Genomic DNA, 57,671 nt, shown 5'->3' with positions numbered 1-57,671 from the left:
TAACGAGCTTCTACTTCAATTTGATTCATAATCCCCATTTCTGAGAATAACTCTAATGCCTGTTTTGAAATCTTAGCTTTTAATGCTTCCGGAGTAGTTTTAAAATTACTTAATCCTCTTTTAGCTGCTTCTTCTTCCCAAGCCTGACTGTATCCATCTCCCTCAAATAGAATTTTCTTTAATTTCTTGATATATTCTCTCAAAACATTAAAAATAGCATCATCCTTTTTCATGGCTTTGGCATCAATCAAAGCATCCACTTCAATTTTGAAATCTTTTAATTGTTTGGCAACAATAGTGTTTAAAGTTGTCATGGCATTTGAACAATTTGCAGACGAACCTACAGCGCGAAATTCAAATTTATTTCCTGTAAAAGCAAATGGCGACGTTCTATTTCTATCGGTATTGTCCAGAATAACTTCTGGAATCTTACCTACTACATTTAATTTTAAATCGGTTTTTTCTTCTGGAGATAATTTCCCTTTAGTCACCTCTTTTAATTCATCCAAGACCTTCGTCAGTTGCTGCCCAATGAAAACTGATATAATTGCCGGTGGCGCTTCATTTGCCCCTAACCTATGATCATTTCCTGCTGTCGCAATAGAAGAACGCAATAAAGGCTCAAAATCGTTTACCGCTTTTATTGTATTTATAAAGAAAGTCAAAAACTGCAAATTGGTCATTGGCGTTTTACTAGGACTTAATAAGTTAATCCCAGTATCTGTTGCTAGTGACCAGTTGTTGTGTTTTCCCGAACCGTTTACTCCTTTAAATGGTTTCTCATGTAGTAATACCTTAAAATGGTGTCTTTCGGCCACTTTTTGCATTACATCCATCAATAAGCAATTGTGATCGACCGCCAAATTGGTTTCTTCGAAAATAGGTGCAAATTCGAATTGATTGGGCGCTACTTCATTATGACGGGTTTTCACAGGAATCCCGAGCAACATACATTCTTGCTCCAAATCTCTCATATAGATAAGAGCACGCGTAGGAATAGCTCCAAAATAATGATCATCCAGTTGCTGTCCTTTGGCAGATGTATGACCTAATAAGGTTCTTCCTGTCATCATAATATCTGGTCGAGATTCGGCCAATGCTTTATCAATCAAGAAATATTCTTGTTCCCAACCCAAAGTAGCAGAAACTTTCTTTACATTTTTATCAAAATACTTACACACCTCTGTAGCAGCTTCATCAATAGCAGACAAAGCTCTCAAAAGTGGAATTTTATTATCTAAAGCTTCTCCTGTATAAGAGATAAAAACCGTTGGAATACATAAAGTAGTACCAAAGATAAAAGCAGGAGAAGTCGGGTCCCAAGCTGTGTAGCCTCGAGCTTCAAACGTATTACGAATACCTCCATTTGGAAAACTAGAAGCATCTGGTTCTTGCTGTACTAATTGAGTACCACCAAATTTCTCAACAGCTTCAGTACCATCAAATGATGTCTCAAAAAAAGCATCATGTTTCTCAGCAGTAGCTCCTGTCAAAGGTTGAAACCAATGCGTATAATGAGTAACACCTTTAGATAATGCCCATTCCTTCATTCCCATAGCAATGTAATCAGCTAACTTTCTATCAATTTTAGCTCCGTGCTGAATCGCACTTTGAACTGCTTTGAAAGCATCTGAAGTCAAATACTGCTTCATTGCTTGTTGATTAAAAACATTAGTACCAAAAAGGGATGATTTTCTTCCAGATTCCTCAAAATGAACTGGTTTCCTTGCTGAAGCTTCTCTTAAAGCCTGAAAACGAATTGTTGACATAAAATTTACTTATTTCAAGATGAACTATATAATTTGCACAAAGATAACAAACAATTAATGGTAATGATAATAATGAACAAGCCAGTTCCTTGTTTTTTACAAAATAATTGGTTTGACCCCCTCAAAATGATTATTTCCAAAATATCCCCTATAAAAATTGACAGAATCAAAAAAATAAGTATCAATCGAACATTTTATACCCCCTAATTTTCACCACTTAAAAAAAATCTTTATATTTGCATTGTTTAAAAATCATAAAAAATTTACAACATTATGGCTAAGATAAAATTAGAATACCTTTGGTTAGACGGATATAGACCAACTCAAAACCTAAGAAGTAAAACTAAAGTTGAAGAACATGAAAACTTTCAAGGAACATTAGAAGAGATTGGAAATTGGTCTTTTGATGGTTCATCGACTAAACAAGCTGAAGGTGGATCTTCTGATTGTCTTTTAGTACCAGTTGCTATGTACCCTGATCCAGATCGTATCAATGGATATTTAGTTATGTGTGAAGTTATGAATGCTGATGGTACGCCACATGCTTCAAATGGTAGAGCTACTATTGATGATGATAATGCTGATTTCTGGTTTGGTTTTGAACAAGAATATTTCATCATGGATACTAAAACTTTATTGCCATTAGGATTCCCTATTGGTGGTTACCCTGCTCCACAAGGTATGTACTACTGTTCAGTTGGTGGTAAAAACACTCACGGTAGAGCTATTGTTGAAAAACATGCTGACCTATGTATTGAAGCAGGTCTTAACTTTGAAGGTATTAATCAAGAAGTTGCAGCAGGACAATGGGAATACCAATTGTTTGCAAAAGGAGCTAAAAAAGCAGGTGATGAAATCTGGGTATCTAGATACTTATTAGATCGTTTGACTGAGAAATATGGTTACTATATTGAATACCACCCGAAACCACTAGGTGATACTGACTGGAATGGTTCTGGTATGCATGCTAACTTCTCTAACGAAGTTTTAAGAACATGTGGTTCTCAAGAAACTTTTGAGAAAATATGTGAAGCTTTCCGCCCTGTAACTAAAGAGCACATTGCTGTTTATGGAGCACACAACGAAGAGCGTTTAACTGGTAAACATGAAACTGCATCTATCCATGATTTCTCTTATGGAATTTCAGACAGAGGATGTTCTATCCGTATACCTTTAATGGTTGTACAAAAAGGATGGAAAGGATGGTTGGAAGACAGAAGACCAGCATCAAACGGTGATCCATACAAAATTGCTGCAAGAATTATCAAAACAGTTAACTCTGCTTTGTAATTTATGCTTAATAAATATAAAAATGCCTTCAATTATTTTGAAGGCATTTTTTTTGCTCTGAAGTTTATGTTTTATCGATTTTGAATACGAGGATTATGAATCTATAAAGTATCTTTGAGTTTTTATTAAAATCATTACTATGACCGTTTGGATTTGTTTTTTAAGCGCTATATTATTATTTCTAGCATTAGACCTTGGTATTTTCAACAAAATACCTCACGAAATTAGTTCTAAAGAAGCTGGTAAATGGACTGCAATTTGGGTTGCTTTGTCCTTTGTTTTTGCAGGAGTTATCTATTGGCTTTATGGAAACAATTATGTAGCCAACCCCGACGGATTGAAACCAGCCGTTGCATCAATGAAATATATTACCGGCTACCTCATCGAACTTTCATTGAGCGTCGATAATATTTTTGTAATCGCCATTATTTTTGCAGCCTTTAAAATTCCGAAAAAATACCAACATCGGGTGTTATTTTGGGGAATTATTGGTGCAATTATCTTTCGTGGAACCATGATTTATTTTGGAGTTCTTATTATCAATAAATTCACTTGGACAACCTATTTGTTTGGAGCATTCCTAGTCTATACAGCTATTAAAATGCTCTTTTCAAAAGAAGACGAAGCACAATTCAATCCGAAAAAATCTTTTATTTACCGTTATTTAAGAAAGATTACTCCCATTACTACTGAAATTAATGGTGAACATTTTTTTGTAAAGAGAAGACACATTAATGCGGCTACCCCATTATTTGTCGCCCTTATAGTGATTGAAGTAATGGATGTTGTCTTTGCGTTAGATAGTGTCCCTGCAATTTTAGCCATCACTTCAGATCCATTTTTAGTATTCAGTTCAAATATTTTTGCGATTCTTGGTTTACGATCCATGTATTTCTTTTTAGCCAATATGCTCGAACGTTTTAGTTATCTTGAATATAGTCTGATTGCCATTTTAAGTTTTGTAGGTATAAAAATGCTAGCTCATGATTATATCCACATACCAGAATGGGGTTCTTTAGTTTTCATAGCCTTTGCGCTTATTGCTGGCATTATAGTCTCCTTAATCAAGAATAAGGGACAAAGTAATACATAAAAAAAGAGTCTTTACAAATTCTTTTTTTATGTATTGCTTATTATAGCTTTAAAATCTGGATTTGACTATCCTTACTATTTATTTTAGAAAGTACATCATCGTAATTTTCAACATTAACAGAGGATAATAAATCTGAAGGCAAAATAACAACCCTATACGTTTGATTGTCTATAAACTCCGATCGATTGAGTAAATTATAATTCCCGTAGGCAGTAATAACAAAATCAACTTTGCTAAAATCATAATAATATTGCAATACATCTCCATTTGACCAGCTCAACGTTCTAGGAATCAATTGCCATATGGGTGTACTTGAATTTACTGTTCCGGTTAAGCGATAAATTAATACAGTTTCATTATCAAATAGGTCACCGCCAATTTCAAAATTAAACGTTCCAGATAAATTATATTCATTTGATGTGACCTTATTCAAATCAATATTTTTAATTTCAAATGCCTGCGCAGGCTTTGTATTATTAACAGTAGTACCATTATTATCTTGAACAGTACAGCTACTTAAGCTCAAAAAACCTACAATAGCAAAAAGAGTAATTATTTTTTTCATGTTTTTTATTTTTATGATTATTTGCTTAGAGTATATTCATTTATTGTGCCAAACTTATTTTTAGACGCTTTTGGACTAGTCATGAATCAATAACTATTTTGACTAAACAATTCGCTATATGTCTGTATCTTCTCGAATTAAATGGTATTTTTGACCCGTTTATAAATTAATAAATCAAACTTAAATACCTTATAATGAAAAAAGTCCTCTTAGTTTTACTTGTTATTACTTTCTCTAGCTGTGCAGAATTACAACAAATCGCCAATCAACTACCAGTAAATCAAGGAACAACTGGTCTAGACATAGCCGGAGGATTAAAAGAAGCATTGAATAATGGTGTCACCAAACAAGTAACGAAACTTACAGCAACAGATGGATTTTACAAAAATGCTGCTGTAAAAATCATTTTACCGGCAGAATTACAAAAAGTAGACACTGGATTGCGTAGAATAGGATTAAGTTCCCTTGCAGACGAAGGGTTAAAAGCGATCAATCGTGCAGCTGAAGATGCCGTAAAAGAAGCTACTCCTATATTTGTAAGCGCTATACAAAACATGTCTTTTAACGATGCTCGCGGTATTTTAATGGGTAACAACCACTCCGCAACTACTTATCTCGAGAACACGACCACTACGGAATTGTACTCAAAGTTCAACCCCGTTGTAAGAAACTCTTTCAGTAAAGTTGGTGCCGATAAAGTTTGGACCAACATCATTACAAAATACAACAGCATTCCATTGGTAACCAAAGTTAATCCAGATTTGAATGACTATGTAACTAACCAAGCAATGAACGGTGTATTTAAAATGATTGCAGTAGAAGAAAAAGATATTAGAACAAACCTTAACGCAAGAACCTCAACTTTATTAAAAAGTGTTTTTGCTATCCAAGATAAAAAATAAAGAATACTTCATAAATTTCTAAAAAATGCAAAATTTCACCCTACTTATACACTGTTCCGATCAAAAAGGAATCGTAGCGGCAGTAACCAATTTCATTGTAAAAGTTGAAGGAAACATCATCTACCTAGATCAAAATGTTGTTGTAGAACAAAATGTATTCTTCATGCGTCTTGAATGTAACCTTAGCAACTCCAAACATACGGTAGCCTCTGTAAAAGAAGAATTCAGCACTACTATTGCAACGCAATTCAATATGTCATGGGAATTTTACAATCAAGATACTAAACCCAGAATGGCGCTTTTCGTTTCGAAATACACCCACTGTCTTTATGATATTCTAGGACGATATAGCGCAGGAGAATTAAATGTCGAGATTCCATTAATCATTAGTAATCACGATGACTTGCGACCAATTGCTGAGCAATTTAATATTCCGTTTTATCATGTCCCTTTTTCGAAAGATAACAAAATAGAAGGTGAAAAGAAACAAATTGAATTATTGGATCAATATACTATTAACTTTATCGTTTTGGCTCGTTACATGCAGATCATTACCCCAAAATTGATTTCGATATATGAAAATAAAATCATCAATATTCACCATTCATTCTTACCAGCTTTCCCAGGTGCAAAACCTTATCACTCTGCCTTCAAACGTGGGGTTAAAATCATTGGAGCTACAAGCCATTATGTAACTGAGGAACTAGATGAGGGACCAATTATTGAGCAAGACATAAGTCGTGTTTCACATGTTAACTCAGTTGATGATTTTATAATGAAAGGAAAAGATCTAGAAAGAACCGTTTTAGCAAGAGCTATAAAACTCCATTCCGAACGCAAAATCTTAATTTACTGCAATAAAACAGTAGTTTTTCATTAAAACAGAATACTAAATTCGGGTTCCAAATAGTTATCGGCACGCAAAAAGTGGGTATAGCTATTTGTTACAAGTCTACAAACAAGTTCCGCAATCGCTCTACTTGTTTGTGGGCTTTTTTTACTTCTATCCTTCACGCAAAACTACATAGCAAACTCTAAAACAAAATATTCAATAAGTAAAACTAAGCCCCAATCTAACAACTAAAGTGAGGCATAAAGAAACATTAACGTATCACAAAGAAAGTAATAACTTATTTTTAACAACAATACCTTTAGATATAGCGCACCTTTGTAATATAATAAACTGGTTATTTATTATTTGGTTTTGGTTAGTTAAATGATTGCCGCTATTCTCTGAATAGCGGCAATTTTTTTTGTTTCAAGACTTTTTATTAGGAATTCAAATAGCAATAACCTCAAAATTAAAATGAAAATGTTTTATTTTTTAAACTCCCAATCTTGTCTTTCGACGAAGGAAAAACAGAATACTAAGACGAAATTCAAATTACGATACACCAACAACCATTCCTTATTACTAACCACTTTCTATCTGCGCAATTAACATTAAATTGAGTTACATCATTTATTTTAAAATAAAGGTCATACTGCGACCATTTTAAACTCAAAAATCACTCAATGATTAATTAAGGATACTAATCATTAGAATAAAAAAACACAGATATCATTATATTGAAAAATCAATAATAATTAACGTTAAAGCAACACAATACTAACTAAGTTTTAACAGCATTAACCGTTTTTCTGTAGCATCTTTGTAAAGTAATAAATTGGTTATTTATTATTTGGTTTTGGTTAGTTAAAAGACTGCCGTTATTCTTTGAGTAGCGGCAGTCTTTTTTTTAATATATTCCACTAATGAGTTCATTGGCATACAAATAATCAATGATGATATTCATAATAAAATTTCTTTATAAAGTTATTTATTACTGACAAAATTACCAGATGATTAACCAAGTGTTACCTTAATTCATTTATCACCCCAAAATAGAAATAATTTATAATTCTAGTAACCTTCCTTTAACCGAAAAAAAAGACTTACAGTATAATTTTGCGAGATAATTATTCAAAATCGTAACATGTCTACTTCGGCAAAATTATCCTCCTTAAATAGAACAATTACTGTACTATTTCTATTTTTTTTCACATCACTCCATTTATCCGCTCAAGTACGTGGTAAAGTTGTAGATAAAATTTCAAATGAACCATTAATAGGTGCAACCATAGCCACACTTGATAATAAATCATCAACATTCTCAGGATTAGATGGTTCTTTCGATCTTAAAAAAGTACCTAAAGGAAACAATATACTTTTATGTAAAGCTTTAGGTTATGATACTAAAACTATTACCATTACTATTTCGAACGATAAAGTAACTATTCTTTTCGATATGGAAGTTACAATGAACCAACTCAATCGTGTTACAATAGAAAGCCATAGTAATACAGAATCTGCAAAATATGCAATAGCTAGAGAAAAGAAAGCTGAAAATATTATAAATGTTGTATCCGCTGAAGCTATCAAACTATTACCCGATATCACTACAGCAGGCGTTTTACAAAGAGTATCGGGAGTAGCACTCGAAAAGTCAAGTACAGGTGATGCTAGATATGCCATTATTCGTGGGATGGATCAAAGATACAACTATACCCTTGTAAATGGAATAAAAATCCCTAGCCCAGATAACAAATATAGATATGTACCTATGGATATGTTTCCGGCAGATTTACTTGAAAGACTTGAGGTCATAAAAGCACTTACACCCGAAATGGAAGGTGATGCTATTGGAGGAGTAATGAATTTGGTACTAAAAAATGCTCCCAGAAAACTAGAAATATCAGCAAATGTTGCAACGGGATTTAGCCAACTGTTAGCCGATAACGGATACACCAATTTTGATAAAAATACTGTAAACCCAAAATCACCGGCTGAAATTAATGGGACAAACTACATTGCATCACCTGACGATTTTACGTATAAAAACTTTGATTACACAAAAAAACAAACACCAATTAATACCATTATGGGTTTCTCTGCAGGAAACAGATTTTTAAAAAATAAAAAATTGGGTGTAGTTGTAGCCGCTAGCTATCAAAATTTGGCAACGGGATCAAAATCCATTTGGTTTAAACCTGAAAACCAACCTCAACCAGGTAATATTCCCTCATTTAATGATTTTTATTCCAGACAATACAATACTTCACAAACTCGGTATGGGGTTCATAATAAAATAGATTATGTGATTAATAAATTACATAAAATTAGCTTATATAATGTTTACTTAAAACTAGATGAAACCCAATACCGACATACAATAGATACTAGTTTTTCAATAGGGAGATCTGGAGTGGGTACAGGAAACACATATATCCTAAATAGATCAAGAATTCAAAATCAAAGCATTTACAATTCGACATTGCAAGGAGACAATCAACTAACAAATCAATTAAAACTAAATTGGTCATTGGTTTATTCCAAAGCTAAAAGTGCGACACCAGACTGGTCAGAGTATCAAACAGTTCATGTAGTTGGACATGATAGTGATGGCAATCCTACGGCAACACCAGAAGTTTTAAACGTACCTTTTTATAGAATTTGGACCAAAAATACAGACCGGGATTATGCGGGTTACCTCAACTTTATACTAGAAAAACCTTTTTTCGGAAAACAAACAACTTATAAATTTGGTGGATTGTACCGTGATAAATTACGATCTAACAATTATTATGAATACAATTTAATTCCAAAAACGTCTTCAACGGGCCAACCAATCCCATTTGACGGGACTTTGACTCCTGATAAGTTTCAATTTAATGGTACTACAGCTGCTCAGGGTGCTGCACAAAATCCATTAACCTATACTGCAACAGAAAAAATATTTGCTCCATATGCTCAAATGAATATTATGGTGAATAGTAATTTATCAATTCTGGGAGGTGTGCGATTTGAGGCTACTCAACAAGGCTGGCAAACAGTACTGGATCCAACGGTAACATACGGTGCTAAAGGAAACATCAAATATAATGACATTTTACCTAGCATACATTTCAAATACAGTCTTAGCAAAAAAGAAAATCTACGAGCATCATACTTTAGTGCTATCAACAGACCTGGATTTTTTGAATATATACCTTTCCGTATAAATGATGATAACTTCGCTTTAAGCGGAAACCCGAAACTTAAACATGCAACTTCTAGCAACTTTGATTTCAGATATGAATTTTTTCCAAAAAAACTAGATCAATTACTTATCGGTGCTTTTTACAAAACAATTACAAATCCAATCGAAACTTCTATAGAATTCACAGGAACTTCAAGTGCAACTTTAAAACCTCTCAATTTTGGAACCGCAATAAATTATGGTATCGAAGCAGCTTACACTCATTACTGGGGCTATATTGGAGTTTCAGGAAACTACACCTATACTCATTCTGCTATAACGACCTCAAAATTATACTATAATGAATCATTTATTGCTGTACAAACTACTCAAACTAGACCATTACAAGGTCAATCTCCTCATATAGCGAATCTATCTTTGTTATATAAAAATCAAAATAATGGTCTAGACATACAAATAGCTTCAGTATATACTGGGGAGAAAATCACTTTTGTATCCCCTTACAAAGACTTAGATTATTGGCAAAAATCTAGAATACAACTGGATTTTTCATTCGAAAAAAAATTCACTAAAAACCTATCAGTTTATGGAAAAGTGAATAACCTTCTAAATGCAGTTACACTAGTCGAGATACGTCAACCTAATATATACAGATCTGGAAAATTTGCCTTACCTGAGCAAACTAAAAATGATAGAATTACAGTACAAAAAGACTTATACGGACAAAATTATTTACTAGGACTAAAATATAAATTCTAAAAAAAAACTAAAATTTAAATTATGAAAACAAATCAATTCGTTCTTGCATTGGCTACCGTTTTAGCCTTTGCATCTTGTTCTAAATCTGATGACATTTCAGTTCCACAATTCCAGGCGGGGAAATCTATTACTGGAGAAACATTGACAGGAAGTGTCAATGGAACAATGTTAACTGGTCAAACATATTATTTTAGTACACCTATTACTATCAATGCTGGTGATACGTTAGTCATGCAAAAAGGTGTCAAACTATTAGCAACAGATCCTGCAGCACAATTGATTGTAAAAGGAGTATTTATTTCTCTTGGGTCAAAAGAAAACCCAAACTGGATAACAGGAAAAGAGGCCTACGAGAACCCTAACAATTACAAATTAAATTCATTACAAGATCCCAACACAGACCCTGGACTTAAAGCCGATGGCAAATTTTGGGGAGGAATACAGTGCGCAACAACCTGCTCACTTGTCGATATTAAATGGACACATCTAGACTTCGCAGGTGGGACTGTAAACGACGCAAACATTCCAGACGGATATAAATCAGGAGCAGATTTATTTAACATTTTTTTCCAAAACCCTGACGGAGTATTAATCCTTGAAGATTCTTGGGTTTATGGATCAACTACCGATGCTTGTAGAATAAATGGAGGGAAAATTCATATTATGAGAAATACTGCTGAAAAACTTGCCTACAATGATGGTGACTGTTTTAATGTGAAGAACTCTACTGTTGGTGACATGGCCTACAACCTTATAATTGGAACTGCAAAAGGAGGTACTAAAGCATCCAATAAAGGCACTTATGGATCTACACAAACAAACATTAATATGTATAACAATACCTATGTTTCTGGAGGATGGCGTAGTGTGGATCCTGATAGAGGAGCAAATGTTAACTATGAGCAAGGCGCTCGTGGTAATGCCTATAATAATATCTTTGTAAATTGCAAAACGGGTTTACGTATTTTAGAAAACCCTGCTGCAGATTTTGCAAATTGTAAATATGGTAACAACTTAAGTTATGGAGACAATATTACGATAGTTAATGATTTTTATCCTGTAACTCATGCAGCTATACCTTCAGTAAACGACATACCACTTCCTTCTTCTTTTTTACCAGCAAATTATCTTCCAGGTGATGTTTACAATGCACCACAGTTAGTTGGGAAAAACAATCCTAATTTTACTAATTTCCCACTTCCTGTTCCTCAAATAGATAAACTTAGTTTATATAATTTTGTAGGTATATATAATTTTCATTTAGCATCAAATTCTCCAGCAATTGGTAAAGGCTACAAAGCATTTACACCATTAAATGCTACTAGTGCTATTACCAAAGCAGAATTAAAAGCAACGGTAAGCCTACCAAACATTGACTTAGGAGCCTATCCAACAGATGGATCTGGTAACCAGCATTAATCTTTTTTATAATTATAAAACCCCGATTCATTCGGGGTTTGTTCTTTTTAATTTTAATCATAATTAACTAGATGACTAAAAATTTTTATACTATTTTATTAGTTTTATATACAATATCTGTGATTGCTCAAACCAATTCATCAGACCAGGTAAATCAAGTTAAACCAACAACAGACTCATTCCGGTTTGTTGCTTTTGGAGACATGCCCTATTTTCTTCCTAAGGATGATCTTCGCTTTGAGAATTTGATTGAACAACTTAACCAAGGAGACCAAGTATTCAACGTTTTTGTTGGTGATTTCAAATCGAGTAAAACAAAATGTAATGATAGTATTTACTATAAAATGTTCCATTATTTTGAAAAATTCAAAGCTCCTTTATTCTACACTCCAGGAGACAATGAATGGACCGATTGTAGATTCACTAATAACGTTAGGAATACTCCAGAAGAGCGATTATTCTTTTTACGGAAACTTTTTTTTACTAATAGCAGTAGTTTAGGATTGCATAAAATGAAAACGATTTCTGAATCTTCGCTACCAAAGTTTAAAAAATTTGTAGAGAATCAGCAATGGAACTACGGAGGTGTATCCTTTGCGACGATTCATATTGTAGGATCTAATAACAACTTAAAGAAAGTTACTCTCGAAGAGAATACAGAGTTTCAAGAACGCGAAGAAGCATCCCTTTTCTGGCTAAAAAACATCTTTCAAACAGCATTATCCAATAACTCTCTAGGTATCGTTATAATGATTCATGCTGATATTATAAATCCAGAAGGCGATGGCTCGGGCTTTAAAAAATTTATAACAGAATTAAAAAAAAATGTAGAAGAATATAAAAAACCTATTTTACTTATTCATGGCGACAGTCATAAATTCATTATAGACAAACCTTTTACACATCAGAATATTGCAGATAAAACTATCATGAATTTTACACGTTTGCAAGTTTTTGGAGAAACAGATATGCATGCTGTAGAAATAACAGTAGAGCCTTCTACTCCAAATCTATTTCATTTCAGAGAAGTATGGATTAACAAAAATAACCCTTAAAGTAGTTAACTATGAAAAATAACAATTGGCTTAAGAGCTCCATTAAACTCATACTTTGCGCCTTAGCCTTCAGCTGTAGTAATAATGACAAAGTCAATAGCGTACCCGAAGTACAATCACCAATTGTAAACACTGTCAACCCCGCTATAAATGAATTAGCTAATAAGAACATATCTGTAATTGGTTCGCTAACACCATTAGCAAAAGAATCATCAGGAATTGTATTTACTGACGGATTTATCTGGACACACAATGATTCGGGAAACTCAAATTTAGTATACAAAGTAGATCCTACAAATGGAAAAATAATTCAAGTAATTACTATAAATGGTTTCAAAAACATTGACTGGGAAGACATTACAACAGATGCTAACTTTTTATACCTAGAAGATGCTGGAAATAATGATGGAATTAGAACTGATTTAAGAGTTTTAAAAATAGCTAAAAATCAATTTATCAATAATAATGATGCAGCAGTTACAGTAAATGCTGAAGAAATTAAATTCTCTTATTCTGAACAAACTAGTTTTGTGTCCTCCAACACTCACAACTTTGATTGTGAATCGATACTTTCTGTGGATGAAAATTTATATTTATTTACCAAAGATAGAGGTGACTTCCAAACTAGAGTTTACAAATTACCAAAAACACCTGGTAGTTATGTTATCACTGCCTATACATCATTTGATGTAAAAGGTCTCATTACTGGAGCAGATTATAACCCCGCAACCCAACAAATAGCCTTGATAGGATACCAATCCTCACACAGAACCTCTTTTATTTATTTACTTAATAATTTCACTAGTGATAATTTCTTTTCTGGTACAAACAAGAGAATCGAAATAGGAAACAATAACAATGATTGGCAAACAGAAGGAATTGCCTTTAAAAATGACACTGAACTATACCTTAGTTGCGAGTCAACAACTTATATTGCAGCCAGCTTATTTAGTACCAAAATAAACTAATTATTAACGTTAAAACAACACAATACTAACTAATTTTTAACAGCAGCACACCTCTTTTTGAAGCATCTTTGTAATGTAATAAACTGGTTATTTATTATTTGGTTTTGGTTAGTTAAAAGTATGCCGCTATTCTTTGAATGGCGGCATTTTTTTAGGCTAATTTTTTAAGATAAGATAGTACTACGGTATTAAAAACAACTGGTCGTTCTACATTAACCACATGTCCTGTCTTTGGTAAAACGACCAAGGTCGCCGTTTTTGCATGACTCTGTACCACAATACGCACAGATGGTAAAAACATATAATCCTCCTCACCCATGACATACAACGTAGGTATGTTCAATTCTATTTGCCTAAAATACTTCAACAACGGATTGATCTCCGCCGTGAGTTTGAACCATTTTATAAATTCTTTTTGGTATAATTTTTTAGCCTCGTTTATAAAAAGTAATCTTGACTTTTTATGATTTTTTTTGGGCATGATAATAAAGGCAAACAAACGATACAGCACTAAATAAGGCAAAACATACTTGAACAAATTACCAAGCTTCATTAAAATTTGCGATCGGAAATTCATTTTTAATATAGCACCTCCCATAACCATACTATGGATTCGTTCTGGATACATTTCTGCCAACTGCCGAATCAAAATAGTCCCTAAGGAAATACCTATAAAATGAGATTTCTTAATATTAAGCGAGTCCAAAACCGGTAAGATATCATTAGCCAAATCGGGGAAATTGTACTTAAATTTTGCTATTGTTTTTGCATTTGTTTTGGAGCTCCCATGCCCACGCAAGTCTATCAGCAAAACATTAAACTCCCTTTGAAAATCTCGTATTTGTTTGTACCATATAGCCGAGCTTCCTCCTGCCCCATGAATAAAAGTTACCCACAGCAGCGAATGCTTGTTTTCGTATATTGTATAATTCAACAATTTTCTTTTCTTTTGAAATTCAACTTATTAAAACTACTGTTTTTTGGCTTCATTCCAGAATACATCCATTTCGGCCAAAGTCATATCCATTAATGGTTTTCCTAACTCCCCTGCTTTACTTTCCAAATACTGAAAGCGTTTGATGAATTTTTTATTTGTCCTTTCTAAAGCGTCCTCAGGATTGATATTCAAAAAACGAGCATAGTTAATCATAGAGAACAAAACATCTCCAAATTCGGCTTCCATTTTGTCTTGATCCCCTGCTTTCACCTCGACCTGCAATTCTTCAAGCTCCTCTTTTACTTTATCCCAAACCTGGTGTGGTTCATCCCAATCAAACCCTACTGCTTTAACTTTGTCCTGAATACGTCCTGCTTTCACCAAGGCTGGTAAACTTTTTGGTACGCCTTCCAAAACTGATTTTCGACCTTCCTTTAGTTTCAACTTTTCCCAATTCTGCTTTACTTCTTCTTCATCTTTAACCACTGTATCACTATAAATATGTGGATGGCGATGAATCAATTTATCACATATCTCATTACAAACATTGGCAATATCAAAGTCATTAGTTTCACTTCCTATTTTAGCATAAAAAACAATATGCAACAATAAGTCACCCAATTCTTTTTTGACTTCAACCAAATCACTATCCAAAATAGCATCACCCAACTCATACGTTTCCTCGATGGTCAAATGACGTAAGGTTTGCATGGTTTGTTTCTTATCCCATGGGCATTGCTCACGTAATTCATCCATGATAGTCAATAATCTATCAAAAGCTTGTAATTGGTTTTCTCTCGAATTCATTGGAAATAGTTTTTTAATCATTAGTAAGTCGATGAGCTTAGGGTGTAAAAATAATAAATCCCGCAATCTCCATTAAAGATTGCAGGATGTATTTATATATAGAGAGAAATTACTCTTTAACCCCTTCTACAGTTTCTGCAACAACGGCTTCAGTTTCTTCAGCTGGAGTTTCTACTGCCATTCCTTTTGCTTGCAAAGTATTATACCAGTTGAGGATTTTTTTAACATCAGAAGCATAAACTCTATCTTCATCATAATCCGGCATAACCTCTCTTAAATATGCTAGCAAAGTTTCATTATCCTCTTTATGAGATATCGCTTGCTCGTAGTTATGTTTTACAGCAATGTTATTCATAATTTCAGTTAACGGTTTCTCTCCATCGTAAGTATAAATTGAAATCTCAGACAACAAACTCACATTACTCTTTAAATTTACTGTGATTTTCTTACCGTCTGACAATGATTCAGCTACAAATCCGGTACGAGTTTGTACTCTTAAAACATATAAACCTGGCTTACCAGAAATAGATAAAACTTTTTCTAAATTCATTTTAATATTTTTTACTTTTTATTATATTTTTTTATGTCTCTAAATCGAAAGTCTACCTCCCTTTTTTACCAAAAAATTTCATTCGGTAATCCTGTAGCGATTTTCCTTCTAAAATATTTTTTAATTTTTTCTGAATTAAGCGCTTCTTTAGAGATGATATTTTATCTGTAAAAAGAATCCCTTCTATATGATCGTATTCATGCTGAATTACTCTAGCAATCAAACCGTCAAAAACTTCCGTTTTCATTATAAAATCCTCTTCGCAATATTCGATTGTGATTCTTTCTTTTCTGTACACATCTTCACGTACATCAGGAATACTCAAACAACCTTCATTAAACACCCATTCTTCACCTTCTTCGGCAATCATTTTGGCATTGATAAACGTTTTCTTGAAACCGTTCATTTTCTTTTGTTCAGCATCTCCAAGTTCTTCGTCGTCACTAAAAGGGGTTGTATCGATAACAAACATTCGCAATGCCAAGGCTACTTGAGGCGCTGCTAAACCTACTCCAGATGCATTATACATCGTTTCGTACATATTTTCGATCGTTTCTTTCAAATTAGGATGTTCGGGCGTTATCTCCACCCCAACTTTGCGTAAAACTGGATCTCCGTATCCTATAATTGGTAAAATCATTGTTCTTTAATTTAGTATTCATCGATTTATTTAGAATTTCCATTTCTAAATTTTAGCACGAATGGCAAAAATAGTAAAAAAATAGACAAGGACTAAGCTGATCGATACAAATGATATTTTTTAACGTATTATCTAATTTCAAATAGGAATTATTTGAAGATTCTATTTTACAATTCATACTTTTGTGAGTAACCTAAACTATATGATTGCAAACATCCAGAAATTCACAGAAAGTACCGAATTTACAAATGCATTAAAAATAACTATTGCAGGTGTATTACCTGTATTACTATTTTCATATTTAGACGCTATCGGTACCGGAATCACTATTGCATTAGGTGCCTTTTTTGTATTTCCTAGTGACGTACCTAGTATCTTAAAGCACAAAATTAATGGACTCATAGCCTCTAGCCTGATCATATCTGGCATTACACTACTGATTAACTTAACTTATCCTTATCCCTGGATATTTTATCCCACCTTGGCTATCATTTTATTTATGATCTCAATGATTGCCGCATACGATCAGCGTGCTACTATGGTCGCTTTTTCATCCTTAGTAGCGATATCTATTGCTTTTGCACATATTAATACCGGTATAGAAATCTTTAAACATTCTGGCCTTTTATTAATTGGCGGCTTTTTTTACCTTTTTGTTTCCATATTATTTCATTACATCAAACCCAATCGCTATATAGAATTACAAATAGCCGATTGTATGAAACTGACCTCAAAATACTTAAAATTAAGAGGTGATCTATGGGAAATAAATTCAGACAGGAAAGAAATCACCAAGAAACAATTAAACCTACAAGTTGAACTCAATGCCATACATGAAAACATTAGAGAAATTTTAGTTCGAAATAGAACAAATTACGGTTCTTCGAACCAAAATAGGAAAATGCTATTATCCTTTATGTCATTGGTTGAAATTATGGAATTGGCTATTTCAACCTCTTTCGACCACAATAAATTACATCAAAAATTTGATGACCACCCTATTGTTTTACGAACTTATCAAAACCTTGCTTACAACCTTGCTAAAACATTAAAGCAACTTTCAAAAAGTATTTTAGACAAAAAGCCCTATTCCTCTCAACATAACTTAATAGACAGCCTACACGGGCTTGAAAATGCTATCGCATCCTACAAATCTGCACTAGGAGAGTTGAATTCCATTGAAGGTGTCTTAATGCTTAGTACTATGCTTAATTATGCCGAAAAACAGGTGGAAAAAATCAAAATACTAGAACGAGCATTTACAGCAAACGTACACATCAAGGATTTAAAAGGAAGAGATAAAGAGTTAGAAAAACTTATACAACATCACTATTATCCAATAAACACATTAGTAGAGAATTTTCGATTTTCATCAACGATATTTAGACATTCCCTACGCATAACAGTCACTATTTTAATTGGATTTTTTATTGGGAAAATATTACCCTTTCAAAATGTTTATTGGATTTTACTAACCATTGTAGTCATCATGCGACCAGGTTATGGATTAACAAAAGAACGAACCTACAATCGATTTATTGGAACCATAATTGGTGGAATAATTGCTTTCTCCATCCTTTATTTATCCCCTTCTTCCACGATTTTAGGAACACTTTGTATTGCATGCATGCTGTTAGGTTATTCATTTAACCCTACCAACTACAAAATTGGTACTACTTTCATCACTATGTATGTTATTTTCATCTTTTCCATTTTATCTCCAAATATGGAAAATTTAATACAATATCGTATCCTTGACACCATTGTTGGAGCTACACTAGCCATCTTGGCTAATTATTTTTTATGGCCAAGTTGGGAGTTCTTAAATATTCCAGAGTACCTAGAGAAATCACTTGAAGCCAATAGAAACTATCTAAAAGAATTTTCGGTTTTATACAATAGCAAAAGCGAAGTAGCTACTTCTTATCGTTTGGCCAGAAATCAGGCTTTTATTGGTGTTGGTAACCTAATGGCCTCCTTCCAAAGAATGGTTCAGGAGCCTAAATCAAAACAAAATAATCTGCAACTGTTTTATAAGTTGACTGTTTTAAGCAATGCTTTACTTTCGTCTGCAGCTTCACTGGGAACCTATACTCAGTCCAACAAAACAACTGATGCTTCTGATGTATTTAATGATGCTATTAATCAAATCACAAAGAAACTCGACTATGCCATTTTACTTTTAAATAAAAATGATACAAAAATCCCAGAGCTAACTGCTCCAGAAGAATTATCACGAAATTTTACCGAATTAAGAAATATTCGCGCCAAAGAATTAAACCAAGGATCAAATATTAGCGAAGTAGCTTATCGCCATAAAATGCAAGAAGTACAACTCGTAATCGAACAGCTCATATGGCTTACCAACCTATCTGACAACATTGTAAAAACAACCAAGCAATTATTGGCAAAAAATCAATAACAAAAGTTCCTTATTAATCCCTTTACAACATTATCATAAAACACTCTCTTTGATAATATGGAACAAAAAAAGAGGCTAACTATTAACTAGTTAACCTCTTCCTTTATTTATATCCCAAAAATTAGTTTAGTTTTAAAACAGTAGTTGTTTCTTTCCTAATTTTTTCTAACATTTCAGGATTATCATTTAATTCTTGACCGTAAGAAGGAATCATCATTTTAAATTTAGCTTGCCATTCAGCTGTATTCAATTCTTTCTTATAACATCTTCCTATTACATCCAGCATAATAGATACTGCTGTTGATGCTCCAGGAGAAGCTCCAAGTAGAACAGATAAAGTTCCGTCTTCGGAAGTAATTACTTCAGTACCGAACTCTAATTTACCACCTTCTTTTTCGTCTTTCTTAATTACTTGAACTCTTTGTCCAGCACGTTCTATAACCCAATCCTCAGATTTAGCTTCTGGAACATATTCTCTCAAAGCCTCAATTCTATCTTCAGGAGACTGTCTTACTTGTTCAATTAAATATTTTGTTAGAGGAATATTTTTCACACCAGCAATGACCATTGGAATAATGTTATCGAGCTGTATTGATTTTGGCAAATCAGAATAGTTACCATTTTTCAGGAAACGTGTAGAAAAGCCAGCAAAAGGGCCAAACAATAATTGTTTTTTCCCATTAATCATTCTAGAATCAATATGAGGAACAGACATTGGTGGTGATCCCACACTTGCTTTTCCATATACTTTTGATTCGTGTTGTTCAATTACAGCAGAATTAGTACATTTTAGCCATTGTCCACTTACTGGAAAGCCTCCAAAACCTTTTCCTTCTGGAATATCTGCTTTTTCTAATAATGGTAATGAACCTCCACCGGCACCAATAAAAACAAATTTGGTATATGCTTTTCTTTTTTGATTAGTAGCAAGATCTGTAATTTTGATACGCCATGATTTGTCACCACGTTGTTTTAAATCACGTACTTCACAATGGAAATGTAAATTCACACCCTCCATTTGTGCTAGATTAGAAAACATATCTCTAGTTAAAACACCAAAGTTAACATCTGTACCAATAGCCATTGAAGTTGCTGCAACTGGTACATTTTTATCTCTACCTTCCATAACAAGAGGCATCCACTTTTCTAACTCTGAAAAGTCAGTAGAATATATCATCTCCGCAAATAATGGATTAGCTTGTAGGGCTTCAAAACGTTTCTTTAAATACGCTACGTTTTCATCTCCCCATACAAAACTGATATGTGGAATTCTTTTTATAAAATGTTCTGGAGAAGATATTTTTTCCTGTTGTACCAAATAGCTCCAAAACTGGCGCGAAAGTTCAAAAGATTCAGCGATACTAATCGCCTTTTTGGGACTAATTGACCCATCCTCAGCTTCTGGTGTATAATTTAATTCACAAAAAGCAGAGTGCCCTGTTCCGGCATTGTTCCAAGCATCAGAGCTTTCGGCAGCAGCATTGTCTAATCTTTCGTATATATCAATGGTCAATTCTGGTTGTAATTCTTTTAGAATCAAGCCAAGTGTGGCACTCATAATTCCAGCTCCTATTAGAACTACATCACTACTCGAACGTATGGTTGTATCAGACATAATAATTTTTTATAAAACGCAAAGATACTTTATATTCTTAGAATTAAAACACCATTTAAAGTCTAAAAAGTTACATTTAACACTGACATTAACTGTTTTAACATAGAATTATTAAAACATTTTTCGTGATAGATAGTCTTGCAACATAATTGTTGCCGAAATTTCATCAATCAAGGCTTTATTTTGTCTTTGCTTCTTTTTTAAACCGCTATCTATCATAGTCTGAAATGCCATTTTTGAAGTAAATCGCTCGTCTACACGTACTACTTTCATCTCTGGAAAATGATTGGTAAAGTGTGTGACAAAACCCTTTATAATCGAGGCACTTTCAGAGGGGGTTCCGTTCATTTGTTTGGGCTCACCGATAAGGACGAGTTCTACCTTTTCTTTAGAAAAATAGTCTTTCAAAAAAGCAATGGCTGTAGCACTCGGAATAGTTGTTAATCCCGAAGCGATAATTTGCATTTCATCTGTAACAGCAATTCCTGTACGTTTTTGACCGTAGTCTATGGAGAGAATTCTTGGCATTTATAGGGAGTCTTTGTATTTTACAAAACCGAACACGGTAACTATTTTATTTTTATCAAATTCAACATCTTCCTGAACTATTTTCAATTCATCCAAAAAAACGAACCCAATAATTCTAAGATTTTGCTTATTAGATTCACGTCTAATAGTTTCCATAATTCATGTCATTATTATACAAATATATAACATTTTCAGTATTTATATCTTTTTTGCTATTGGTTAAAAATGGTATATTTGCGACAAAAATTAAAATAACATGAACGCATTACAAACAATTATAGAGCAAGCTTGGGAAAACAGAGCTTTGCTACAAGAAGAAACTACAACAAACGCTATTAGAGAAGTGATCGAATTATTGGATTCTGGAAAACTACGTGTTGCTGAACCAAAAGGTGATGGTTGGCAAGTAAATGAATGGGTAAAGAAAGCCGTTGTAATGTACTTCCCTATTCAAAAAATGGAAACTTGGGAAGCTGGAATTTTTGAATATCATGACAAAATGGAATTGAAGAAAGACTATGCTGCCAAAGGTGTTCGTGTGGTTCCAGGAGCTTCTGCTCGTTACGGTTCTTTTATATCTAGCGGTGTAATCATGATGCCTAGTTATGTAAACATTGGTGCTTATGTAGATGCTGGTACAATGGTTGATACTTGGGCAACTGTAGGTAGTTGTGCTCAAATTGGTAAAGATGTTCACTTGAGTGGTGGTGTTGGTATTGGTGGTGTTTTAGAGCCATTGCAGGCTGCTCCAGTTATTATCGAAGACGGTGCTTTTATTGGTTCTCGTTGTATTGTTGTTGAAGGTGTACACGTAGGTAAAGAAGCAGTTCTTGGAGCCAATGTTTGCTTAACAGCTTCTACAAAAATTATTGATGTTACCGGAGATACTCCAGTTGAAATGAAAGGTTTTGTTCCTGCTCGTTCAGTTGTGATTCCTGGAAGTTATACTAAAAAATTCGCTGCGGGTGAATTTCAAGTTCCATGTGCATTAATCATTGGTACTCGTAAGCCATCTACAGACTTAAAAACATCATTAAACAATGCTTTAAGAGAATACGACGTAGCGGTATAATAACCTTCGCATATAAAATCCAAAAGACCCCAATTCGAACTTGTTTCTCAATTGGGGTCTTTTATTTTTTATATAATGCTATTAATAGGTAACTATCACCTCTATTTATTAATACTTAATTTACATTTGAAATTGATTATTTTTCAACTAATTATTCATACTCATTTCATTAATCCTAATTTTCTTTTAATATATTTTTTCCGAGTTGTTCTCCCTTTGAAGGCCTTTGTTTTTTCGAGTAAAATGTTATGCAACTGTACTTCTGGTTGTCCACTTAATTTAGCATAAGCTTTTGCTATTACCTTAACCATCGTTTTGGAAAGCCACATCTTCTTGAAATTATCCATCCTTTTTTCGGTAGACATCGTTTCAAATTTCATTCGATTTAAATCTATTAGATAAAAATCATAATCACCCTCACCTTTTTTTACAACCAACGTATTCCCAGGAGAATGGTCTAAAAAATTAATTTGGGCTTCATGCATTTTAAAAGTAAATGTTGCAAACTGCTCCAGAATAATATTGCGTTCAAGAAACAATGGGTTATGAATTAATTCTCTAATGGTAAAATCATAATTAATTTGTTGACAGATGTAATAACTCTCTTGAAGTAAACCTAATTTATTATGGTATTCTACATATGCAATCGGAAAGGGAGTTAAAATATTTTTTTTTAACAAATAGTTCGCATAGTCATAAGAACGCTTGGCTTTTGTACTTCTAAAAAAAGAATAGATAATCGATTTAAAAAGTCCTGGTTTTTGAAAAAACTTGATATTTACTTTTTCACTGCCCAAATCATTTGACTTAATAGTGTTTCGAGAACCTTGAACAATCAATTCACCACTGTTGAAAAAATCATCAACCAACTGAGAGATAAGCATTTCTTTTTCTTTGTAAAGCAGATGAGTGGTAATTTGCACGATATAATATATTATTTTTGGTTTAAAAGTATAAAAAATAGTACTTTGCAGCAAGAAATAGTTTTATGAAAAAAGTTTTAATCATACAAAATAAACGAATTGGTGATGTTTTAATCAGTTCTGTAATTGCTAATAATTACAAAGCGAAGCATCCTGATTCCATCATTCATTTCATGGCTTATGACTTTACCCATGGCGTATTGTTGAATAATCCAAATATAGACAAAATCATTACCATCAATGATAAAGAACTTAAAAGTTTGGTTATTTTATTAAAACTAATTCGAAAAGTTAAAAAGGAGCAGTACGACATTATCTTTGATCCTTATTCAAAAACGCAAAGCAGGTTGATTTGCAAATTCTCTGGCGCAAAACAAACTATTGGCCACAAAAGCCGTAAAAAAATGGGGCAACTTGGATTTTATACTCATCCTGTTACAATCTCCAAAGAAAAAACAAAAATATGTGGTAAGGCGATTGAAGACCGAATTCATTTGCTAGAACAAGCCGAGAAATTCTCTGTTATTAATTATGAGCCAAAAATATTTTTGACCGATGATGAGAAAAACGAAAACTTATTAGGGCACTATAGTAATAAAAAAGTGATTGTACTCGGGATTTTAGGAAGTACACCACAAAAATCAATGCCATATGAGTATGTTGCAGAAATTGTAGATTTTATTTCTAAAAAATATGATGTTTACATACTATTCAATTATGCACCCCATCAAAAATCAGAAGCTGAAAAAATATTCAATCTTTGCCAAAATAAAGAAAGTATTATCTTAGACATATATGCACCCAGCATTAGAGATTTTGTCAAGCTGATGAATCAATGCGCTCTTTTGGTTTCAAATGAAGGCGGAACAGTACACATTGCTAAAGCATTGGGCAAACCTACCTTCACCATTTTCTCTCCTTATATAAATAAAGACCATTGGGCAAGTTTTGAGGACGGAAAAACACATCATTCTACCCATTTATTAGATTTTCTACCAAATGCTATTTCTGATTTATCCTATGAAAAATGCAAAGAGATTGAGAAAAATCCAACGGAACTTTATCTAAAGCTAACCCCACAAATGATTATTCCTGAACTAGAAAAATTCCTAAAATACAATTTGAAATAATTAATAAACAAACTGAGTTAACAAGAAGTAATATTTGTTTTGCTCGTTTTTATAATACCTGAATCTGTCCAAATTTTCTTTTGATCTTTGGTCTCTTTTCTAATCTGACTATTTTTAAGTACCATTTCAGGTTTTACATAACCTCTAGCGTGATCCAAATGAACACAAACTGTTGAATATCTAATTTGTTTCGGTTTCAGTCCATAATTAATTAGACGTTCTCCAAATTCTCGATCCTCACCACCATATTGCATTCTTTCATCGAAACCATTCACTGCCAAAAAATCTTTTTTCCAACCCGAAGCATTATGACCATTCCAGCTTGCAGTTGTGGGCGTTACAGTATTCAAAAACCAACTAGTGAAACCTTTTGCTGTTAATTTACTGTTTTTAAAAGATGCTTTCAACCCCTGATTTTTTAACCACTTCAAATCAAAACATTTTCCAGAATAAACATCTAACTGATTTATATTTCGAGAAATATCCATTGGTAATTTAAAATATCCTCCAGAAATAAAGTGCCCCTCTTCTCTACTTTTGATATGTTGTTCCACAAAATCTTCTCGTGGAATACAATCTCCATCCGACATCAAAATATAATCTGTTGAAACGGCCAAGATAGATTTATTCAAAATTATAGTTTTTTGAAACCCTTTGTCTTCGTGCCAAACATGAATAATCGGAAAAAAAACCTCTTTTTTAATTTCTTCTATTAAATCAAAAGTTTCTTGATTCGAACCATCATCTGCAATTATAATTTCAAAATTACGATAGGTTTGTGTGTTGTACCCCCAAAGTACTTTTTTAAGCCAGTCAGGAGAATTATATGTGCTAATTATTATAGATATATCTTGTTTCATTGTCATACAAATTTAATTTTTTTTTGTTAGATTTGAAACTTAATATTTTTTTTTATGAAAACGCTTACCGTAATTATCCCAACATACAACGAAGAAAATTATATCACTGATTGTCTTCAATCTGTTAGGTTTGCCAATCAGATAATAGTTATTGATTCCTATAGTACAGACAATACAGTAGCTAATGCAAAAAAATTTGATTGTGAAATAATCCAAAGGAAATTTGACGATTATTCTTCGCAAAAAAATGCAGCAATTAAACTAGCAAAATGTGATTGGATCTTATTTATAGATGCAGATGAACGTATTACACCAAAATCACAGTTAGAAATAGTAAACACCATAAACCAACCAAAACATAAGGCATATAAAATACGATTACCTCATTTTTACATGAATCGATTTTTGTACCATTCAGACAACAGATTAATTCGATTAGCAGAAAACAAATCACTCTATTTTGAAGGATTAGTTCATGAAAAATTGATTCATGAGGGTACTGTAGGGGTTTTGAAAAATTCTCTAATCCATTACACCTACAAAGGTCTATTAGAATATATTAAAAAAAAGGATTCTTATGCTTGGTTCCAAGCAAAAATGGCAACAGAAAAAAACAAAAAAGCAACCTACTTCCATCTAATTTTCAAACCTGCCTATCGTTTTTTCCATACTTATTTTATCCGAAGAGGATTTCTTGATGGCATCCCTGGACTTGCAGTGGCTAGTATTGACTCCTACGGAGTTTTCTCTAGGTATGTAAAAATAATTTTATTAGAAAAAGGATTAAAGTAAATTTAACTTTTTTTCAAAACATAGATTAGATTTTCTTTTACTCCATAAAAAGACGTCCTAATAGGTAATTGAAGCGAAAAGCATCCTTTAAATATAGTGCTATTAAACCTTCTAATTAAGATGTAAAAAAGCAAGGTTTTTGACTAATTATTGAAAATAATTACCAATACTAGAAATTTTAAAAAAGATAAATAGATTAAAAACTTGCATCTTTACTAATGGAGAATTAATCCCTTCATAGAATCAACCCCTTTTCAAATATTACATTCAAACATCATTGTAAAATTATTACATTTGTCTACGATATTTTAACAAATAGAAATCTACCAATTTGAGAACTAAGATAACTGCTTTAGCAATTACCCTAAATGAAGAAGCAAACGTAAAGCAATATATTGAAAGCTTAGCATTTGCTGATGAAATTATTTTTATTGACTCGTTTAGTACAGACGCTACAGTAAGTATTGCAAAAGAACTTGGTGCTACAGTAATTCAAAGACCCTTTGATGATTTCTCTAGTCAAAGAAATTTTGCTATCCAACAAGCCAAAAATGACTGGATAGTCTTTTTTGATTTAGATGAAATTATTAGCCCAGAACTAGTAATTGAAATTACAAAAACACTTTCTACTCCTTGTTCACATGTTGCTTATAAAATAAAAACAAACCTTTTTTTTATGGGTCAACACATCAAATATGGTGGATGGTATCCTGACAAGGTTATACGTTTATTCAACAAAAAAAACTGTAGGTATAATGGTAAAGCAGTCTCTGAAACGCTACAAGTACTAAATGGAACTGTTGGACAACTAACAAGTACTGCTAATCATTTTAGTTATAAAGGTTTTGATAATTATAATCAAAAATTAAGCATGTATAGCCAACTACAAGCAAAAAATCTTTATTCAAAAAACCAAAAACCTACTTTATATTATTTTTTCATTAAACCTTTCTTGCACTTCAATTGGTATTATTTCTTTCGCTTAGGTATACTAGGTGGCAAAGCTGGTTTTATTATAGCATATGTACATTCATTTGCTGTTTTTAAATGCTATCTGCAATTGTGGATGATGTATCGAAAAATAGAATAAAAAAATATACTATTTCTTAATTCTATGCTTAAACCATTGTCCGAAATTTTTTAAACGAAGGTAGTTCCTTCCTAATTTCATCGTTTTATTCTGCTTTAGAAATTTACGTATTTCACTAATATTTCTGGTTGGAAAATAATTTAATTTTCTCCATCTATTAGCTTTGATGTAGTAAAAATCTGAAAATTCTTTGTAGTTTTTTTCGTTTACTGCAATCCATTTTCTCATGAATCCCTCGTTCACTTCATCATTATGCCCCCAATTACTAATTTTTTGTGCTAATTCTTCTTTTGATCTTGATAGCGATTCGTGTAGTACGATATTGTCCAAGTAAATCACTCTTTCATCTGTTCTTCTCGCACATTTATAATTCGGATAATTGGTAGCAAAAATAGCCTTCATTGGTTTATCAACATACAAAATACCATTTTCGGTATATTTATAGATAATAATCCAAAATGCAGCTATTTGAATTTTATTACTTTCTGGATTGTCTAAATAATGATCGTACTTATGTATCCTGTAAACAAATCGATTGAAATTAACAAAATATTCATCAGCATCAATTTGTATCAACCAATTTCCAATTCCCATTTTATGGGAAAGTAAATGGCGTTCGCGGGTATCATTTTCAATAGCCGAAAGGGTAGGAATATAAAAATCATCTGTATAAATCTCAATCTTATTATCAACATCTATTGTTTTTAACCATTGGTAAAAACTAACTTCTATTGTAAATTTATGTCCTGACCATGTACGTAGCTCACTGTCAATTGCGATAAAAATTCTATCTGAATCCTTATATACGGGAGGGATAGAAAGTTTTAACTTTTCGTAATCGTATGACAAGAGAAAACCTACATGAATCTTCTTCATTATTTATTTATTTTGAAAAACAGTATTCACGGTAAATTTACTATATTTTTTCATCAATGCTTATGGATAATTATACTTTTCAAAAAAGATGGTCAAAATCTATGAAATAAATTAAAAAAAAACAATCCACGTACTTTTTACTCTTTTAATCCTCAACAACTTAAATCTACTTACTTGTAAAAAGTTCTAAAAAATTAATAATTCCTTTGAACCATTTCCAAGGCCTCTTAAATGTTTTAATATATAAAATTTGTTGAATCCTTTTGGACTTAAAATCATTTACTGTTTTAAACCCGTCCAAAAACAAAGGAAAATACTTATTAAGCACAACTTGCTTTTCTAAATCTAAAATTGACTGATACTCTTTGACTGATGACATACCAGTAAAATCATAATTACTAATGGTCATATTCAAATACTTATAAGGTCTATTCTCTACACAAATAGTATATATAAAAAACTCCCAATCGGCAACGATTTTTAAATTTTCGTTGTACATAAAATAATCAAAAAACAGTTGCCTTCTAATAAAACTAGCCTGATGATTGATGCAACTAGAATAAAAAAACGTAAAAGATAATACTTCTGGATAGGTCTTCTTCCTTCTAGAATTTGGTTTTACCTTAAAGTTATCTCCATAATAAATATCGAACTCATCAACGAGCAATGGATTGACATTCGCTAAAACAGTGTTTTCATAAAAACTATCACCACTGTTCATAAAAATGACAAAATCTCCTTTTGCAGCTTTGATACCTTTATTCATGGCGTTATAAACTCCAGTATCAGGCTCGCTTATCCAGTAGTCTATTTTGTCGGCGTACGATGCTATCAATTCTTCACTTCCATCAGTACTTCCTCCGTCTATGATAATATATTCAAAATCGACCAGAGTTTGATTTACAACAGACTTAATAGTTTGCTCTAATCCCCGTTTGTTATTATAGTTTATAGTAATTACCGAAATTTTCTTTGACATTGATTTAAAACTTTTTATTTATTTGAATAAACTTTATCGACAAAATGCAAAATAGCACCTATAAATATTGAATAAAAAAGACGGTTTAAAAATTAAATAATTTATCAAAATTATCATAAACTGAACTAACGTTATGGTGTGCGTCAAAATATATTTTAGCCTCAGTTGATACTTTTTGATAATACTGTGAATCACTTAATAATAATTCAATTTGTTTAGCAAAATGAGTTTCATCGTCAGTTACTAAACACCCATTATTTGACTTATTAAGTAATCCATCTACCCCTCTTGTATTACAAATCACGGGAAGTCCAAATGATAATGCCTCAATAACTTTAATCTTCAATCCTGTTCCGGACAGCATTGGACATAAACCAACGCGACTATGACAATAGACTTCATCTAAATTATCAATAAAACTAATTTTAGTAACATTTTCCTTGTCAGGAGCAAAGTTTGTAATTTTACCTACAACAAGAATTGTAATATTTTTATCTAAAAGAGGGTAAACTTTTTCAAAAAACCATCTACACGATTTAACATTATGTCCATTGTCACTCGCTACGTAAATCAAATCATAAGTTTTATGCTCCGATAATTCTTTTTTATCTACTGAGTGAGTAATCATGTGAACGGGTTTTCCTAAAAATTGTTCGAAAATATATTTTTCTTCATTTGAAATTACAATTATTTTATCGTATTGATTTGCTAATTGCATTTCTGTTTCGAAATATTCCCCAATTTCGAAAAAACTAAGTTTTTTAAAATGAGCAAAATGAGCAGTTAAAAAATCGTGCGTATCTACTATTTTCACAGTATTTACTAGATTAGGATTATCATTTATAATTTCCGTCCATAACAAGTAGGAAACAACAACATAGTCATACTGATTCTGCTCTAAAATTTGATTAAATTGTTTTTTATAACCAGACTTAGTCCTATCAAAATCCTTAACCTTTATTATATTTTTTTTAGGTAAAAAGTAATCAAAATATTTTCTAAATCTATTTTTCTTTCTTTTTTCCTCGTATAGTAAAAACCCTTTCCTAATAAGTCGCTGAGATTTCATTTTTTCAATATCATCATCCAAAAAGCATTCAGAAGCTATACCTACAAAATCAACAACAAACGATCTGCTTTTAAAATAATTCAACAATGCCATTGCACGTGCATTATTACCTTGAGTTTTTAATAAAGGGTTTTCAGGGTAAAAAAAAAGTAAATTTAGCATAATAATTTTGTGTGTGTGTGTGTAAATATAATAAAGCAAATGACGCATTCTAAATTTAAAACATTTGAAATTGTTACCAAAAAAATTTTAGCTATTTCAGCATCAACATATTTTGTGCAAACTTAATTAATTATTAACAAGGTTTTATCTTGACTTTTTGTTTTTATTTACTAAAATTAAATTTGATACAACTTGAAAAATTAAACCAAAAAAGGTTTTTCTCTTAGAACTGTCATTTATATTTTAAATAGAGTATATTTCGCCTTGTAGTTATCCTAAAATAAAAATTAACATCTATTTCTATGCTTCTATTGTGTTTTAGTCTTAAAATAATTATTTATCAATGCTTTAATTAAAAGGGCTTCGTGAATAAGTACTTTATTCCAATTAAAAAAAACAGGTTAAGACCAGTCATTTTCTTTTTGTTTGGGAAGAACAAATAGAAATATAGAAGTCCAATATTTTAATATTTTCCACAAAAATCTACTGTCTTTTATTTTAATTACTTTCTGCATTCTTCGATCAAAGGTTCTATTAACATCACACGTAAAATCATCATAAAATAAAGGGAAATGCTTTTTTAAAAAAACCTTACGCTCTAAAAGTCCAGGAGGAATATTTTCAGGAACTGAAGAAATTCCAGAATAATCATAATAACAAATTATCTTTTCTAAATGTTGATAAGATTCGTTTTTTTTACATAATACATAAACAAAAAATCCCCAATCGGAAACAATTTTGTATTCAAGACTATACAAAAAGTGTTTGAAAAACAAGTCCCGTTTGATAAAACTTGCTTGATGACAAAGACCGTCAGTTAGAAAATGAGTGAATGTCAAAGTTGATGGCATTTTAATTAGTTTATCATCCCACTCATCACAGAAAAACATTGCATCGCCATACAAAACACCTACATTATTACTAAAATTACTCTTAATTTCTTCTAGAATTGTATTGGTATAAAAAAAGTCTCCACTATTCATAAAATTGAGATACTTCCCTTTTGCAATCTGAATTGCTTTATTCATGGCATCGTAAATCCCTTTATCTTTTTCCGAAACCCAGTAATTAATGTATTTATCATATTTATTGAGCGTTGATAGACTGTCGTCTGTGCTCCCTCCATCGATTATAATAAATTCAAAATCGGTCCAAGTTTGATTAATAATGCTTTCAATAGTTTTTATTAATCCTTCATTATTATTATAGTTAATAGTAATAATAGTAAGCTTAACAGCATTTTTATCTGATTCCAAAACATCTTTAGTCATTTTTTATAGCTTTATTATATAATTCCAAACATTGTGAAGCTGCTTTTTCCCACGTAAATAGTTTTACGCGTTCCAAGCCTTTTAAAATATATTCATTTCTAAAATTTGAATCCTTTAGAACTAAAGCTATCTTTTCTTTTAAATCTTCTTTGCTAGATAGATCAAAATAAATTCCTGCTTCACCTGCAACTTCAGGTAAAGAACTAACATTGGATAAAACTATTGGGCAACCACAAGCCATCGATTCTAAAACAGGAATGCCAAAACCTTCATACATTGATGGAAAAACAAAACACTTGGCATTTTTATAAAATAAACCCAGTTGTTCTTCTTCAAAATATCGTTGCTCTACTTGTTCCTGAAGTCCTAACTTTTTTATAAATTCAACCTCTTCTTCATTAAACTTACCTCCACCTGCACAAATGATTTTCAATGTAGAATCCTCTTTTAATAAATCTAAGATTGACTCCACCAAAAAATAAAAATTTTTGTAATAATCTCTTGAGCCAACAAATAAAACATAATTACTTGGCAAGATTACTTTTATATTTTCATTAACTTTAATAGAGCTACCATGATAAATAACTTCAATTTTTGATGCGTCTATTTCTGGATATATCGCTAAAATATCTTTTTTAGTATTATTCGATACTGCAATAATTTTAGTAGCTTTTTCTAATAGTAATTTTTTATTTATAACAACATTCAAAGGCTCGCCAATAAAATACTGAGGAAACAATTCGTGAATCATATCATAGACAGTTAAAACAAAAGGGGTCTCCCCTATATATTCTAAAAAATAGGGATTATAATAGGTTGGAATAAATAAGTCAAAATTGGAACTCTCTAAAGGATTCTTCAACTTTTTTTGTTCAATTTTTCTTTTTAACGAACGGGTGCTTATCCCTATTGTATTCAACCACTTCAACAACGTGGCTGTTACAATCTCTTTATTTTCAATTTCTAATAAACCACTATGAACTACATAAGTATTATTTGATTGATGAATAGGCAATGTAATAGATAGTCCTTTTTTTCCTTTAAGACGACTAAATATTTCGGTATAATATCTTGTGATACCTCCGTAAGTTTGCATATTGAAGGCCTGAGGGTCAAGAATAATTTTCATCTTAATAAATTTCTATTAATGTGTTTTTCACAAAATCCATTTCATTTTCTGCATAGGCTAAAACATCAAAATAATAAATAGTACTATGAGAATTAAACAATTGAGATCTTCTTATATAATGTGCAAGTTCAATAATTTCCTCAACCGATTCTGTGGTTTTAAAATAAGTACCAAAATTATCCAACAAACAAAATTTAATGTACCCTAATTCTTTCAATTCAATTAAGGCAGTTCTGTAGTTTTCGATAATAACATCCCTTCCTTCATCACTACTTTCGTTGTTATTTATAAAGGTTTGCATTTCAAAAAAAACAAAACGCGGTTTAATACCATCCTTTTTCACATATTGAACAAAAGAATGAATAATATCCCAATCAAAACTATCTGTATCTATTTTTAGAATATCAAAATTGTTTTTTTTATCATTTGGAATTAAATCCATCAACTCACTAAATGACAATGTATTATTAATTTTATTTTCATCAGTCTCACACTCTTCAATAGAACCGGTAGATAGGCTTTCGTTCTTTTTAACAACAAAATTCCCGGTTTTGGTTGATACAAATTTATTAACGATCAAAGATCGATCGACTAAACCATTATCAGTTATACTCGATATGCAGCTATTAACAAATTCTAAATCTGGCTCTACACTTACAATAAATGAATGATTATTTTGAGCAAAAATTGAAATTGCAGTGTCACCTATATTTGCTCCAACATCAATAATTAACCCTTTAAAATTTTTACAAAATGCAGGCAGAAATTGATCATATAACGGATAAGTATTTTGATACAAGTCTAATACATGGAAATCTTTAAGTAATAATTTATACTTCCCAATTTGGTATTCTCGGTCTGTTGGTACTTCTTCTAATTCTTCAACCTTTTCTTCAACTTTTTCTTCAATTGCTACAATGACCTTTTTTTTAATACCAAATAAATCTCTTAATTTCATATTTCAAATATTTATAAATTAAAAGTTCTTATCATATCAAAAATTATACTATTTGATAATAACTCAAGATTCTTTGTTCTAATTCACCTCCAAAGATTGTAAACTAACCAAATTAGCATAGTTCCCTTTCAGGCTTAATAATTGTTCGTGTGTACCTTGCTCTACAATTCTACCTTTACTCATAACAACAATCAAATCGGCAGTTTGTATAGTTGACAAACGGTGTGCAATTACAATAGAAGTTCTGTTCTCCATCATGTTCTCTAGACCAACCTGCACTAACTTTTCAGATTCTGTATCCAAAGCTGATGTAGCTTCGTCTAGAATCATAATAGGCGGATTTTTCATTACCGCTCTAGCAATCGCTACACGTTGGCGTTGTCCTCCTGATAACATCCCTCCTCCATCTCCTACTGGACTATTATACTGTTCTGGGAATTCAGATATAAAATTATGTGCATTGGCTATTTTTGAAGCACTGATAATTTCATCCAATTTAGGGTCATCAATACTTAACGAAATATTATTGGCAATAGAATCATTAAACAAAATAGAATCCTGCGCCACTATTCCCATTTGTTTTCGTAATGAATTTGCAGTAACATCCTTAACATTCACTCCATCAAAAGTGATGCTTCCCTCAGTTACATCATACAATCGAGTTACTAGATTAGCCAAAGTAGATTTACCACTTCCTGACTCACCCACTAATGCAACTCTTTTACCCTTTGGAACTGTAAGGTTAAAATCTTTCAAAACATATTCTGAATCGTACTTAAAAGATACGTTAGTAAATTTTATTTCAGAATTAAATGCTGTTATTTCTTTAGCTCCTGGATTATCCTGCAACGGATTCGTAGCGTCTAAAATGAAAGATACACGCTCATAAGCAGCATTCCCCCCCATTAATGCTTGATTGGCTTTAGTAATCGATTTTGCAGGTGTTAAAATTTGATATGCCAATCCCATGTAAGCAATAAAAGCACTACCACTCATAGAATGATCTATTAATACTAAAGAACCTCCGTAAACTAATAAAATAGAAATTACAAAAATCCCCAAAAACTCACTCATAGGACCTGCCAAACTCATACGAGCTCCCATCTTATTATTTAAATTATTAATAACTTCGGTAGAATTATAGTAACGTTGCTTAAAAAAATTCTCCGAGGTGAAATTTTTAATTACTTTAATCCCTCCTAAAGTCTCTTCAATATCTGATAATAAATGTCCCTCAAGGGAAAAAATATCTCCTGATTGACTTTTTACAGATTTACTTAACTTAGAAATTAAAAATCCTGAAATTGGCAAAAACAAAAACACAAAAATTGTCAATTTCCAACTTATAAAAAGCATCGAAGCCAACGTAAACACAATGGTCAAGGGCTCACTCACCATCATTAAAACACTCATAAAAGCGACTTTAATGGTATTAATATCAGCAGTCATTCTGGATATCAAATCTCCTTTTCTTTCGTTGGAGAAAAATGAAACAGGCAAACTAATTACTTTTTGATAAACATCATTTCTTAAATCTTTCAAAATTCCATTGTTCAAATAGGTCATATAAACTATCGAAATAAAATTAAAAAGGTTTTTCAATAAAAAAGTAGTAAGCACAAAAACTACCATCCAAATTAAAGTACTCAAAGCCCCATTAGTCTCGGTGTTATGAGTAATAAAATAGTTTAAAGAATCTTCTAAATAATGTTTAATATGGTTTAACCCAGTATAAATTGGCTTAACATGTACCTTTTCACCATCAGAAAATAAAACTTTCATCAATGGAAAAAGGGAAAGCATAGAAACAGCAGAAAATAATGCATAGAAAACATTAAATATAATACTAATAATAAAATTCTTTTTATGAGGTATTATGTACTTAAAAAAGCGTCTGAAGTTTTTCATTGAATGTCATTAAATTGTAAACTTAACTAATGTATTTATGTTAAGTTTATTTTTTACAAAGATAAAATTAAAATACTTTTAAAACTAAATAAAAAAAATAGCGTAAATAGTAAAGAGTGTTATTTCATTATGTTTCACAAGTAATTCAACAGCTTAAATTATTATTAGAAACTTCACAAAAACATTCATTATAATAACAAAAGTTATACTTTTAAATTCTGAACTCTAGGAAACAAAAAGCAGATATCCAAGAAAATATTTATCAACAACATAGCTTACGATTAAATTTGTCTATTATAAAACAACCACGTTCCCCATGTCAAAATAATAATTTAAAGAAACCATTAAAAAATTAAACATTAATAGAGTAACAAACTAATTAAACGCTATAGAATTAAACTAATGCCCAATTAAAAAAAATGCAACTTATTACAAAATCTAATTGGCACTACTATTTTTTCTCATAATTTTAATATAATAATTTTCTATTAAATTAAATGATACTACCGCTAATAATCATCTTTTAAATTAGGAGAAATAAATTTTAATTAAATAACAATAAAAAGTAAAAAAATATAAACATCGAAATATTATTGTATTTTCGTCAAAAATCAAATTAATGTCTTCAAAAAAATCAATTTTTTTAGAAACTCATAACTTAAAAAATCCTGCTACTGGTTTCGGCACATTTAACTATGAATTAATAAAGGGATTGAGTATGCTTAATTTTGAAAATTTTGAATTACATATTAATGCGGAACAAATTAAACAGTTAAAAGACGAATTTGGAAACAAGTTTGAATACAATAAATACAGGAGTTTTCATAGGTATAAAAACCTTAGACCATTTTCCAAATATGACTTGTGGCATTCTGTTAATCAAAACACTAAAATTGAACCTAGATACAAAACAAAATACCTTTTAACAGTTCACGACATTAATTTCATGGAAGAAATATCTTCTGACATGAATCATAATTGCAATAAATTATTCATTGAAAAGCTAAATAAAGCTTCTGCAATCACTTACATTTCTGATTATGCAAGAAAACAAACACATGAATTTTTTAAAGTACCAAATGTTCCTGAGTATGTAATACATAATGGTAATCCCATTTCTAGTTTTCTGGATACAAGTTCATACATACCAAATGTTCCCGTAGACAAGCCTTTTTTATATACTATAGGCGATTTTATTGAAAGAAAAAATTATGAATCTATCATAAAAATGATAAAAAACATAAAAGATTTCAATCTAATTATTTCAGGTAATAATAACAAACATTACGGAGAGGTAATTAAAGCACTCATTATTAGTGAAGGATTAGAAAATCAAGTTTTTTTGACAGGAAGGGTTTCTGATGTAGGAAAACAATTTTACTTAAAAAATTGTACCGCTTTTCTTTTTCCATCTCTGAGAGAAGGTTTTGGATTACCCCCAGTGGAAGCAATGAGTTTTGGCAAACCTATATTCCTTTCTAATAAAACCTCGCTTCCTGAAGTTGGAGGTGATGCGGCCTATTATTGGGAAGATTTTGATAGCGAGTATATGAAAACAATTCTTTTAGAAGGATTAAATGATTATGATAACAACCCTAATAAAAAAATTCAAATAATTGAAAAAGGAAAAAGCTTTGATTGGGTTGAAACAGCTTCAGAATATGTAAAAGTATACAATGATATTTTATACTAACTTAGATTTAAGTTATACATGCAATACTTAGGAATTGACAAAGACAACTGTCAAATTCCTGCCGAACTTTTTGGAAAATATTTTGAACGTTTTTGTCTTAAGTATAAAATTAACACACAATAGAAAGTTGGGATAATATTGTATTTGAAATAAATTAAATTTAAAGTAAGCATTTTAAACAATGCGTAGTAAACTAACCAAAATTTAATCTCAACTCTTCCAAAAAGTTCAAAAAAGAACTAACTTTGCACCTTCAATACAACATTATGATTAACCCATCTGCTTCAGGCTGGATCGATAAATATTTTGCAATTCAATTGCCTTCTACAACCGTTTTAACTAACGATTTGGATGCTTTTTATCAAAGAGTTCGAAAGACAGGATTTATATACGGGCATGTAATCTCCTTTGAAACTGAAACACCAATCGAAACGAAAGGTCTGGTGCAAAATGAAGTTCCAAAAGTAGCATTACTTAACATATTACACGCTACTTATCAACAACATTACTTAGACAGTAACCAAGAGCTTTTTATTGTAAAAGTATTAGATTTTTACAATTCGATGAATCCTCAAGGCTTTAATTTTCTAAAAAAAGTACTTCCCCATGGTGCTCCATCATTGAATTTAGAAAAAATAATTGACACTCGCGTTCAAACTAATATTGATATGGTGAGCAAAAACTTTTCGCATATTGTTACCAACGCATTATTGTTTATCGATGTTCTCGCTTTTCACCAGTATTTAATTCTTGGCACTTTACCCGAAAAGTATTTAAAAAAAATAGAAGAAGCTGTAATTAGTGTGGTTTCGCTTTCACTAAAAACAAAAACTAACAAATCAAAATATGATGATTTACTACTAAAACTTTTTGAAGCCTCTGTACGTTACAGTAAATTCAGCACTATTAACATCCAAAATATTGACGAATTAAACATGAGCTACCTAAGTTCTGATTTAGAAAAATATTATTTATTGGATATGGCTGGAATGGCACTATGGAGCGATGGAAAAATAGAAAATGAAGAATCTTATTTTTTGTATAAATTAGGTGAAAAGTTAGCTCTATCTGAAGATTTTGTAACAGAGAGTATCAAGAATACCGATAACTTTATTAGTCATTATAAAAATGACATTCCGTATTTCAATTATTCCAATCCTGTTAAACATTTTTATGATCATACAACCAAAAATGTTGAAACATTAATAATTCGAAACAAAAATAGATTATTTAAAGAAATATCTGGAAGCAAGGAACTAATGATTTTATTGGCACATTCTACCACTAGAGATTTGGATGAAAAAGAAAAGAAAAAAGTAAAAAAACAATTGTTGGATATATGTAAAACGATACCTTCCTTAACTATATTTTTACTTCCTGGAGGTAGCTTATTACTTCCTATCCTTATTAAGTTTATCCCCAAAATGTTACCCTCGGCATTTAATGAAAACTTAGATAATGATTAAAAAAAAATCGCCTTTTAGAAAGGCGATTTTTTTTAGAATTTTAATTGATACACTTCATCTAGCTCACTATTCGAACTAATATTAACCTCTAAGTCAGTCACATACCCCGAATTCAATCCATAAACCCAACCGTGGATCATTAAGTCTTGACCATTTTTCCAAGCACCTTGAACAATTGAAGTTTTAGACAAATCAAAAACTTGCTCTTTTACATTGATTTCTACAAAAGTATTGAAACGTGTAGTCTCGTCCTCAATTGAATCCAAATAATCTTTATGTAAACGATATACATCCTTAATATGACGAATCCAGTTATCAATAATACCAATAGATGAATTTCCCATAGCAGCTTTAACTCCTCCACAACCATAGTGTCCACACACAATAACATGTTTGACTTTCAAAACGTTTACCGCATAATCAAGTACACTCAACATATTCATGTCGGAGTGTACCACCATATTGGCAATATTACGATGCACAAAAACCTCTCCTGGTTTAGCACCAATAATTTCATTTGCAGGCACCCTACTATCAGAGCATCCGATCCATAATAAAGGTGGATTTTGGCCCTTTGCCAAATCGGCAAAATAGTTTTCGTCAAGGGCTAGTTTTGATTCTACCCATTGCTTATTATTTTCAAGTATTTGTTGATAAAATGCTTTCATATCTTTTATTTATTTCTTTTATTTCTGGACTCTAAAGATACTCATTAAAACGATTATTTATCGTCAAATGTAGTTTCTGCGGTTTCTTTTTTGATTAGTTTTCGCTTAGCTACATCATAATAATGCTCAAAGGTAACATGATTGTTACTTTCTGTAGTATTTTCTAAATCATAAGCCTCTTTAAAGCCTTTCAATTTCACTTTAATATTTTCTTCTTTTGCTCGAATTTCTTTAAATTCGCTAATTAAATCCAAAATATCGTGCGCTATATAAACTGTATCATGTGCATTGATGATTACACGCGAGTTTTCCGGGATAGCATTTAGGGTTGCTTTGATCGAAGCCTTGTTGAGAAACGAAACTTCTTGTGCCAAATCAATATGAATTACGTCACCATCAACATATTCGTCTTTCTTAAAACTGTAAGCTCTTTTCAAGTTTCCTTTTAAGATGAAAATAATACTAATAATCATTCCTAGCATCACCCCTTTTAACAAATCGGTAGCCACTACAGCTACAAGTGTTGCTATAAACGGTATGAACTGATACTTCCCTTTGTGCCAAAAATGAATAAAAGTAGCTGGCTTAGCCAACTTATACCCTACCAAAATTAAGATTGTTGCCAACGTAGCCAAAGGAATTTTATTTAACAACACCGGAATCGCAACTACACTCAACAACAATAAAACACCATGAATAATGGCAGACATTTTTGACTTGGCACCTGCATTGTTATTAGCAGAAGTACGAACTACCACCGATGTCATAGGCAATCCACCCAAAAGAGCACTCACCATATTACCAATTCCTTGTGCCTTTAGCTCCACATTGGTATTGGTATATCTTTTTTGCGCATCCATTCTATCAGCAGCCTCGATACACAATAACGTTTCGATTGAAGCAACAATGGCAATGGTTATTCCAGTAATCCATACCTTTGGATTTGTAATTCCTGCAAAATTTGGAGTAACTATAATTTCTTTAAAATCATCAAAAGATTTTGGTACTGGTAACGAAACTAAGTGCGTATTGGCAATTGCCAAATTACTACCTGTTAAGATAAAGAATTCATTTAATGCGATTCCAGCAAGTACTGCGATCAATGCACCTGGAATAAGTTTTAATTTTCTCAAAAACGGAACTCTATCCCATGAAATAAGAATAACTAATGATACTACGGTCACAAGGACTGCACCGATTTGAATATGTCCTAAAATCTCAAACAAAGATGAAAACGAGTTATCACCATTTCCCTGAACAAACGACTGGTCACCTTCAAAATCGGCATCATAACCAAAGGCATGTGGAATTTGTTTTAAAATGATAATCACACCAATACCTGCAAGCATTCCTTCAATTACATTGGTTGGAAAGTAGTTTGAAATACTACCCGCTTTGATAAAGCCTAGACCTAGTTGTAGTAATCCAGCAATAAAAACGGAGGTTAAAAAGATATCGAAAGCACCAAAATCGGTGATTGCCGTAAGTATTATCGCCGTCAACCCCGCTGCAGGACCAGAAACACTAATATGTGACTGGCTTAAGTATCCAACCACAAGTCCACCTATAATACCCGATATAATTCCAGAAAACAGTGGAGCCCCTGAAGCCATTGCAATACCTAAACATAAGGGTAAAGCAACTAAAAACACTACCAAACCTGAAGCAAAATCTGTCTTAAGGTTGGCAAAAAGATTAATTTTTTTTGACATAATACTAGTATAATAATTAGTAACAAAAATGACTGCGTAATAAAAAACTACTGACATTTTAAACTTAAAAAACGAAATGTATTATGCTAAATCTGGAGGGGGAGAATATATTTTTGTTAAAACCTTATCATGCTTTGATAAATTTTCAGAAAGAATTAAACTTGATTTATAAATTTTTAATTCTAAAAGCTCAGGATGAAATATGGTTGCATGAGCAATAACTTTCACCTCTTTATTATATGAATGTTCTTCTTCTGAGTATTTATAAAAATAAGAAATATCACACCCCTTTTCAATTAACGTTATTATTGTTGGCGTTAACAGAAAGGTGACAAATAGAAAAAATAAAAGTCTAGCGATTAATTTCATTGTTACAAAAGTATACTTATTCAAAAAAAAACAAGTCATTTTTATAAAATTAAAAAAAAATTAACACAATTCCTAAGTTTACTTCCCTAGACTCTTAATTATTCTAATTACAGACTTATTAAGACAACCAAGCCTTCATCATCCATGTAGTTTTTTCTTGCTCTGCAATAAAATCACTCATCATCGAATTTGTTCCTTCATCATTTATATTCGAAGCATCTCCTAAAATCTTACGCTCTAGATTTAATAATTGCGATAATGAATCTACAATAAGTTGTATCGCTTTCTCATCATTTGATATATTTTTACCTACAACAATAACCGATTTTTTTATATAATCTTCAAAAGTATGCAATGGCACTCCCTCTAAAGTAAGAATACGTTCTGCAATACTATCGATTTTTAATTGTGAGTCATTGTATAGTTCTTCAAATTTAACATGAAGATCAAAAAAACGTTTCCCCTTTATATTCCAATGCAGTCCTCTTAAATTTTGATAATAAATCTGAAAATTAGCTAACAAAACATTTAACTCTTCTACCATTACAACTGATTCATCAACAGCCAATCCTATACTATTTGTTTTCATAATTTTCTTTTTTATTATTTATAAATACAAATTTATCAATAAAAGAAGTGAAAAAGCTATAAATTAAATTGATAGTTTTTATCTTTGCATCAAAAAATACTATCAATGACAATTACCCAACTAAAATATGTTCTTGCGGTAGCAGAACACAAGAACTTTACTCTTGCTGCCGAAAAATGTTTTGTTACGCAACCAACATTGAGTATGCAAATTCAAAAAATTGAAGAAGAATTGAGTATTACTATTTTTGACCGATCAAAAAAACCCATCCAATTAACTGATATTGGTCAAAAAATCGTTAACCAAGCTAAAAATATAGTTAACGAAGCAGATCGCATTCAAGATATCGTTGAGCAGCAAAAAGGTTTTATTGGAGGTGAATTTAGACTAGGAATCATCCCTACCATCATGCCTACTTTATTACCGATGTTTCTTTCTAATTTCATTAAAAAGTATCCAAAAGTAAAATTGATTATTGAAGAGCTGAACACGGAAGAAATCATTATAAAATTAAACAATGGACATCTTGATGCAGCCATTGCAGCAACCCCTTTGATGGAAGAAAAAATCAAAGAGATTGTATTGTACTTCGAACCCTTTGTTGCTTATATCCCCGAAAATCATGAACATTTTCAAAAAAAGGAAATTGAAGTATCCGACTTAAATTTGGACGAAATTTTACTGCTCCAAGACGGTCATTGTTTTAGAGACGGAATATTAAATCTCTGCAAAAACAGTACTAACAACGATACAAATCGTTTTCAGATTGAAAGCGGAAGTTTTGAGACATTGATAAAATTAGCAGATGAAGGATTAGGAACTACATTACTTCCTTTCTTGCATACATTGGACCTAAAAGAAACCGATAAACAGAAACTACGTCATTTTGTAGCGCCAAAACCAGCAAGAGAAGTAAGTTTAATTTACCCAAAAAGCGAACTTAAAATACAAATTATTGATGCTTTACGCAGCACGATTGCTGGAGTTATTAAAGGTGCAATTGTATTTCAAAATGTACAAATAATCAGTCCTTTACAAAAAAATAAATAGAATTACCAAACTATTTTCCATAAAAAAAGGAACCTTATTTGGTTCCTTTTTTTATATATCATGAATTAACAACTAATAAACATTGTTGTAATTCTGGTTTTTCTAATACGAATTCATAAAGCCATTTTCTTAATTCTTCCATTTCAAAAGGCAATAATGTTTTGATTGCTTTTTGCAGTTCCTTACGAAACAATAATGGATCAAAGCTTACTCTTTCTAATATAGATTTTGTGTAGTCAAACATTACTTTAGACATAACTGAAAAATTGGTGTTTATAATTTATCCTCAGCGTAAAAATACACCTTTTACTTATAATTCTTATTTTATTTAACGTATTTTTTTGATATCAACTGTACTATTTATAAAGCTTTACTTTTTTTTGTAGCCCTGAACATTTCTCTTTTTCCTGGAGGTCCTGCTAGCTTTTCTACTGTAAAACCTACTTCGATCATACTCCTTTTCACCACACCTCTAGCAGCATAAGTAACCAACACACCATTGTCTATCAATGAATTGTACATATTTTGAAATATCTCAGTACTCCATAATTCAGGTTGCACTCGGTAACCAAAAGCATCAAAATAAATCAGATCAAATTTCTCTATGTCATCAATTTCCTCAAAAAACTGTTGTCTTTTTATCAAAGAAAAAGAAGAATCTATTGTCGTCTCTTTTCCCCAAATTGAATCATGCATAGTATCAAAAACAGATTGGTAATCTTGCGCTTGTAATTCTTGGACGTAATTCATCGCTTGCAATTCGGCATCTGTAATTGGGTAAGCTTCTACCCCAGTGTAATTTATTTTTTGGTTCATTTTTTTACTTTCTAGATAAGTAATAAACGAATTCAAGCCAGTACCAAATCCTATTTCCAAAATAGAAAGGGATTGATTGGGAAATAACGACAACCCATTTTTTATAAAAACATGTTGAGCTTCTTGAATGGCGCCGTGCTTGGAGTGGTAGTTTTCATTCCATTCTTTTATATGTATAGTAGTCGAACCGTCTTCAGTTTGTACAATCTCTCTTTCCAAAATACTAAATAAATTAAATTAAAGTCTCCACGAATAGGAAACGCTACAAAATTAACCAAAACAAAAACACATAGTTAAATAAATAACTAGTTTTTTACTTATTCACTACAAAATAGCGCTAATTCATAAAAAAAATTAAAATATAAATAATTAATAACCTTTTTATTTTTTTTAATAGCTCGACATCGTCCTTATTGTTCTTTTTTATTTATTTTTGCTTTGACTAAAAGTTTCTTGAAGTACCAATCATAAAGTAGGAACTACAACGAATTACTTTTACAAATAAAACAAAATAAAACATTACCCTATTATGAGTACAACTCAAGCTAGCAAAATTGAAATAAACAAAGTAGCAACTTCAAAAATCAGCCAAGTTGATTTTGATAACATTAACTTTGGTTCTGTCTTTACAGATCATTTATTGGAGTGTGATTTCAAAAATGGAGAATGGCAAAAACCCGTCATTAAGCCCTATGCACCTTTTTTGTTAGACCCTTCAGCACGTGTATTTCATTATGGCCAAGCCATCTTTGAAGGTATGAAAGCCTACAAAGATGAACAAGATTCAATTTGGTTGTTTAGACCCGAAGAAAATTTTCACCGTTTCAACTCTTCAGCAGTACGTATGGCAATGCCAGAAGTTCCAGAAGAAGTTTTCATGGGTGGACTGAATGAATTATTGAAATTGGACAAGGAATGGATTAAAAAAGGATTAGGAAACACATTGTACATTAGACCTTTCTTAATTGCAACTGGCGAAGGTGTAATTGCAAATCCATCCGATGATTATAAGTTCATGATTATTCTTTCTCCTGCAAAAGCGTATTATTCAGGCGAGGTAAAAGTTTTGATCGCAGAACATTTTAGCCGTGCTGCCAACGGTGGTATTGGTGCTGCAAAAACTGCTGGTAATTATGCTGGACAATTTTACCCAACCGCTTTGGCTAATAAGCAAGGTTTCCAACAAATTATCTGGACAGATGATGCAACACATACCAAATTGGAAGAAGCAGGTACAATGAATGTATTCTTTAGAATCAATGATACTTTGTTTACTGCTCCAGCAAGTGAAAGAATTCTTGATGGTGTAACCAGAAAGAGTTTAATTGAAATGGCTAAGAAAGAAGGTATTGACCTAGAAGTGCGACCAGTACTGGTTTCTGAACTTATAGAAGCATCCAAAAACGGAACATTAAAAGAAATTTTTGGTGCAGGAACAGCAGCTGTAATCAGTCCAATTTCTGGATTCTCATTCAGAGATGAATATTTTGAATTACCTACAGTAACTGATTCTATTGCTTTACAGTTAAAAGAAAAATTAACAAACATGCAACACAAATTAATCGAAGACACTTACGGGTGGACAGTTAAAGTATCTTAGTTACTTGTTTATAACATACCAAAAGAGCGATTTTCTACATGAAAATCGCTCTTTTTTATTTGTCTAATATTTTTGAAAAGTCGGGTTTGAAATATTGTGGTCCCTTCAATACCTTACCATCTTGGCGGTAGATTGGGTTGCCATCCTTGCCTAACTTACTCATATTACTGCGTTGTATCTCGTCAAAAACTGCTTCAATTTTGTATTGTAAACCGTGTTCAATAATGGTACCGCACAAAATATACATCATATCCCCAAGAGCATCAGCAATTTCAACCAAATCATTATTCTGAACTGCCTCAAGGTATTCTTCGTTTTCCTCTTTCATCAAGTTATACCGCAAAATCTTCTTTTCTTCTGGCAGGTTGGCAATAGGTAATTCGCTATGTCCTATTTTGAAAGCTGTATGAAATTCTTTAACCGACTCTAATTGTTTTTGCATAATTTTTTAACTTTTATTTGGAAAGCCAAATTAGCAACAATTACTATACAATTGCGTACTTTTGCAAAAAAAATCACAACTATGTTTAGTTCAGGACAATTAATATTTGCCGTATGTTTTTTTATTGCTTTTGTAATCGCCGCTATTTATTCTTACCGCAAAGACACGGCGCTACACAAGATATACTACAAAGGAAATTATAAAGTACTTATAGGTTTTCTAATTTTCATAGGACTCTTATTTGTAATCAAAATCTGTTTCAAAAGATAATACTACATAAAAAAGCTGTTTCAATATCTATATTGAAACAGCTTTTACATTATTCTTTCAATTGATCGCGGTACATCGCAAAATTCATTTTCACTTTATCGTCCAACGGAGGTTCTTTTATATCGCTGTATTTTTGCATTTCTTCCCATATTATTTCTGCAACAATATAACGGGCCATATCTTTATCGTCTGACGGGATAATGTACCAAGGAGCGTTTTCTTTGGCCGTTTTATTAATTGCTTCCTCATAATATTGCATGTATTCGTCCCAATGCTCACGTTCCTTTAAATCTCCAGGCGAAAATTTCCAGTGGTGTTCTTCATTTTCCAAACGTCGTAACAAGCGCTTGCGTTGCTCATCTTTACTCATGTGAAAGAAAAACTTCAAAACTATTGTTCCGTTTTGACTGATATGTTTCTCAAAATTATTAATTTGCTCCATCCTTTCTTCCCAAAAGTGATTCGTAATATCTTGTACATTTTCAATTCCAGGCAAATTTTCATTCAGAATATACTCTGGGTGTACTCTGGTAACCAGTACGTTCTCATAATGCGTACGATTAAAAATTGCGAATTTACCTTTTTCTGGCAAAGCAATATAATGACGCCATAAATAATCATGTTCCAATTCGGTTGAGTTTGGCGTTTTAAAACTATGTACTTCAACACCCCTCGGGTTAAATTCTTTAAAAACCTCACGAATTAAACTATCCTTGCCCGAGGTATCCATACCTTGCAAGCAAATTAATATTCCATAGCGATTGTGTGCATACATGACGTCTTGTAGTTCACTCAATTTTTCCCGAACGCCATCCAACTTATCCTCTTTATCATCATCACTTGCTTTATTTCTCAAGTCTGTTGGTAAATCTTTCAGGCGAATTGGTGCTGTTACTTTAAAGTCTTTTGGATCTATCGATTTCATTTCTATACAATTTAATTCAAGTAAATATAATATTTTTCAGGAGCAAATTCCTGCTTTCCACTGCAATACTTATCAAGCAATTGTTTTTTTCTTAGGTCACCACAAGAGCTTCCTCTGGTCGCTTTGTTTCTCCCAGAAAAAACACAATTCCTTTTCAAAGTATTTCCGTTACAATCAGGGCTATGCATTTGGGACAAAATTATTTTTGGTTATAGTACCTTTTTCAAAAACAAATAAGCCTACTTAAAATAAGAAAAACGACTAGTTAAAAAACTAGTCGCTTTTCACCCCAAAAAAAATTAATTTACTCCTTATTTTGTGCTACAAGCTTACTATTGTTTTGTTCCTTGAGAATCATTTCCATTTTTGGCGCCACAAGTTGCGTAATTTCATCTTCAGAAATTTCAAAAGATTTTGGAGTAGTCAATAACTGCAACCAAGGTTTTTTACCTTTGAAGGGGTATTCACCAAAAACAATTACAGGAGTTCCTTTGGCTTTTACATTCTCTTTATCTGCAAGCACCCATTGATTTGCCCATTCGTACAAATATTTTGCATCATTCTCCTGTAATCTCAAACAAGAATGTGAAGCAGGATATCCTGGTAATTGGTATTCATGAAAACCAACACCTAATTTATTTTCGATATTGAAATTCCATTTTAATTCCCACTCATCATTAAAAGTACTATTTGTTTTTTCGGCTTTCCAATTGGTAAAAAATAGTCCTGTTGGTGTAGGATCTTTTTCGCGCCCCATATTGGTTGGTCCAGTATAAGCAAGTTTTCCGTTTTTGTAAGCAGCAAAAGTCTGCGTTGGATAAGAAAAAAATATAATTTTATCCACATTCTTCAACGCTTGTACCTGTAAAGGAAAAGGAAGGTAGTCCTCTCTTTTACCATCCAATTTATTAGGAACGATAATCGAATCCATTTTTGCTAAATTTAATTTATCAGTACGGTTAGCATCCATTACGATTTGTAATGCGGCTTCATTTTTTTCATTTGCCTTCAACCATGTTTTACCTTTCATCATCTTATATTGAATTCCATCGAGTTTTTCACGGATTTCAACAGTACTATTTTTTTGGTCAGCTGTGGTATCACTTGGAACTTTGTTGGTATTTTGGTCGTTGTTTGTTTCAATATTTTTACAGGATAATGACAGAATAGCCACCAACGACGTTAACATTATATACTTTCTCATAACTTTCGGTTTATAGTACAAAGATCAATTGAAAGCAGATCTGTTTTGTTACAGGATTTTCAAAAAAAGTTATTGAATTCTCAGTTTTTCACCCTGTGTTTTTGCGTGAGGGATGGAAATGGAAAGCCCACAAACAAGTGCAGCGATAGCGGAACTTGTTGAGGACTTGCAATGTACAGCCCGACCCGTAGTTTTTACGAAGGGGCACGCCCAAATCAACATGATTATAGGAGTAGGTTTTAAAAATTATCATTTATTTCACATCCATTCATTCTACTGACGATATCAAAACCGTAACTTTGTTTGTGAATTAAAAACGACTAAAATGATTGACTTAAAAAATAAAAATGCTCTAATTACAGGAGCTGGAAAAGGAATAGGAAAAGCTGTAGCCATTGCGCTTGCCAAAGAAGGTGTGAATGTAGTTTTGGTTGCACGTACACAAGCAGATATTGATGCCGTAGCGGCAGAAATTGCTCCATTTGGTGTAAAAACATTAGCAATAACTGCCGATGTATCAGATATTACATCGGTGAATGCTGCTGCTGAGAAAGCCTTAGCCGAATTTAAGACTATCGATATTTTGATCAACAACGCTGGTATTGCAGCTTTTGGTAAATTTATGGAAATGGAAGTTACGGACTGGGAACGTATTATACAAGTGAACTTAATGGGGACTTATTATGTGACTCGCGCCCTATTGCCAAACATGATTGAGAGACAAACGGGTGACATTATCAATATTTCGTCGACTGCTGGATTGAATGGAAATGCAGTGACGAGTGCTTACAGTGCTTCAAAATTTGCTGTTTTGGGATTGACAGATTCATTGATGCAGGAAGTACGCAAGCACAACATACGCGTGACTGCTATAACTCCTAGCACTGTTGCTACTGAAATGGCCAAAGACTTAAACCTTACTGACGGAAGCCCTGATAAAGTAATGCAATCTGAGGATATGGCCGAATTGATTGTAGCACAGTTGAAATTAAACCGTCGCGTGTTTATTAAGAATAGTAGCATTTGGTCTACTAATCCGTAGATTATTACGCAGAGATTCGTAAAAAACATAAAGGTTCACAGAGTATTATTTTATACTTTGTGAACCTTTTTGTTTAAAATCATCTGGCAAATGTAAATCTCAAAAATAAAACATCATCCTCAAAATAATAATCGTAACTATTTGTCTCGCTGATAGCATCTCAGCAAAGTTGCTCACATATCTCGACACGCTTTCAGCGAGACAAACGGTATCAACTAGATTCTAGAAAATCAAAAATCACTTCAAAAATCAATTTAAAGCACAATATTCACATTCTCGGAATAAATCAAAAATCATTAATTAAAACTTTTTTTCACTCCTCTCCCAACCTTTTTGATTAATTTACTCTCTTTATTAGTAAAGACACTATTGTGATAAACGAAAATCTAATATTAGCGTGTAAAAAAATGCAACGAGACGCCCAGCGTCAGGTGTATGAACTCCTTGCCCCCAAACTCTATGCGAGTTGTAAACGCTACCTGAAAAACGAAGAAGAAATCGAGGAAGCCTTGGCGGATACTTTTTTTATCCTATTTACCAAATTGGACCAACTCAAAGAAATTGGTGCTTTTGAAGCTTGGGCACGCAAGATTGCTGTGAATCAATGTTTAGCAACCATCAAAAAGAAAACCAACTTCAATATGTATTTGGACGATGTCAAAACCATTGCATTGCCTTTTACTGATGAGGATACCCATCTTGAAGAAGAAGATTTATTGCAATTACTCAACCAAATTCCAGAAGGATGCAAAACTGTTTTCAATCTGTTTGTGATTGAAGGCTACGGGCACAAAGAAATTGCCCAACAGCTCCAAATTTCGGAAGGCACATCCAAATCACAACTGAATGCCGCCAAAACCAAGTTGAAAGAATTAGTAAATAAACTGTATTACAAAAAATCGAATTAGTCATGGACAATCAAGATAAATTATTCAACCAAATCAAAGAGGCTGCTCAACAAGCCGAAAACAAAGCCTTTCCGGGCATGGACAAAGTATGGGCGAGAGTAGACGAAAAGCTCGACCAAAAAGTGTTGGTTACCAAAACCAAGGTGTGGAAAAAATTAGCGATTGCAGCTTCTGTATTATTAGTAGTTTCATTAGGCTATCAATTAACCAAATCAAAAACAATTGTTCCAGTACTCGAAAAAACGATTGTTGTTCAAGAAAGTGCACCTATCAAAACAATTGAAGATAAAGAGGAATCAACAACCTTATTAGATACAATACAAATTAAAAAAGTAATCGAACAGCAAACGCAAATTGCAAAAACATCTGAAACTGCAAAAACAGAAGCTATTGCATTACAAGAAGTAAAAGCGTCGGAAGCAGAAAACCAAATGGAATTGGAAAGAGCGAAGATAGCAAGACAAAGCCAAGCCAAAAGCAGTAGCCAATTTAATCGTGGTCGAATTTATGAAGCACGAGAAGTAGATAGCTATTATGATAAAAATGCTGCACCTACAATGGTTGCCGAGGAGCAAAAATTGGTTACCGCAAATGCGCCACTTGTAGTCATGAATGGTGATTTGGTTTCGAGTAAAAAATACAAATCGGTGGCAGATGCAAAAGATGCCATTAGTGATAAATACGAAGATGAAATAGAATCATTAGTAGTCCTAGACGAACCGCTCTACATCATCAATGGTGTTGAATATGATGAAGAATCCCTGTTTGGAAAAAATCCAACGAGTCCGTATGCACCTTTAAGTAAACAAAAAATCGAATCACTTACTATTTTACAAAACGAACAAGCCATTGAAAAATATGGCGAAAAAGGAAAAAAAGGAGTCGTAATTATCGCCACCAAAAACGGAAAACCGCTCTCGAAATAATTCAGAAATCACAATACTAACATTCTAAAAAACAACGTCATGAAAAGTCTAAAACTTCTTTCATTAGCCATTGCTATGCTTTTTTCTGTACTTACATTTGGACAAAAAATCACAATTACAGGAACCGTAACAGACGAGTCCAAACAACCTTTGCCAGGTGCGATCGTTATAATAAAAGGTTCTCAAACCAAAGCGCAAACAGATTATAACGGGAACTACAGTATCATTGCTCAAAACGGAGAACAATTGATATTCAGTTACCTAGGTTACAACTCGCAAACCATCAAAGTAACGAATCAGAAAACGATTAACGTACAACTAGTTGCAAATCAAAATTCATTGGATGAAGTTGTTGTTATTGGTTATGGCGTTCAAAAAAAGAAAGAACTCACAGGAGCTGTTGCGGCATTAAAAGCAGAGAATTTCCAAAGCAGTGCTGTTAAAAATGTCAGCAATGCGATGGATGGTCGCGCAGCAGGACTGCAGGTTATGCATGCTCCAAACGCACCGTCAGCAATTATGATTAGAGGAGTTCAATCGGTAAGTACGGCCCAACCTTTATACGTTGTTGATGGCGTTCCTTATGAAAATGAACCTAAAATAGACCCAAAAAACATTGCAACGGTTAATGTCTTAAAAGACACTGCTTCAAGTGCCATTTATGGAAACAGAGGTTCAAATGGAGTAGTTTTAATTTCGACAAAAAATAACCAATACAAAGGTTTAAGTGAAAAAGAGTTAAAAAAAGAACTCGACAAATTAAATATCACGCCAACAATTCCAAGTACTCCCAACCAAGAGGATTATGACAGTTTTGTCGAAAATCAATTTGAAAAGCCAAAAAGCGCACCGCTTTCGACTTTTTCTATTGATGTTGACAATGCCTCTTACACAAACATCCGCAGAATGATTAACAACGGACAAGCAGTACCCAAAGACGCAGTGCGTGTAGAAGAAATGATGAATTTCTTTAAATACAATTACCCACAACCCAAAAACCAAGACCCGTTTTCTATCAATACCGAATACGGCAATTGCCCTTGGAATCCAAAACACCAATTGCTAAAAATAGGTTTGCAAGGAAAAAACATTCCAACGGATAATTTGCCTGCTTCCAATTTGGTTTTCTTAATCGATGTTTCGGGTTCTATGAGTGATGCCAACAAATTACCATTACTGAAACAATCGTTCAAAATATTGGTCAACGAATTGCGTAAAGTAGACAAAGTAGCCATTGTGGTTTATGCCGGTGCAGCGGGATTGGTCTTGCCTCCTACTGCTGGAGACCAAAAACAAACGATTATCAATGCACTGGATAAACTGCAATCTGGTGGTAGTACAGCTGGCGGAGCCGGAATTGAATTGGCGTACAACACGGCTTTAGAAAATTATATAAAAGGAGGGAATAACCGTGTCATCTTGGCAACCGATGGTGATTTTAACGTGGGAAGTTCTGCCAACAAAGACATGGAAACCTTGATTGAAGAAAAAAGAAAATCAGGTGTGTTCCTAACCTGCCTTGGTTACGGAATGGGAAATTACAAGGACAGCAAAATGGAAATTTTGGCCAATAAAGGCAACGGAAACTATGCTTATATTGACAACATTCAAGAAGCCAATCGCTTTTTGAGCAAAGAATTCAAAGGTTCGATGTTTGCTATCGCAAAAGATGTGAAAATTCAAATTGAATTCAACCCCAAACACGTTCAATCCTACCGATTGATTGGGTACGAAAACAGAAAATTACGTCCCGAAGATTTTAAGAATGACGCCATTGATGCAGGAGAATTGGGAAGTGGTCATACGGTAACCGCTTTATACGAAATCATTCCAACTGGAATTGAAAGTGACTACCTTGTTTCGGATTTAAAATATTCACAAGCCACAACAAACAACTCGAATTTTAGCAATGAATTGGCAACGATAAAATTTCGCTATAAAAAACCAGATGGAGAAAAAAGCATCGAAATGGTAGAAACCATCGCCAATCAAACTGCAAAAAGCACCTCTGATGATTTTAAATTCAGCAGTGCCGTAGCTTGGTTTGGATTGAAATTAAGAGATTCCAAATTAGTTTCGAATAAAGAAACAAATTCGATAGAAACTTTAGCAAAACAAGGTTTATCGAATGATAGAGACGGTTACCGCGCAGAATTTGTGAGATTGGTTGAAGCGGTGGAGTAGTTAGTATTGTTTCGCAAAGATTCGCAAAGTAAAAAAAAGGTTCACGAAGTTTATATTTAAACAACGTGAACCTTTTTTCAAAATTCAATTTCAAAAATCAAATGTCAACTTCAAAAATCAAAAATCGTTAATAAAAAATATTTTTTTCTTAAACCACTTCTTCAGTAACAAATTCGACTCTTACTGCCCCGTCTTCATCAATATGAGTCAGGTTTATATTTTGAAGTGTATTTGCTAATTCTGGATTCCATGGCGTTTTTACTTTTACATAGTTTTCTGTAAAACCATGAATATAGCCTTCTTTATTTTCACATTCGAATAAAACCGTTCTTTGTGTTCCCAACTGACTTTCATAAAAAGCACGACGCTTTTTTACAGACAATCCACGCAACATTTTGCTTCGCTTTGCGCGTACATTGGCAGGAATAGCTCCTTCCATTGCTGCTGCTTCGGTATTGTCTCTTTCAGAATAAGTAAATACGTGTAAATACGAAATATCCATTTCGTTCAAAAAATGATAGGTTTCTAAGAAATGCTCGTCCGTTTCTCCAGGGAAACCAACAATCACATCTACACCTATACACGCATGTGGCATCACTTCACGAATTTTGTTTACTCGTTCAGTATAAACCTCACGTTGGTAACGACGTTTCATTGCTTTTAGGATATCATTACTCCCCGATTGCAACGGAATATGAAAATGCGGTACAAAAGTACGACTTTTCGAAACAAATTCAATCGTCTCGTTCTTTAGCAAATTCGGTTCAATAGACGAAATTCGTAATCTTTCAATTCCTTCTACCTCATCCAAGGCTTGTACTAATTCTAGAAAAGTATGTTCGTGTTTTTTGTTTCCAAATTCCCCTTTTCCGTAGTCACCAATATTTACTCCAGTAAGCACAATTTCTTTAATGTTTTGCGCTGAAATATCTTTTGCGTTCTTTAATACATTCTCCAATTCATCCGAACGAGAAATTCCTCTCGCCAACGGAATCGTGCAGTAGGTACATTTGTAATCGCAACCATCTTGCACTTTCAAAAAAGCACGAGTACGGTCACCAATAGAATAACTGCCCACATAAAAATCGGCCTCGGATATTTCGCAAGAATGTACTTCGCCCATATCATTTTTACTCAAATCATTGATATAATCCATGATTTTGAATTTTTCCGTCGCTCCAAGCACCAAGTCAACACCATCTACAGCAGCCAATTCTTCTGGTTTTAACTGTGCATAGCAACCCACCGCCGCTACAAAAGCTTTGTCGTTGAGTTTCATGGCTTTCTTAACCACTTGTTTGAACTGTTTATCGGCATTTTCGGTTACAGAGCAGGTATTAATAACATACATATCTGCAACGTCTTCAAAATCTACACGATCAAAACCTTCGTCTTGAAAATTACGTGCAATTGTTGATGTTTCTGAAAAGTTCAGTTTACATCCTAAAGTATAAAAGGCAACTTTTTTTCTATTTTCCATAAGTAAGCACTAACAATGAAATCGTTGTCAAAAATTAGCGTGTGCAAATTTACAAAAAAAGGAATGTAATTTGGATTTAATTTATTGTCTTTTTAGAAAGGCGATTAGGGCCATTTGAACCGATTTACTCACACCTATACGAAGCCAAACAAACTACTATTTAAACTAGCAAATTCATTTAGTAAATTGCATTGTTTGTCTATTTTACACTCATTTATTTTTAATATATTTACTATGCTTTAACTTATAAATCTGATAATTACAGATTAAATCAATTGCGAACGCATTGCGTTCGCAATTCAAAACAAAAATTACGATATGTCTGAAATCGAAAATACTGTACTCCTAAAAACCATTATATCACTTATTGATAGTACCAAAGAAAATACCATTCGTTCGATAGATTTTCATCGAGTACAGCTTTATTGGAATATTGGGAAACACATATTCGAAGAACAACAAGAAGGAAAAGATAGAGCAGATTATGGTCAATACGTAGTTAAATACTTAAGCACCAACCTTAAACCTATCTTCGGAAGTGGTTATAGTTCCAGACAATTATATCAATTTATCCAGTTTTATAAAACTTTCCCAATTGTGAACGCAGTGCGTTCACAATTGAATTGGTCACAGTATAGGATATTAATTGCACTAACCGATGAAGATAAAAGAACGTTCTATATCGCCGAAAGCATCAAAAATCATTGGACTGGTCGACAAATGGAACGCCAAATTAATAGTTCCTTATATGAACGTCTTTTATTAAGCAATGACAAAGAAAGCGTATTGGCCGTTGCCAAAGTAGAAAAATACCCCAGCGATGCGAGAGAAATCATTAAAGATCCAATAACATTAGAATTTCTGGGTTTGAGGAGAGAGACTGCTTATTATGAGACGAACAATTTACTACACTCCGAATAATCTTTTAGTTATAATTAATATATCAATTTGGTCTGAGATTATTTTTCCTTAATTTAACATCTGTAGTTATTAAATTATATATTTGAAAAAAATATTACAAATTGCTACTGAATTTTTCCTCAAATGAAAAATATAAAACGAAAAATAGACATTGAAGAATATAGATTGCGTACAGAAATTTCAGATGATGAAAAATCTAATATTTTATACAATTTAATTTTCTTAAAGAAGAAAGCGAACTTAGATGAATACATATATAAAGATATTAAGTTATTTATTTACCATTATTTAAGACACCTAAAAAGCGCCAATTATGGATATGATAATATTAATTATGATAAAATATTAACATTAATCAATCTATTACCACTAGATCAAAAAGTTTCAATTATCGACTATATTATTTTAAATTCCACAAAAGAATTACCCGAAGTCAATCAAAATTGGTTTTTAACCAAAAAGCACAACTTCAAAATTGAGGAAATTTTTAAATTGAAAAAAAAGAACAAATATATCTATGGGATATTTTTAATTTGTGGTAAAAGCACCACTAACTTACTGCTTTCATTAATTCTAATATTTATATTAATTAACATAATCTTACTACCTGCTTACAACGCTAGTTTTGAACTTTTCAAAATAACATATGAAATATACTCAGATAATTTTACCATCAATCATATATTAAACGTTCTCACATTATTTGTAGATTTAGATAATAAATTAACGATAACACCTAACAACTATTTTGGTCTTCTACTAATAGTATTTGGTAAGATACTATTTGCTATTCTCCTCATAAATTTCATTTACATTAAGATTTCAGATAAAATATTAACATCATGAACACTTCAGAACTATTGGATTTTATCCAAAGAAGAATTAATTCAATATTATTTAGAATCATAATAATTATATTTTCAATTATTGTTATAAATTTCGCTAATAATGAATTTAATAGTTTCGTGTACTATGCAGTAATTTTTATTTATTTTACTATATATCTGTCACTTACTAGCTATTCTAAGAATGCTAAATGATTTTCTATTCTTAATATTTATTAGTTTTGGAAAAGACCCTACTCAAATTTTGATTTATTCCCTATTAATATTACCAATAATAAACAGCATAAATTTTTCAGGGAAAAAAAAATCACCATTACTATATTTGTTTACAATATTATCTTTCCTTATTTTAAGTTGTAAATTTGACCATCAATATAATGTTTTAGTTCTACAGAAAAACACACCTATTTTAGTACCTATTATTATATTGTGGGTAATAAATTGGTACACATCTCTAAGAGTTGATTTAAGTAATTTCAGAAAAGAACTGAATGACATAATTGATAGTTTTTATATCAAAAAAGAATACTTAAAAAGGCCCTATAAAATATATAGTGAATTGATAAAATCCGTCAATACCTATATGAAATCAGAGTTAATAGAAGATATCTACTGCTTTATAATTAGCAATAATAAATTAAACTTAGTCAATAGTTCCTCATTCATTTGGGAATATGATTTTAATGATGATGAATTAATAAAAAAGATAAAAGCCTCCAATAATTTATTTAACGAGGACATAAAAATTGATAATGTTGATAAAAACAGAAACTTCTTGATTTACACCAATGTTGAAGATAAGGAGTACATATTTGTTTTAACAGTAATAAAACCTTTATCATTATATTATCAAATCATTGGACTACCTAGAATTTTCGGGTCTTCATTTAATAAAATTGGAAGAATTTTGGTTCTTCGCCTAAATTAGTGGAAATTAAAAAAACCATGTAATTTTGGGGGATGGAATTAGATGGATTAGGAATTTTGTTAGGAGTTAAATCTCC

Annotated in this window: 53 protein-coding genes (1 of these 53 running past the window's edge); 25 read left to right on the top strand and 28 right to left on the bottom strand. The window is 32.2% G+C overall.

All coding sequences use genetic code 11. The annotated features are described in order from the left end of the window. Positions 1 to 1,769, bottom strand: the 5' portion of a protein-coding gene (locus M2326_RS07645; RefSeq protein WP_264618972.1) for a glutamine synthetase III family protein. Its footprint begins 421 nt before the window's first position; the window shows 1,769 of its 2,190 coding nt (coding positions 1-1,769); it begins with the start codon at positions 1,767 to 1,769; its stop codon lies beyond the left edge, outside the window. A gap of 273 nt (positions 1,770 to 2,042) precedes the next feature. Between M2326_RS07645 and M2326_RS07640 the strand changes: the two genes are divergently transcribed. Together M2326_RS07640 and M2326_RS07635 are read left to right on the top strand one after the other, a co-directional pair. Then, positions 2,043 to 3,059 (top strand): glutamine synthetase beta-grasp domain-containing protein, encoded by a 1,017-nt coding sequence (locus tag M2326_RS07640; RefSeq protein ID WP_264618971.1) that lies wholly within the window; start codon positions 2,043 to 2,045, stop codon positions 3,057 to 3,059. Positions 3,060 to 3,198: 139 nt separating this feature from the next. Beyond that, entirely contained in the window at positions 3,199 to 4,152 is a 954-nt protein-coding gene (locus M2326_RS07635; RefSeq protein ID WP_264618970.1) for a TerC family protein, read from the top strand. A gap of 40 nt (positions 4,153 to 4,192) precedes the next feature. Here the strand turns inward: M2326_RS07635 and M2326_RS07630 are convergent, their stop codons facing one another. Beyond that, positions 4,193 to 4,717, bottom strand: a complete 525-nt coding sequence (locus M2326_RS07630; RefSeq protein WP_264618969.1) for a hypothetical protein — start codon at positions 4,715 to 4,717, stop codon at positions 4,193 to 4,195. Positions 4,718 to 4,911: 194 nt separating this feature from the next. Here M2326_RS07630 and M2326_RS07625 point away from each other — a divergent pair, with 194 nt between their 5' ends. From M2326_RS07625 to M2326_RS07600, 6 genes are all read left to right on the top strand, one after another. Next, a complete protein-coding gene (locus M2326_RS07625; protein WP_264618968.1) occupies positions 4,912 to 5,619 on the top strand; it encodes a DUF4197 domain-containing protein in 708 nt (235 codons plus the stop codon). Positions 5,620 to 5,644: 25 nt separating this feature from the next. Beyond that, on the top strand, positions 5,645 to 6,499 hold the full coding sequence (purU, locus tag M2326_RS07620) for a formyltetrahydrofolate deformylase (protein ID WP_264618967.1): 855 nt from the start codon (positions 5,645 to 5,647) through the stop codon (positions 6,497 to 6,499). A gap of 1,096 nt (positions 6,500 to 7,595) precedes the next feature. Beyond that, positions 7,596 to 10,397, top strand: a complete 2,802-nt coding sequence (locus M2326_RS07615; RefSeq protein WP_264618966.1) for a TonB-dependent receptor — start codon at positions 7,596 to 7,598, stop codon at positions 10,395 to 10,397. Between the two features lie 21 nt (positions 10,398 to 10,418). After that, complete coding sequence (locus M2326_RS07610) at positions 10,419 to 11,816, top strand: hypothetical protein (RefSeq protein ID WP_264618965.1); 1,398 nt, start codon at positions 10,419 to 10,421, stop codon at positions 11,814 to 11,816. Positions 11,817 to 11,887: 71 nt separating this feature from the next. Then, a complete protein-coding gene (locus M2326_RS07605) occupies positions 11,888 to 12,871 on the top strand; it encodes a hypothetical protein (RefSeq protein ID WP_264618964.1) in 984 nt (327 codons plus the stop codon). Between the two features lie 11 nt (positions 12,872 to 12,882). Beyond that, entirely contained in the window at positions 12,883 to 13,839 is a 957-nt protein-coding gene (locus M2326_RS07600) for a hypothetical protein (protein ID WP_264618963.1), read from the top strand. Between the two features lie 151 nt (positions 13,840 to 13,990). Here M2326_RS07600 and M2326_RS07595 read toward each other — a convergent pair whose 3' ends face one another. The 4 genes from M2326_RS07595 to def all read right to left on the bottom strand — a co-directional run bounded on the left by M2326_RS07595 (position 13,991) and on the right by def (position 16,773). Next, positions 13,991 to 14,776 carry an alpha/beta fold hydrolase gene (locus M2326_RS07595; protein ID WP_264618962.1) on the bottom strand — a complete coding sequence of 262 codons (786 nt, stop codon included), beginning with the start codon at positions 14,774 to 14,776 and terminating at the stop codon, positions 13,991 to 13,993. A 33-nt stretch (positions 14,777 to 14,809) separates the two neighbouring features. Further along, the gene (gene mazG / locus M2326_RS07590; RefSeq protein WP_264618961.1) at positions 14,810 to 15,583 is read right to left on the bottom strand and encodes a nucleoside triphosphate pyrophosphohydrolase; all 774 of its coding nucleotides are present in this window, start codon (positions 15,581 to 15,583) and stop codon (positions 14,810 to 14,812) included. Positions 15,584 to 15,692: 109 nt separating this feature from the next. Next, positions 15,693 to 16,133, bottom strand: a complete 441-nt coding sequence (locus tag M2326_RS07585; RefSeq protein ID WP_264618960.1) for a DUF5606 family protein — start codon at positions 16,131 to 16,133, stop codon at positions 15,693 to 15,695. 52 nt (positions 16,134 to 16,185) lie between these two features. Then, positions 16,186 to 16,773 carry a peptide deformylase gene (def, locus tag M2326_RS07580; protein ID WP_264618959.1) on the bottom strand — a complete coding sequence of 196 codons (588 nt, stop codon included), beginning with the start codon at positions 16,771 to 16,773 and terminating at the stop codon, positions 16,186 to 16,188. A 202-nt stretch (positions 16,774 to 16,975) separates the two neighbouring features. Here def and M2326_RS07575 point away from each other — a divergent pair, with 202 nt between their 5' ends. Continuing rightward, positions 16,976 to 19,195 carry an FUSC family membrane protein gene (locus tag M2326_RS07575; protein ID WP_264618958.1) on the top strand — a complete coding sequence of 740 codons (2,220 nt, stop codon included), beginning with the start codon at positions 16,976 to 16,978 and terminating at the stop codon, positions 19,193 to 19,195. A 121-nt stretch (positions 19,196 to 19,316) separates the two neighbouring features. On the opposite strand, the gene M2326_RS07570 is transcribed toward M2326_RS07575, so the two are convergent. The 3 genes from M2326_RS07570 to M2326_RS07560 all read right to left on the bottom strand — a co-directional run bounded on the left by M2326_RS07570 (position 19,317) and on the right by M2326_RS07560 (position 21,494). Next, entirely contained in the window at positions 19,317 to 20,810 is a 1,494-nt protein-coding gene (locus tag M2326_RS07570) for a malate:quinone oxidoreductase (RefSeq protein ID WP_264618957.1), read from the bottom strand. A gap of 111 nt (positions 20,811 to 20,921) precedes the next feature. After that, positions 20,922 to 21,338 carry a Holliday junction resolvase RuvX gene (gene ruvX / locus M2326_RS07565; protein ID WP_264618956.1) on the bottom strand — a complete coding sequence of 139 codons (417 nt, stop codon included), beginning with the start codon at positions 21,336 to 21,338 and terminating at the stop codon, positions 20,922 to 20,924. Next, on the bottom strand, positions 21,339 to 21,494 hold the full coding sequence (locus tag M2326_RS07560) for a hypothetical protein (protein WP_264618955.1): 156 nt from the start codon (positions 21,492 to 21,494) through the stop codon (positions 21,339 to 21,341). Positions 21,495 to 21,594: 100 nt separating this feature from the next. Here M2326_RS07560 and M2326_RS07555 point away from each other — a divergent pair, with 100 nt between their 5' ends. Further along, the gene (locus tag M2326_RS07555; protein ID WP_264618954.1) at positions 21,595 to 22,410 is read left to right on the top strand and encodes a 2,3,4,5-tetrahydropyridine-2,6-dicarboxylate N-succinyltransferase; all 816 of its coding nucleotides are present in this window, start codon (positions 21,595 to 21,597) and stop codon (positions 22,408 to 22,410) included. 161 nt (positions 22,411 to 22,571) lie between these two features. Here the strand turns inward: M2326_RS07555 and M2326_RS07550 are convergent, their stop codons facing one another. Next, positions 22,572 to 23,333, bottom strand: coding sequence for a lipopolysaccharide kinase InaA family protein (locus M2326_RS07550; RefSeq protein WP_264618953.1), 762 nt, complete (start codon positions 23,331 to 23,333; stop codon positions 22,572 to 22,574). A 65-nt stretch (positions 23,334 to 23,398) separates the two neighbouring features. Between M2326_RS07550 and M2326_RS07545 the strand changes: the two genes are divergently transcribed. Beyond that, the gene (locus M2326_RS07545) at positions 23,399 to 24,463 is read left to right on the top strand and encodes a glycosyltransferase family 9 protein (RefSeq protein WP_264618952.1); all 1,065 of its coding nucleotides are present in this window, start codon (positions 23,399 to 23,401) and stop codon (positions 24,461 to 24,463) included. Positions 24,464 to 24,480: 17 nt separating this feature from the next. Here M2326_RS07545 and M2326_RS07540 read toward each other — a convergent pair whose 3' ends face one another. Beyond that, complete coding sequence (locus M2326_RS07540; RefSeq protein WP_264618951.1) at positions 24,481 to 25,323, bottom strand: glycosyltransferase family 2 protein; 843 nt, start codon at positions 25,321 to 25,323, stop codon at positions 24,481 to 24,483. A gap of 54 nt (positions 25,324 to 25,377) precedes the next feature. Here M2326_RS07540 and M2326_RS07535 point away from each other — a divergent pair, with 54 nt between their 5' ends. Together M2326_RS07535 and M2326_RS07530 are read left to right on the top strand one after the other, a co-directional pair. Further along, positions 25,378 to 26,115, top strand: a complete 738-nt coding sequence (locus tag M2326_RS07535; protein WP_264618950.1) for a glycosyltransferase family 2 protein — start codon at positions 25,378 to 25,380, stop codon at positions 26,113 to 26,115. A 331-nt stretch (positions 26,116 to 26,446) separates the two neighbouring features. Next, entirely contained in the window at positions 26,447 to 27,205 is a 759-nt protein-coding gene (locus M2326_RS07530) for a glycosyltransferase family 2 protein (protein ID WP_264618949.1), read from the top strand. 9 nt (positions 27,206 to 27,214) lie between these two features. On the opposite strand, the gene M2326_RS07525 is transcribed toward M2326_RS07530, so the two are convergent. The 7 genes from M2326_RS07525 to M2326_RS07495 all read right to left on the bottom strand — a co-directional run bounded on the left by M2326_RS07525 (position 27,215) and on the right by M2326_RS07495 (position 35,557). Beyond that, a complete protein-coding gene (locus tag M2326_RS07525; protein WP_264618948.1) occupies positions 27,215 to 28,081 on the bottom strand; it encodes a hypothetical protein in 867 nt (288 codons plus the stop codon). Between the two features lie 166 nt (positions 28,082 to 28,247). Then, positions 28,248 to 29,060 carry a glycosyltransferase family 2 protein gene (locus M2326_RS07520; RefSeq protein WP_264618947.1) on the bottom strand — a complete coding sequence of 271 codons (813 nt, stop codon included), beginning with the start codon at positions 29,058 to 29,060 and terminating at the stop codon, positions 28,248 to 28,250. Positions 29,061 to 29,145: 85 nt separating this feature from the next. Then, positions 29,146 to 30,291: a glycosyltransferase family 4 protein gene (locus M2326_RS07515; RefSeq protein ID WP_264618946.1), complete on the bottom strand. Its 1,146-nt coding sequence runs from the start codon at positions 30,289 to 30,291 to the stop codon at positions 29,146 to 29,148. Positions 30,292 to 30,692: 401 nt separating this feature from the next. Next, positions 30,693 to 31,562, bottom strand: coding sequence for a glycosyltransferase family 2 protein (locus M2326_RS07510; RefSeq protein ID WP_264618945.1), 870 nt, complete (start codon positions 31,560 to 31,562; stop codon positions 30,693 to 30,695). Beyond that, a complete protein-coding gene (locus M2326_RS07505; protein WP_264618944.1) occupies positions 31,555 to 32,691 on the bottom strand; it encodes a glycosyltransferase family 4 protein in 1,137 nt (378 codons plus the stop codon). Before M2326_RS07505 ends, M2326_RS07510 begins: the two co-directional genes overlap by 8 nt. A 1-nt stretch (position 32,692) precedes the next feature. Continuing rightward, positions 32,693 to 33,649, bottom strand: a complete 957-nt coding sequence (locus M2326_RS07500; RefSeq protein ID WP_264618943.1) for an FkbM family methyltransferase — start codon at positions 33,647 to 33,649, stop codon at positions 32,693 to 32,695. Between the two features lie 78 nt (positions 33,650 to 33,727). Next, positions 33,728 to 35,557 (bottom strand): ABC transporter ATP-binding protein, encoded by a 1,830-nt coding sequence (locus M2326_RS07495; protein ID WP_264618942.1) that lies wholly within the window; start codon positions 35,555 to 35,557, stop codon positions 33,728 to 33,730. Between the two features lie 619 nt (positions 35,558 to 36,176). Here M2326_RS07495 and M2326_RS07490 point away from each other — a divergent pair. After that, positions 36,177 to 37,250 carry a glycosyltransferase family 4 protein gene (locus M2326_RS07490; RefSeq protein WP_264618941.1) on the top strand — a complete coding sequence of 358 codons (1,074 nt, stop codon included), beginning with the start codon at positions 36,177 to 36,179 and terminating at the stop codon, positions 37,248 to 37,250. A gap of 266 nt (positions 37,251 to 37,516) precedes the next feature. Next, positions 37,517 to 38,716 carry an LETM1-related biofilm-associated protein gene (locus M2326_RS07485; protein WP_264618940.1) on the top strand — a complete coding sequence of 400 codons (1,200 nt, stop codon included), beginning with the start codon at positions 37,517 to 37,519 and terminating at the stop codon, positions 38,714 to 38,716. 32 nt (positions 38,717 to 38,748) lie between these two features. Here M2326_RS07485 and can read toward each other — a convergent pair whose 3' ends face one another. The 4 genes from can to M2326_RS07465 all read right to left on the bottom strand — a co-directional run bounded on the left by can (position 38,749) and on the right by M2326_RS07465 (position 42,054). Then, the gene (gene can / locus M2326_RS07480; protein ID WP_264618939.1) at positions 38,749 to 39,384 is read right to left on the bottom strand and encodes a carbonate dehydratase; all 636 of its coding nucleotides are present in this window, start codon (positions 39,382 to 39,384) and stop codon (positions 38,749 to 38,751) included. Between the two features lie 53 nt (positions 39,385 to 39,437). Beyond that, a complete protein-coding gene (locus tag M2326_RS07475) occupies positions 39,438 to 41,096 on the bottom strand; it encodes a SulP family inorganic anion transporter (RefSeq protein WP_264618938.1) in 1,659 nt (552 codons plus the stop codon). Between the two features lie 81 nt (positions 41,097 to 41,177). Continuing rightward, positions 41,178 to 41,465: a hypothetical protein gene (locus M2326_RS07470; protein WP_264618937.1), complete on the bottom strand. Its 288-nt coding sequence runs from the start codon at positions 41,463 to 41,465 to the stop codon at positions 41,178 to 41,180. Positions 41,466 to 41,583: 118 nt separating this feature from the next. Further along, positions 41,584 to 42,054, bottom strand: a complete 471-nt coding sequence (locus M2326_RS07465) for a Dps family protein (RefSeq protein WP_264618936.1) — start codon at positions 42,052 to 42,054, stop codon at positions 41,584 to 41,586. 105 nt (positions 42,055 to 42,159) lie between these two features. On the opposite strand from M2326_RS07465, the gene M2326_RS07460 reads away from it, so the two are divergent. Further along, positions 42,160 to 43,104, top strand: a complete 945-nt coding sequence (locus M2326_RS07460) for a LysR substrate-binding domain-containing protein (protein ID WP_264618935.1) — start codon at positions 42,160 to 42,162, stop codon at positions 43,102 to 43,104. A gap of 58 nt (positions 43,105 to 43,162) precedes the next feature. On the opposite strand, the gene M2326_RS07455 is transcribed toward M2326_RS07460, so the two are convergent. Further along, on the bottom strand, positions 43,163 to 43,360 hold the full coding sequence (locus M2326_RS07455) for a hypothetical protein (protein WP_264618934.1): 198 nt from the start codon (positions 43,358 to 43,360) through the stop codon (positions 43,163 to 43,165). 104 nt (positions 43,361 to 43,464) lie between these two features. After that, positions 43,465 to 44,139 (bottom strand): tRNA (5-methylaminomethyl-2-thiouridine)(34)-methyltransferase MnmC2, encoded by a 675-nt coding sequence (gene mnmC2, locus M2326_RS07450; protein ID WP_264618933.1) that lies wholly within the window; start codon positions 44,137 to 44,139, stop codon positions 43,465 to 43,467. Positions 44,140 to 44,449: 310 nt separating this feature from the next. Between mnmC2 and M2326_RS07445 the strand changes: the two genes are divergently transcribed. Continuing rightward, positions 44,450 to 45,520, top strand: a complete 1,071-nt coding sequence (locus M2326_RS07445; RefSeq protein ID WP_264618932.1) for a branched-chain amino acid aminotransferase — start codon at positions 44,450 to 44,452, stop codon at positions 45,518 to 45,520. A gap of 55 nt (positions 45,521 to 45,575) precedes the next feature. On the opposite strand, the gene M2326_RS07440 is transcribed toward M2326_RS07445, so the two are convergent. Next, entirely contained in the window at positions 45,576 to 45,962 is a 387-nt protein-coding gene (locus M2326_RS07440; RefSeq protein WP_264618931.1) for a nucleoside triphosphate pyrophosphohydrolase family protein, read from the bottom strand. A gap of 81 nt (positions 45,963 to 46,043) precedes the next feature. Here M2326_RS07440 and M2326_RS07435 point away from each other — a divergent pair, with 81 nt between their 5' ends. Beyond that, positions 46,044 to 46,232 carry a hypothetical protein gene (locus M2326_RS07435; RefSeq protein WP_264618930.1) on the top strand — a complete coding sequence of 63 codons (189 nt, stop codon included), beginning with the start codon at positions 46,044 to 46,046 and terminating at the stop codon, positions 46,230 to 46,232. A 49-nt stretch (positions 46,233 to 46,281) separates the two neighbouring features. Here M2326_RS07435 and M2326_RS07430 read toward each other — a convergent pair whose 3' ends face one another. Both M2326_RS07430 and M2326_RS07425 read right to left on the bottom strand, forming a co-directional pair. Further along, the gene (locus tag M2326_RS07430; RefSeq protein ID WP_264618929.1) at positions 46,282 to 47,157 is read right to left on the bottom strand and encodes a PPK2 family polyphosphate kinase; all 876 of its coding nucleotides are present in this window, start codon (positions 47,155 to 47,157) and stop codon (positions 46,282 to 46,284) included. A 304-nt stretch (positions 47,158 to 47,461) separates the two neighbouring features. Further along, entirely contained in the window at positions 47,462 to 48,361 is a 900-nt protein-coding gene (locus M2326_RS07425; RefSeq protein WP_264618928.1) for a L,D-transpeptidase, read from the bottom strand. A 325-nt stretch (positions 48,362 to 48,686) separates the two neighbouring features. On the opposite strand from M2326_RS07425, the gene M2326_RS07420 reads away from it, so the two are divergent. From M2326_RS07420 to M2326_RS07405, 4 genes are all read left to right on the top strand, one after another. Next, positions 48,687 to 49,403 (top strand): 3-ketoacyl-ACP reductase, encoded by a 717-nt coding sequence (locus M2326_RS07420; protein WP_264618927.1) that lies wholly within the window; start codon positions 48,687 to 48,689, stop codon positions 49,401 to 49,403. 407 nt (positions 49,404 to 49,810) lie between these two features. Next, complete coding sequence (locus M2326_RS07415; RefSeq protein ID WP_264618926.1) at positions 49,811 to 50,311, top strand: RNA polymerase sigma factor; 501 nt, start codon at positions 49,811 to 49,813, stop codon at positions 50,309 to 50,311. A gap of 2 nt (positions 50,312 to 50,313) precedes the next feature. Then, positions 50,314 to 51,237 carry a hypothetical protein gene (locus M2326_RS07410; protein WP_264618925.1) on the top strand — a complete coding sequence of 308 codons (924 nt, stop codon included), beginning with the start codon at positions 50,314 to 50,316 and terminating at the stop codon, positions 51,235 to 51,237. A gap of 39 nt (positions 51,238 to 51,276) precedes the next feature. Further along, entirely contained in the window at positions 51,277 to 53,421 is a 2,145-nt protein-coding gene (locus M2326_RS07405) for a YfbK domain-containing protein (protein ID WP_264618924.1), read from the top strand. A 148-nt stretch (positions 53,422 to 53,569) separates the two neighbouring features. Here the strand turns inward: M2326_RS07405 and mtaB are convergent, their stop codons facing one another. Then, positions 53,570 to 54,901: a tRNA (N(6)-L-threonylcarbamoyladenosine(37)-C(2))-methylthiotransferase MtaB gene (gene mtaB / locus M2326_RS07400; protein WP_264618923.1), complete on the bottom strand. Its 1,332-nt coding sequence runs from the start codon at positions 54,899 to 54,901 to the stop codon at positions 53,570 to 53,572. Positions 54,902 to 55,219: 318 nt separating this feature from the next. Here mtaB and M2326_RS07395 point away from each other — a divergent pair, with 318 nt between their 5' ends. The 3 genes from M2326_RS07395 to M2326_RS07385 all read left to right on the top strand — a co-directional run bounded on the left by M2326_RS07395 (position 55,220) and on the right by M2326_RS07385 (position 57,595). Next, positions 55,220 to 55,822, top strand: a complete 603-nt coding sequence (locus M2326_RS07395) for a DUF1016 N-terminal domain-containing protein (protein ID WP_264618922.1) — start codon at positions 55,220 to 55,222, stop codon at positions 55,820 to 55,822. 123 nt (positions 55,823 to 55,945) lie between these two features. Beyond that, positions 55,946 to 56,668 (top strand): hypothetical protein, encoded by a 723-nt coding sequence (locus M2326_RS07390; RefSeq protein ID WP_264618921.1) that lies wholly within the window; start codon positions 55,946 to 55,948, stop codon positions 56,666 to 56,668. A gap of 582 nt (positions 56,669 to 57,250) precedes the next feature. Next, positions 57,251 to 57,595 (top strand): hypothetical protein, encoded by a 345-nt coding sequence (locus M2326_RS07385; protein WP_264618920.1) that lies wholly within the window; start codon positions 57,251 to 57,253, stop codon positions 57,593 to 57,595. The last annotated feature ends 76 nt before the right edge of the window (positions 57,596 to 57,671 follow it).

It is taken from the genome of Flavobacterium psychraerolatum, assembly GCF_025960985.1.
Classification (GTDB): domain Bacteria; phylum Bacteroidota; class Bacteroidia; order Flavobacteriales; family Flavobacteriaceae; genus Flavobacterium.
The sequence above is the reverse complement of the archived record's forward strand: the minus strand, read 5'-3'. Positions and strand labels throughout refer to the sequence as shown.

Bases quoted from the DNA above. Each gene is read 5' to 3' on its own strand.
- M2326_RS07585 (WP_264618960.1), bottom strand. From the start codon at position 16,133: ATGAATTTAGAAAAAGTTTTATCTATTTCTGGTAAGCCAGGTTTATAT.
- M2326_RS07605 (WP_264618964.1), top strand. From the start codon at position 11,888: ATGACTAAAAATTTTTATACTATTTTATTAGTTTTATATACAATATCT.
- M2326_RS07420 (WP_264618927.1), top strand. From the start codon at position 48,687: ATGATTGACTTAAAAAATAAAAATGCTCTAATTACAGGAGCTGGAAAA.
- M2326_RS07440 (WP_264618931.1), bottom strand. From the start codon at position 45,962: ATGCAAAAACAATTAGAGTCGGTTAAAGAATTTCATACAGCTTTCAAA.
- M2326_RS07600 (WP_264618963.1), top strand. From the start codon at position 12,883: ATGAAAAATAACAATTGGCTTAAGAGCTCCATTAAACTCATACTTTGC.
- M2326_RS07540 (WP_264618951.1), bottom strand. From the start codon at position 25,323: ATGAAACAAGATATATCTATAATAATTAGCACATATAATTCTCCTGAC.
- mazG (WP_264618961.1), bottom strand. From the start codon at position 15,583: ATGAATTCGAGAGAAAACCAATTACAAGCTTTTGATAGATTATTGACT.
- def (WP_264618959.1), bottom strand. From the start codon at position 16,773: ATGATTTTACCAATTATAGGATACGGAGATCCAGTTTTACGCAAAGTT.
- M2326_RS07410 (WP_264618925.1), top strand. From the start codon at position 50,314: ATGGACAATCAAGATAAATTATTCAACCAAATCAAAGAGGCTGCTCAA.
- M2326_RS07455 (WP_264618934.1), bottom strand. From the start codon at position 43,360: ATGTCTAAAGTAATGTTTGACTACACAAAATCTATATTAGAAAGAGTA.
- M2326_RS07625 (WP_264618968.1), top strand. From the start codon at position 4,912: ATGAAAAAAGTCCTCTTAGTTTTACTTGTTATTACTTTCTCTAGCTGT.
- can (WP_264618939.1), bottom strand. From the start codon at position 39,384: ATGAAAGCATTTTATCAACAAATACTTGAAAATAATAAGCAATGGGTA.
- M2326_RS07425 (WP_264618928.1), bottom strand. From the start codon at position 48,361: ATGAGAAAGTATATAATGTTAACGTCGTTGGTGGCTATTCTGTCATTA.
- M2326_RS07430 (WP_264618929.1), bottom strand. From the start codon at position 47,157: ATGAAATCGATAGATCCAAAAGACTTTAAAGTAACAGCACCAATTCGC.
- M2326_RS07560 (WP_264618955.1), bottom strand. From the start codon at position 21,494: ATGGAAACTATTAGACGTGAATCTAATAAGCAAAATCTTAGAATTATT.
- M2326_RS07390 (WP_264618921.1), top strand. From the start codon at position 55,946: ATGAAAAATATAAAACGAAAAATAGACATTGAAGAATATAGATTGCGT.
- M2326_RS07495 (WP_264618942.1), bottom strand. From the start codon at position 35,557: ATGAAAAACTTCAGACGCTTTTTTAAGTACATAATACCTCATAAAAAG.
- M2326_RS07385 (WP_264618920.1), top strand. From the start codon at position 57,251: ATGAAATCAGAGTTAATAGAAGATATCTACTGCTTTATAATTAGCAAT.
- M2326_RS07485 (WP_264618940.1), top strand. From the start codon at position 37,517: ATGATTAACCCATCTGCTTCAGGCTGGATCGATAAATATTTTGCAATT.
- M2326_RS07610 (WP_264618965.1), top strand. From the start codon at position 10,419: ATGAAAACAAATCAATTCGTTCTTGCATTGGCTACCGTTTTAGCCTTT.
- M2326_RS07445 (WP_264618932.1), top strand. From the start codon at position 44,450: ATGAGTACAACTCAAGCTAGCAAAATTGAAATAAACAAAGTAGCAACT.
- M2326_RS07510 (WP_264618945.1), bottom strand. From the start codon at position 31,562: ATGACTAAAGATGTTTTGGAATCAGATAAAAATGCTGTTAAGCTTACT.
- M2326_RS07535 (WP_264618950.1), top strand. From the start codon at position 25,378: ATGAAAACGCTTACCGTAATTATCCCAACATACAACGAAGAAAATTAT.
- M2326_RS07630 (WP_264618969.1), bottom strand. From the start codon at position 4,717: ATGAAAAAAATAATTACTCTTTTTGCTATTGTAGGTTTTTTGAGCTTA.
- ruvX (WP_264618956.1), bottom strand. From the start codon at position 21,338: ATGCCAAGAATTCTCTCCATAGACTACGGTCAAAAACGTACAGGAATT.
- M2326_RS07555 (WP_264618954.1), top strand. From the start codon at position 21,595: ATGAACGCATTACAAACAATTATAGAGCAAGCTTGGGAAAACAGAGCT.
- M2326_RS07435 (WP_264618930.1), top strand. From the start codon at position 46,044: ATGTTTAGTTCAGGACAATTAATATTTGCCGTATGTTTTTTTATTGCT.
- M2326_RS07635 (WP_264618970.1), top strand. From the start codon at position 3,199: ATGACCGTTTGGATTTGTTTTTTAAGCGCTATATTATTATTTCTAGCA.
- M2326_RS07615 (WP_264618966.1), top strand. From the start codon at position 7,596: ATGTCTACTTCGGCAAAATTATCCTCCTTAAATAGAACAATTACTGTA.
- M2326_RS07405 (WP_264618924.1), top strand. From the start codon at position 51,277: ATGAAAAGTCTAAAACTTCTTTCATTAGCCATTGCTATGCTTTTTTCT.
- M2326_RS07525 (WP_264618948.1), bottom strand. From the start codon at position 28,081: ATGAAGAAGATTCATGTAGGTTTTCTCTTGTCATACGATTACGAAAAG.
- M2326_RS07475 (WP_264618938.1), bottom strand. From the start codon at position 41,096: ATGTCAAAAAAAATTAATCTTTTTGCCAACCTTAAGACAGATTTTGCT.
- M2326_RS07470 (WP_264618937.1), bottom strand. From the start codon at position 41,465: ATGAAATTAATCGCTAGACTTTTATTTTTTCTATTTGTCACCTTTCTG.
- M2326_RS07545 (WP_264618952.1), top strand. From the start codon at position 23,399: ATGAAAAAAGTTTTAATCATACAAAATAAACGAATTGGTGATGTTTTA.
- M2326_RS07575 (WP_264618958.1), top strand. From the start codon at position 16,976: ATGATTGCAAACATCCAGAAATTCACAGAAAGTACCGAATTTACAAAT.
- M2326_RS07505 (WP_264618944.1), bottom strand. From the start codon at position 32,691: ATGAAAATTATTCTTGACCCTCAGGCCTTCAATATGCAAACTTACGGA.
- M2326_RS07415 (WP_264618926.1), top strand. From the start codon at position 49,811: ATGCAACGAGACGCCCAGCGTCAGGTGTATGAACTCCTTGCCCCCAAA.
- M2326_RS07490 (WP_264618941.1), top strand. From the start codon at position 36,177: ATGTCTTCAAAAAAATCAATTTTTTTAGAAACTCATAACTTAAAAAAT.
- mtaB (WP_264618923.1), bottom strand. From the start codon at position 54,901: ATGGAAAATAGAAAAAAAGTTGCCTTTTATACTTTAGGATGTAAACTG.
- M2326_RS07520 (WP_264618947.1), bottom strand. From the start codon at position 29,060: ATGTCAAAGAAAATTTCGGTAATTACTATAAACTATAATAACAAACGG.
- M2326_RS07515 (WP_264618946.1), bottom strand. From the start codon at position 30,291: ATGCTAAATTTACTTTTTTTTTACCCTGAAAACCCTTTATTAAAAACT.
- M2326_RS07460 (WP_264618935.1), top strand. From the start codon at position 42,160: ATGACAATTACCCAACTAAAATATGTTCTTGCGGTAGCAGAACACAAG.
- M2326_RS07465 (WP_264618936.1), bottom strand. From the start codon at position 42,054: ATGAAAACAAATAGTATAGGATTGGCTGTTGATGAATCAGTTGTAATG.
- M2326_RS07395 (WP_264618922.1), top strand. From the start codon at position 55,220: ATGTCTGAAATCGAAAATACTGTACTCCTAAAAACCATTATATCACTT.
- M2326_RS07500 (WP_264618943.1), bottom strand. From the start codon at position 33,649: ATGAAATTAAGAGATTTATTTGGTATTAAAAAAAAGGTCATTGTAGCA.
- M2326_RS07570 (WP_264618957.1), bottom strand. From the start codon at position 20,810: ATGTCTGATACAACCATACGTTCGAGTAGTGATGTAGTTCTAATAGGA.
- purU (WP_264618967.1), top strand. From the start codon at position 5,645: ATGCAAAATTTCACCCTACTTATACACTGTTCCGATCAAAAAGGAATC.
- M2326_RS07640 (WP_264618971.1), top strand. From the start codon at position 2,043: ATGGCTAAGATAAAATTAGAATACCTTTGGTTAGACGGATATAGACCA.